Genomic DNA, 57158 nt, shown 5'->3' with positions numbered 1-57158 from the left:
ATCCGTATCAAAACGCCGCGTACCCTTCGGGCCGACCGATCCTGGGCTGGTGCGGGGAGAGTCTAGACCGCGAGTGTTTCCGTACTTTGGCGGGAGCGAACCGCTGGACCAGCGGTCACCTTGAGGATCAGGGCGACCGGTGCTGCTCGCCGACGCGCCGGCCGGGCCGTACGAGCGGGCCCTCCGGGGCAGTTGGCCGCGTCCGCTGCACCCGCCGGCCCCGCCGGCTCACCGAGCGCCGGCGGCGCGCCCGCCTCCCCGGCACCGCCTTCAACCGCCCCCCGCACCCCCCGCACCCGCCTGCACCGCAGCCCCCTGTCGGGTGTGCGGGCGGGCCGCGAGGACGGCTACGTCGTCTTCGGCGTGGCGGGCGTCGAGGTGGGTGAGGATGGTGTCCAGGACGGTGTCGAGGGCGTCGCCCGCGGTGAAGCGCAGGGCGGCCAGGCGGGCGAGGGAGCGGTCGATGTCCTCGCCCCGGCGTTCCACGAGCCCGTCGGTGAACAGCACGAGGGTCTCGCCGGGCGCCAGCCGGTGGGTGGCCGACTCGTAGCCGCCTAGTCCGGTGCCCAGCGGCGGCCCGACCGGCACGGACAGCACCCCGGTGGCACCGTCCCGGCCGATGAGCACGGGCGGCAGATGCCCGGCGCCGGCCACGGTGACCTGGCCCCGGCCGGGATCGACGCGGGCGAGCAGACAGGTGGCGGGTCTGCGGTCGTCCTCCCCGGCGGCGATGCCGTCCATCTGCCGCAGCACCCGGTGCGGGGGCAGGTCGGCGGCGGCGATGTAGCGCAGGGAGGAGCGGTAGGCGCTCATGTCGACGGCGGATTCCAGACCGTGCCCCATGACGTCACCGACGACGAGCAGGGTCCGTCCGAAGTGCAGCCGGACGGTCTCGCACCAGTCGCCGCCGACCAGGGCGCTGTGGCCCACCGGCAGATAGCGGATGGCGATGTCCAGGTTGGGGTGCGGCCGGCCGGGCTCGGCGAGCAGCGCGCGCTGCAGATCGCCGGCGGTCCGGCTGACCTGCGCGTGGGCGCGGGCGTGCCGCAGGTGGGAGGCGGCGCGTTCGGCGAGCAGGGCGAGCAGCTCGGCCTCGGCGCGGCGCAGCGGCTGCCCGGGCCGCGCCCACACCAGGACCCCGTAACTCTCGTCCCCGCTGGTCAGCGGGGTGGACAGGGCGGCTCCGGAGCGGGCGGCACCGGTGTGCTCCAGCCAGGGGTCGGGGCCCGCGCCGACGGCCGGTACGTCCGTCTCCCGGGCCGTGGCGGCGGCCCACCGGACGTCGGGCAGCAGTGCGGCGTCCCCGGCGATCGCCTCGTACCCGGCGGCGCCGTCGCCGGTGCGGCGCAGCACGGCGGCTGCTCCGTCGGCCAGCCGTACGGCGGTCCGGGTCAGCTCGGTGCAGGTGGTGGCCGCGTCGAGGGTCGTACCGATCCCGGCCAGGGCCTCGCGCAGCGCACTCAGCGGCGCGGCGGCCTGTTCGGCCTCGCCGGGGCCGTCGCCATCCGGCCGGGGGCCGGCGACGGCGGGCAGGGGCCTGCGACGGGACCGGATCCACCGCGCCACACCCAACACCCTCACAGGGTCTCAAACCGGGACGACCGGGGCACCAGCCCCGGCCACACCACGGATGAGGCTCAGCCCTCCACGGGGGTCAGCCGCAGGGAGATGGAGTTGATGCAGTATCGCTGGTCGGTGGGGGTCGGGTAGCCCTCGCCCGCGAAGACGTGCCCCAGGTGGGAGCCGCAGCGGGCGCACCGCACCTCGGTGCGGACCATCCCGTGGGAGCGGTCCTCGACCAGTTCCACGGCGTCGGTGTCCTTCGGGTCGTAGAAGGACGGCCAGCCGCAGTGCGACTCGAACTTGGTCTCGGAGGTGAACAGCTCGGCGCCACAGGCCCGGCAGGAGTACACGCCCTTGGTCTTGGTGTCGGTGTACTCACCGGTGAAGGCCGGCTCGGTGGCGGCCTGGCGCAGCACGGCGTACTCGGCCGGGTTCAGCTCCGCGCGCCACTGCTCGTCCGGCTTCTCGACGTCGTACGACATCAGTTCTCAGCCCCTTTACTGCGACAGGCGGTCCAGGATCAGCGGGCCCAGGTCGGTCACGTCGCCCGCGCCCATGGTGAGAACGAGATCACCGGGCTTGGCCATTCCCGCGATCACCGCGGGGATCTCCGCCTTGTCGTGCACGGCGGTGACGTCGGCGCCGGCCGCGCGCGCGGCCTCGATGATCAGCTCGCTGGTCACGCCGGGGATCGGGTCCTCGCGGGCCGGGTAGATGTCCAGGACCACCGAGGCGTCGGCGAGGGCGAGGGCCTGTCCCATCTCCTTGCCCAGCTCCTGGGTGCGGGAGAAGAGGTGCGGCTGGAAGACGACGAGGATGCGGGCGTCACCGGCGGCGGCGCGCATGGCCTCCAGGTCGGCGGTCATCTCGGTCGGGTGGTGGGCGTAGGAGTCGATCACCTGGACGCCGGAGGCCTCGCCCTTGAGCTGGAGGCGCCGCTTGACGCCGGTGTAGGCGGCGAGCGCGGGGGCCAGCTCGGCGGCCGGGATGCCGAGGGCGGCGCCGGCGGTGAGCGCGGCGACGGCGTTCAGGGCGTAGTGCCGGCCGGGCACGGAGACGGCGAAGGTCAGCTCCTGTCCGTCCAGTACCACGGTGACCTGGCTCTTCAGCCCCTGCGGGACGATCGACAGTACGCGTACGTCCGCGTCGGCGGCCTCGCCGTAGGTCACCACCCGCACATCGCACGCGGTGACGCGCCGGGTCAGCTCCCGGGCACCCTCGTGGTCCGCCGACACCACCAGGGTGCCACCCTCGGTGATCCGGTCCACGAACGTCTCGAAGGACTCGTAGATCTCGTCGATGGAGGCGTAGTTGGCGTGGTGGTCCAGCTCGACGTTGAGGACGATGGCGACCTCGGGCGCGTACTTGTGGAAGCTGCGGTCCGATTCGTCGGCCTCGGCGACGAAGATGTCGCCCTCGCCGTGCAGCGCGTTGGAGCCGGGCGCGTCCAGGTCGCCGCCGATGGCGTACGACGGCCGCAGGCCCAGCTCGGTCAGCGAGACGGCCAGCATGGAGGTGGTGGTGGTCTTGCCGTGGGTGCCGGCCACGGCGATCGGCCGCAGCCCCTCCATCAGCGCGGCCAGCGCGTCGGAGCGGTGCACCACCGGAATGCCCAGCTCGGCGGCGCGGACCAGCTCCGGGTTGTCCTGGCGGATCGCCGACGACACGACGACACAGCTCGCGTCGTCGGCGAGGTGCCCGGCGGCGTGCCCGATGTGCACGGTCGCGCCCAGCGCCCGCAGCGCCTCGGCGGTCGCCGACTCCTTGGCGTCACTGCCGGCCACCCTGGCCCCGCGCTGCGTGAGGATCTTGGCGATCCCCGACATCCCGGCGCCGCCGATGCCGATGAAGTGCGGTCGGTCCATGGCGGTAGGAAGGCCGGGTGCCATGCGTTTCTCCCCAGAGACGGTACGAGCTAGAGCAGGCCTAGCCTATGCGCTCAGGCACCGGTCACCCTGCAAGGGGCGCGGGGCAGCCGACTCCGCGAACGCACCGGCACGCCGAACGGCCCGGCGAGCGTCTACTCCTTGCTGTGGGAGAACAGCTTCAGCACGGGAACGCCGACCTTGTGCCGCGCCCGGGACGCCCAGTCCCGGTGGAAGAACTCCTCCACGTAGTGGGGATCCGTCAGCACGATCACCTCGTCCGCGTCCACCTCGGCCACCAGCGCCTTCAGCGCGTCCAGCGGATGGTCCTCGACCAGCCGCCCCTCCGCCGCGCTCCCCGCGGACCGCAACGCCTGGAGCGACACGTCGAGGGCCTGCTGCCCCATGCTCCGCGCCTCCTGCCCCTCCGGCGTCTCCCCCTCGCGCACCGCCTCGTCGAGTTCGCCGAGCGCGATGTCGTCGATGGCCCGCAGCAGCCGGTCCGCCTGCTCGCCGCGCGGCTGGAGCAGCACGTGGAAGGAGACGGGCTCGTCTCCGTGCAAGGTGGTGACGAACTCCACGTCGGCGGACGTCAGGGCCTTCTCGATCATCAGAACGCTTGTGAACACCAGGCGCCTCTTCTCCTTAGAGGGCCCGGCAGGGCCCCTGCGGAAACCATCCTTCCCCGTGATCGCACGGGTACTGCCGGTCTAAGTCTGCCCACCGGAAGCTAAGCGGAACGGTAGATTCCGCTGTTTAGGGCCGACGGTAGCGACTGAACAGAAATCCGTCCTCCTCCAGCAGCGACACGAGTTCGAACCGGTGCGGAACGGCGACCGACGGCCCCCCGGCGATGCGCTGGGCGCTCCCCGCGGTGAGCGTCGGCGAAACGGTCAGGCACAGCTCGTCCAGCACGTCGGCGGCGATCAGCTGGCCGAGCAGCCGGGGGCCGCCCTCGGTGAGCAGCCGGGTGTGCCCGAGGTCGGCCAGGGCCTGGACCGCGCGGGCCGGCTCCACGCCCATGCCCGCTCCGGCGACCAGCACCCGGGCGCCGGCCTTCTCGGCGGCGGCGACCCGGTCGGGGGCGGCCGCGGCCCCGGTCAGGATCAGCGTGGGCACCAGGGGCGAGGTGAACAGCGGCAGCGTGAAGTCCAGCTCCAGGCTCGCGGTGACGATCGCGATCGCCGGGACCGGGCCCTGCCCCGCGGCCTCGCGGGCCCCGGCGAACTCGGCACGCGCGCGTGCGGGGCGGTACCCCTCCTGCCGTACCGTTTCCGCGCCCACCACCACGACGTCCGCGAGCGCCCGGAGGGTGCCGAAGATCCGCATGTCGGTGGCGCTGGAGATGGGCTGGGAGCGGCCCTCGTGCTGGGCGGCGCCGTCGAGTGAGGAGACCATGTTGGCCCGCAGCCACGGACGGGGTGCGCCGGGGGCGGGCTCCGGGTAGGCGTAGGCGGCGGCCAGCTCGGCGAGGCTCCACTCGCGGTTCCCGCCGGGCGCCCGAGCCGCACCGGCACCGCCGGCCTCCTCCCCTTCCGGGCCCCCGCCGAGGGCCTGGGCTGCTGTCTCTTCGGTCACAGGGAACAGGCGTCGCATGCCGTGCAGTGTGACACGGCGCTTAGCATGAGGAACTGTGTCGTCCTCCACCGCCGCCCCCGGATCCAGCCCTCTGCCGGAAGCCGGCCCCCTGTCCCTGTGCGCCCGTCAGCCGCACGTCCCCGCGGACCGGCTGGTCGCCGAGATGGTGCCGCCCCCGCGCTTCGACTCGGTCCGCTTCGCCACGTACATCCCGGACCCGAACCAGCCCAGCCAGACCGAGGCCGTCCGGGTGCTGGAGGGCTTCGCGGCCGGGCTCGGCGGAGCGCAGGCCCCGGGCAACGGCAAGCGCGGCCTGTTCGGTTTCGGCCGGGCCAAGGCGCCCAAGACCCCGGCGGGCCCGCGCGGGGTGTACCTGGACGGCGGCTACGGCGTCGGCAAGACCCATCTGCTCGCCTCCCTGTGGCACGCGGCCCCGGCCGAGCCCTCGCGCAAGGCGTTCGGCACCTTCGTGGAGCTGACCAACCTGGTCGGCGCCCTCGGCTTCCAGCAGACCGTGCGGACCCTGTCCGGGCACAGCCTGCTGTGCATCGACGAGTTCGAGCTGGACGACCCGGGCGACACGGTCCTCGTGTCGACCCTGCTCGGCAAGCTGGTCGAGGCGGGCGTGGCGCTCGCCGCCACCTCCAACACGCTCCCCGGCAAGCTGGGCGAGGGCCGCTTCGCCGCGGCCGACTTCCTGCGCGAGATCCAGGGCCTGTCCGCCCACTTCCGCACCCTGCGCATCGACGGTGAGGACTACCGTCACCGCGGCCTGCCCGAGGCCCCGGCGCCCTTCTCCGACGAGGAGGTCATGAAGACGGCCTTCGCCACCGAGGGCGCCTCGCTGGACGACTTCCCGCACCTGCTGGAGCACCTGGCCCGGGTCCACCCGAGCCGGTACGGCGCTCTGACCGACGGGGTGCGGGCGGTGTGCCTGACCGGCGTGCAGCCTGTACCGGACCAGTCGACGGCGCTGCGCCTGGTGGTGCTCGCGGACCGGCTCTACGACCGTGAGGTCCCGGTGCTGGCCTCGGGGCTGCCGTTCGACAGGCTGTTCAGCGAGGAGATGCTGAACGGCGGCTACCGCAAGAAGTACTTCCGCGCGATATCCCGGCTCACCGCGCTGGCCCGGGACGCCAAGGGGCTGGTCGGCGCCTGACCGTCATCACGGGCGTCCAATATCCGATCAAACCCCGCGGGTCAAGGGCGGGTTCACGCCACCTCACCCGCACTTTTCACGCTCTCTTCGGCGCGTAACGTTCAGTTAACCCTGCAAAAGACTTTGCAGGGTTAACGTGTTTCTTGACCATCCATTGACCAACCCTTGGTCTGGACAAGAAACGTGAACGCAAGGGAGGGAGGCTCATGTTCCGAGGTACGACGGCCAGGGCCCTGCTCGCCCTCCTCGGCATGACCCTGCTCGCGTTCCAGCTCTTCACGTCCACCGGAACCTTCGCGTCCGCGCACACACATGGTCAGGCGTGGGCCAAGACTGAGACCGGAATCATTCCGTCCGCGCAGCAGCCGGTCCGGGACGGAGCGGAGCAGGCCCGCGCCTCGGGCCGCCCGGGTGAACCCGCGGGCGTCCCGCACGTGCGCGACCGGCAACGCTGCCCGTCGTCCGGCTGCTGCCAGGAACGCGCCCTCATACCGGGCCGGGCGGCCGCCGCGGACCCGTCGGAAGCCTCCGACGCCCGGCGCCCGCGCACTCCGAGAGCCTCCAGAGCCCACACCCCGGCAGCGCTTCAGGTCTTCCGCTGCTGACAGCCGGCCGCTCTCTTCGCCCCCCACAACCGTTGTGCACGTCCGACGCGCCAGGCAGGCGCGCCAGGAGGAACTCACACATATGCAGCCCCTCATCGACAACGCCCGTACCTTCGGACAGCGCCCTGAGGAGTTCGCCAAGCTCGCCGAAGGCCAGTCCCCGCAGGTGCTGTTCATCACCTGCTCCGATTCCCGGGTCGTCCCGGCCCTGATCACGGGCGCCCGCCCCGGCGAGCTGTTCGAGCTGCGCACCGCGGGCAACATCGTCCCGCCCTACACCTCCGAGCACCCCACCAGCGAGGCCGCCACCATCGAGTACGCCGTCGAGGTGCTCGGCGTCCGCGACATCATCGTCTGCGGCCACTCGCACTGCGGCGCCGTCGGCGCTCTCGTGCGCGGGGACGACCTGAACGCCGTGCCCGCCGTGCGCGACTGGCTGGCCTCGGCCACCCCGCGTCCGGCCGGCGCGGCCGAGGACCCGGAGGTCGCCGAGGGCGTGCAGAGCCATGCCCTGACCCAGCTGCTGCGACTGCGCTCGTACCCCTGCGTCGAACGGAAGCTGGCGGAGGGTCAGCTGACGCTGCACGCCTGGTACTACGAGGTGCACACCGGCGCCGTACGGGCGCACCGCCCGCAGACCGACACCTTCGAGGCCCTGTGAGTGCGCCGATGACCGAAAACCGCACCCTCATATCCCGTTTCCCCTATCTGAAGGAGGACTTCGCCGCCTCCCTCGTCGTCTTCCTGGTCGCCGTGCCGCTGTGCGTGGGCGTGTCCGTCGCCTCCGGGGCCCCGGCCGAACTCGGCCTGGTCACCGGCATCGTGGGCGGCCTCGTCACCGGGCTGATGCGCGGCAGCAGCCTGCAGGTGTCGGGCCCGGCGGCCGGCATGACCGTGCTCGTCTTCGAGGCGGTCAAGGAGTTCGGTCTGCCGGTGCTCGGCGTGATCGTGCTCGCCGCGGGCGTCCTCCAGGTGGCCATGGGCCTGCTGCGGCTGGGCCGTTACTTCCGCGCCATCTCCGTCTCCGTCGTGGAGGGGATGCTGGCCGGTATCGGCCTGGTGATCATCGCCGGGCAGCTCTACCCGGCGATGGCGACGAAGGCGCCCGACTCCGGTCTGGACAAGATCTTCGGGGTGCCCGGCGCGTTCGTGGACGCCCTCGGCGACACCGGCGCCCTGGCCTCGCTCGCGGTGACCGCGGGCACGATCGCGGTGCTGCTGCTGTGGAAGCACACCCCGGCGAAGGTGCGCGCGGTGCCCGGCCCGCTCGCCGCGGTCGGGCTGGCCACGCTGGCCGCGTTCGCGCTGGACCTGCCCGTGGCCACGGTCGAGGTCAAGGGCCTGCTCGGCGCGATCCAGCCGCCGCCGCTGAGCGCCTTCGGCGAGCTGGCCGGTCTCGGGCTGCTGGGCACGGTCGTCGCGTTCACCCTGATCGCGTCCGCCGAGTCGCTGTTCAGCGCGGCGGCCGTGGACCGGCTGCACTCCGGGCCGCGCACCCAGTACAACAAGGAACTCCTCGCCCAGGGCGTCGGCAACATGGTGTGCGGGGTGCTCGGCGCGCTGCCGATGACCGCGGTGATCGTGCGCAGCGCGGCCAACGTCCAGGCCGGCGCCCGGACGAAGGCCTCCCGGGTGCTGCACGGCGCCTGGCTGCTGCTGTTCGCGGCGCTGCTGCCCGACGTGCTCGCCTACATCCCGATCCCGGCCCTCGCGGGCATCCTGATCCACGCGGGCGCCAAGCTGGTCCCGGTCCGGTCGCTCGCCGGACTGTGGCGCGAGCACCGCGGGGAGGCGTTCGTCCTCGCCGCCACCGCCGTCTCGATCGTGGCGGTCAGCATGTTCGAGGGCGTGCTCATCGGTCTCGCGCTGGCGGTGGTGAAGACCGCCTGGGAGGCCTCTCACGTCAAGCTGGACGTCGTGGACAAGGGCGCGGGCCCGATCGAGGCGCACCTGTCGGGGAACGCCACCTTCCTGCGCCTGCCGAAGATCCTGGACAGCCTGGAGTCGCTGCCCCAGGACCGCCCGGTCCGGCTCGACCTCTCCGGGCTGCACCACCTGGACCACGCCTGCCGTACGGCCCTGGAGAACTGGGCCGCACGGCACAGCACGGCCGGCACGGAGCCGGTGAAGCTGGTCACCGCGGCCTGAACCTCCGCCTGTGGGGCCGGGGCGCCGAGAGGTCTCGGCATCCCGGCCCCACAGGCCTATCGTGGCAACATCAGACAAACCGGCCTCTGTGTGAGGAGGTCACCATGGTCGAGGACCTTGTGGTGGCCCTTGCGGCGGCGGGCTCCGCCGGCGCGGTGTACCTGGCAGCGGCGGTACGGGTGGTCAAGCAGTACGAACGGGGTGTGCTGTTCCGGCTCGGCCGGGTGGCCGGTGACGTACGGACTCCGGGCCTGAACCTGATCATTCCCTTCGTGGACCGGCTGCAGAAGGTCAACATGCAGATCGTGACGCTGCCGATCCCGGCACAGGAGGGCATCACCCGGGACAACGTCACCGTCCGGGTGGACGCGGTGGTCTACTTCCGGGTGGTCGACGCGACGAGCGCCCTGGTGAAGGTGGAGGACTACAAGTTCGCGGTGTCGCAGATGGCGCAGACCTCCCTCAGGTCGATCATCGGCAAGAGCGATCTGGACGACCTGCTCTCCAACCGCGAGAAGCTCAACCAGGGCCTGGAGCTGATGATCGACAGTCCGGCGGTGGGCTGGGGCATCCAGGTCGACCGGGTCGAGATCAAGGACGTGTCCCTGCCGGACACCATGAAGCGGTCGATGGCCCGCCAGGCCGAGGCGGACCGCGAGCGCCGGGCCCGGATCATCAACGCGGACGCCGAACTCCAGGCCTCCAGGAAACTCGCCGAGGCCGCCCAGCAGATGGCCGACACACCCGCCGCGCTCCAGCTGCGGCTGCTGCAGACGGTGATGGCGGTGGCGGCCGAGAAGAACTCCACCCTGGTCCTGCCCATCCCGGTGGAGCTGCTGCACTTCCTGGAGCGGGGCGGGCAGCCGGCGCTCCCCGAGACGGGCCGGCAGCCGGAGCCGCACACCGACGGCGGACCGCATCCCGGCTGACGTACACCTGTAACCGGACGGAAGGAGCGCCCGTGCCGAAGAAGCCGGCCAGGAAGCACGGGAAGACACTTCGGGACCTGCTGCGGCTCCCGCCGGGCGAGCGGATCGAGCTGTCCGGGTACGACACCCGGGCCACCCCCGGCGCCCCGGACGGCAAGCAGGCGGCGCGGGCGGACGCGGACCGCACGGGCAAGCGCCTGGCCGGACTCCAGGAGCGGCTCTGGGCGGCGGGCACCGCCGGCGACCACCGCCGGGTGCTGCTGGTGCTCCAGGGCATGGACACCAGCGGCAAGGGCGGCACGGTCAAGCATGTGATCGGCCAGCTCAACCCGTCGGGCTGCCGGATCACGGCGTTCAAGGCGCCCACCGAGGAGGAGCGGCGCCACGACTTCCTGTGGCGGGTGCGGCGCGCGCTGCCGGAGCCCGGGGAGATCGGCATCTTCGACCGCTCGCACTACGAGGACGTCCTCGTCGCCCGGGTCCGGCATCTCGCCCGGCCCGCCGAGATCGGCAGCCGGTACGGCCTGATCAACGACCTCGAACGCGCCCTCGCCGACGACGGTGTCACCCTCGTCAAGTGCTTCCTGCACATCTCCTACGACGAGCAGCGGCGCCGGTTGCTGCGCCGCCTCGACCGCCCCGACAAGCACTGGAAGTTCGACCCCCGGGACATCGACGAACGCGCCCTGTGGCCCGCCTACCAGGAGGCCTACGAGCTGGCCCTGGAGCGCTGCGCGGCACCGTACGCGCCCTGGTACCTGGTCCCGGCGGACCGCAAGTGGTACCGCAACTGGGCGATCAGCCGGCTGCTGCTGGAGCAGCTGCGCGAGCTGGACCCGCGGTATCCGCAGGCCGGCTTCGACGTGGCGGAGTGCCGGGAACGGCTGCTGAGGGCGACGTGAGCGGGGCGGCCCGGGGCCCGGCCGCGGAAGCGGACGTGAGCCGGGCGGCCCGGGGTACCCGGCGGGCATGCGCGAACACCGGAAGGTCACCGACTCGTACTGGCTGGAGACGGCCCCCGGGCCGGCCCATCCCGCCCTGGACGGGGACATCGACGTGGACGTGGCCGTGGTCGGCGCGGGCATGGCCGGGCTGAGCACCGCTCACGAGCTGGCCCGCCGGGGGCGGCGGGTGGCGGTGCTGGAGGCCGGCCGGGCCGCGGGCGGGGTCACCGGCTACACCACCGCGAAGCTGACCGCCCAGCACACCCTGGTCTACGACCGGCTCCGGCGCACCCGGGGCCCCGAGGGAGCGCGGCTGTACGCCCGTTCGCAGACGGAGGCGATCGAGCACGCGGCGGCGCTGGTGGCCGAGCTGGGGATCGACTGTGACTGGGAGACCCGGGACGCCTACACCTACGTACGGGACCGGTCGCGGGTGGGCGAGGTGCGCGCGGAGGCGGACGCCGCGCGGCAGGCGGGGCTGCCGGCCACGTTCACCACGGAGACCGGGCTGCCGTTCCCGGTGGCGGGTGCCGTCCGGGTGACCGGGCAGGCGCAGTTCCACCCGGTCAGGTACCTGCGGGCGCTCACCGCCGACCTGCTCACGCACGGCGGCCAGGTGTACGAGCGGACGCGGGTCACCGGGCTGACGGAGGGCGAGCCGTGCCGGCTGACGACCGAGGCCGGCGCCACGGTGACCGCCCGGGACGTCGTGGTCGCCACCCACTACCCGGTGTTCGACCGGGCCCTGCTGTTCACCCGGCTGTCCCCGCGCCGCGAACTGGTCGTGGCCGGACCGCTGGGCGACGGCCCGGACCCCGGCGGCATGTACATCACCCCGGACGAGAACACCCGGTCGGTGCGTACAGCGCCCTACGGCGCGGACGGGCAGCGGCTGCTCGTGGTCACCGGCGAGCACTTCACGCCCGGCACCGGCGATCCGCAGGCCGCCTTCGACCGGCTCGCCGCCTGGGCGGAGGTGCACTTCCCCGGGGTGACCCTGGATCACGCCTGGGCCACCCAGGACAACGAGTCCACGGACACGGTCCCGCTGGTCGGTCCCCTGCACCCGGGCACCCGGCACGCCTATGTGATCACCGGCTTCGGCGGCTGGGGCCTGAGCGGCGGCATCATGGCCGGGCTGCTGCTGACGGCGCTGATCACCGGGCGGGACTGCGTGTGGCGGGAGCTGTACGACCCGCGCCGGCTGAAGTCGGTGGTGCGTGAGGCGCCGTCGCTGCTGAAGACCCAGGCGGAGGTGGCCCGGCACTTCGTCGGCGACCGGCTGAAGCCGCCGGCCTCGGTGGAGGGGATCGCCCCGGGCGACGGTGCGGTGGTCCGCTCCGGCGGGAACCGGCTCGCGGTCCACCGCGACGAGGAGGGCACGCTGCACGCCCTGTCGGCCCGCTGTACCCACCTGGGCTGTCTGGTCTCCTTCAACCGCGCCGAGCGCGCCTGGGAGTGCCCCTGCCACGGCTCGCGCTTCGCGGTCGACGGCTCGGTGATCCAGGGTCCTGCGGTGAAACCGCTGGAGCGCCACGAGCTGGAGTGACGGGCGAGGGCGCCGCCCGGGTGACTGTACCGCCACGCCACGAGCCATATCACCATACAAACCGACATTCCGCCCTACGTTCGTACGGTGATCCCACGAGTACGCCGTATCACCGCACTCTGCGCACTGGCCGCGGCTCTCACCGCCTGCGGCTCCGAGGCCGGGGACCGCCCGGCCCCGGCCGCGTCCCCCGCCTCCGCGTCCCCCACGTCCACCCGTCCGCCCGTATTGGCGCCGGGTCCCGACGGACTGACCCCGGTCTTCGAGCACGGCCCGCGCACCCGGGGCAAGACGGTCGCACTCACCTTCGACGCCGACATGACCGCCGACCAGGGCCCCCGCGCGGCCTCCGGCGAGCACTTCGACAACCCCGGCCTGATCGGCGCCCTGCGCGCGCTGAAGGTGCCGGCGACCGTCTTCATGACCGGCCGGTGGGCCGACCAGTACCCGGCCGAGGCCCGCGACCTGGGCCGCGACCCGCAGTTCGAGGTGGCCAACCACTCCTGGAGCCACTACGCGTTCACCGCCGACTGCTACGGCCTGCCGACCGTCGAGGCCGGCCGGATGCGGGAGGACGTGCAGCGGGCCTACACCTCGCTCCGCAAGGCGGGCGTGCCGAATCCGATGCCGTACTTCCGTTTCCCCGGCGGCTGCTACGACCAGCGGGCGCTGCGCGCGCTCAGCGGGCTCGGTGTGACCGCGGTGCAGTGGGACGTGGTGAGCGGTGACGCGTTCGCCACGGACGCCGACGCGGTGGTCAAGCAGGTGCTCGACGGGGTGAAACCCGGGTCGGTGGTCGTCATGCACTGCACCCGCAGCGCCGCCCCGACCACCGAGCGGGTCGTCCGCACGGTCGTACCGGAACTGCGTGGGCGCGGCTACCGGTTCGTGAAGGTCTCCGAGCTGATCGGCCGGACGGGCACCGGCCGCTGACCGCCCTACGCTGGGGGTATGAGCGACGAGGACTACTGCACGATCGTCGAGACGGTGAAACCGGCGAAGGCCGACGGACCGCCGTACGCGGAGTGCGTGCTGTGCCGGGAGCCGACGGAGTACCCGGAGTCGTACAAGGGCATCACGCTGTGCCCGGTCTGCGAGTGGCAGGAGGCGCAGCGCACCGCCTGCTCAGGGTGAGCGGCGCGCGCTGAGCCGGGCCGCCGCGGCGAAGGCGGCCGCGGCGAGCAGGGCCGCGCCGGCCAGCGGCAGCAGCGGCAGCGGCGTCCGGCCGGTCTGCGAGCCGGTGACCAGGCCGCTGACGGCCGCCTGCGCCGGGGATCCGGCCAGCACCAGCGCGAGCAGCGCGCCGAGCAGCATCGCCGGCACCGCGCGCCCGGTGGAGCGCAGCACCGGCCGGTTGGTGAGCGCGCCGACGGCCGTACCGAGCAGGGCGCAGGCGAGCGCGGCCGGCAGCCCGGCGGCGAGGGCGCGCAGCGGGGGCACGGGGAACCGGTGGCCGTTGCCGGCCGGGGCGCTGATCAGCGTCACCACCACGGTGGCCGCCACCCCGAGCAGCACCGCCGCGAGCAGCGCGGTCAGCAGGCAGGCGAGGTGCGCCCGGGCGGGGCCGCGGGCGGCGGCGACGCAGGCCCGGGCGGCGGGCGGCTCAGCGGTGACACAGATCCGGACCAGCCAGGCCGAGACCGGCAGCAGGGCCGCGGTCGTGTAGCCGAGCGAGTCCAGGACCGGCTGGCCGCTCTGCACACCGACGCCCAGGAAGGCGGCGTACAGGATCACCGGGGGCAGCCAGCGCTGGGAACGCAGCAGCAGGGCGGCCTGGTAGCGCAGGAGTGCGGTCATGAGCGGCTTTCGGGGTCGGAGGAGGGTGCGTCGGCGCCGGTGGGTTCGACGCGGGCCACGTGCCAGGGCGGGCGCGCCGTGAGCAGGGCGCGCAGCAGGACGTCGGAGTGGGAGGCGGGGACGGCCAGCCGGTGCCGGCCGGGGGCCGTCTCCTCGGCGGTGACGGCGGTGCGCACCGCCTCCGGCGGCAGCGACGCGCCCGCCGGCCCCTCCGCGACGACGACGGTGACCGGCCCGTGCGCCGTACCGCCGCCGCTGTCGGTACGACGTCGCAGGCCGCCGTCGATCACCGTGTACGTCGCGTCCGGCGCCCCGGCGAGCCGGCGCGGGTCGTGGTCCACGAAGACCACGGCGCCCCCGGCGGCCGTCCGCTCGGCCACCGCCCGCTCCAGCTCGGCCCGGGCCGCCGTGTCGAGGCCGGTCCACGCCTCGTCCAGCACCAGCAGCTCCGGATCGCCGAGCAGGGCCTGGGCGACGGCGACCTTCTGGCTGCTGCCCTTGGACAGCCGCGCCATCGGCGTCCTGGCGTACGCGTCGGCGCCGAACCGCTCCAGCCAGGTGAGCGCGGCGCGGGCGGCGGTCTCCCGGCTCAGGCCGTGGACGGTGCCGAGGTGGGTCAGATAGCCGGCCGCCGTGAAGGGCAGGGCGGACGGGAACCGCTCGGGCACGTAGGCCGTGCGCGGGCGGCCGGTGATCCGGCCCTCGGTGGGCGCGTCGAGCCGGGCGAGCAGCCGGAGCAGCGTGGACTTCCCGGTGCCGTTCGCCCCTTCGATCCGGGTGAGGGTGCCGGGCGCGATGGCGAGGTCGACGCCTCGCAGCACCCAGGGGCCGCGGATGCCGTAGCGGCGGCCCACGGCGGTCAGACGCAGGTCACGGTGCATGGGGGCCATTCTGGTGGAGTGGGACTGGGCTCAGCGGTGCATCTCGCGTCAGCGGCCATGCACCACTCCAGGACGGCAGCTCCAGCTCGGTCTCGCACATCTCGACCTGCCGCAGCCCTTCAGTGGATCAAGAGGGGCGAACATATCCAGCCGGTTCATCGGCGTCGCCGGAATTTCCGCCGTGCGGTCCGCGCGTTGATCGGCCCGCCGGCGACTTCGTAGGCTGGGCTCCCGTGAGCCACGATCCAGCCCCCTCCAGTGACAGCCCCTTCCGGACCGCACACGATCCCCGGGACGAGGCGCCCCAGGTCGTGCTGCCGCTCGTCGTACGGATAGAGCGCAGCGCCCCGCCCGCCCGTACCGACGCGCTGGAGACGGCCGCCCGGGCCGTCCTCGTGCTGCTCGGTGACGACCGGGCACGGGGTGACGGTGAGTGGGCCGAGGCGGTGCGCGACTGGGAGGACGCCCGGATCCGGAAGGTGGTCCGGCGGGCCCGCGGCGCCGAGTGGCGGCGCGCCGAGGCGCTGCCCGGGGTCACGGTGACCGGCAAGTCCGCCGAGGTCCGGGTCTTCCCGCCGATCCCGCTGGACGGCTGGCCGAAGGACCTGGCGAAGCTCCAGGTGTCCGGCACCGAGCTGGACGACCCCGAGCCGCCGCTCCCCGCCGACCCGGCCGACGGGCCGGTGCTCTGGCTCAACCCCGACCTGGACATGTCGGCCGGCAAGGCCATGGCCCAGGCGGGTCACGGCGCACAACTGGCCTGGTGGGCCCTTTCGGACACGGCCCGCACCGCCTGGCGCGACACGGGCTACGCCCTCACCGTCCGCACGGCCGCCCCGGCCGACTGGACCCGCCTGACGACCAGCGGCCTGCCCGTGGTCCGGGACGCGGGCTTCACGGAGATCGCCCCGGGCTCGTGCACGGTGGTCGCGGACCACCCGGCCCTGCGCTAGCCGCTGCCGCCTCTCCCCGGGATGCGGGAGGAGCTGACCGGCCGGAAGCTCAAATGTTGCTCTGAACACGACATGGACGGGGTTCGGGGCCGTCCGCCGGGGCCATACCCCCGTCACTCGACGCGCGAGCAGGATGCCGAGGACGAGGGGGACAAGCCATGCGGCGACTGGGCACGGGGATCGGCTGGCGGCCGGAGATCGCGGACGCCGTGGAGGAGATGCCGGGCATCGACTGGGTGGAGGTCGTGGCGGAGAACGTCTGCCCCGGTCACCTCCCCGAGTCGCTGCTGCGGCTGCGCGAGCGCGGGGTGACGGTGATCCCGCACGGCGTCTCCCTCGGCCTCGGCGGCGCGGACCACCCCGACGAGGGGCGGCTGACGGCGCTCGCCGAGCGGGCGGAGGCCCTCGGGGCACCGCTGGTCACCGAGCACATCGCCTTCGTCCGGGCGGGCGGCGCGCTCACCGCCTCCCCGCGTCTGGAGGCCGGCCATCTGCTGCCCGTACCGCGCACCCGGGACGCCCTGGACGTGCTGTGCGAGAACGTCCGGATCGCCCAGGAGGCGCTGCCGGTGCCGCTGGCCCTGGAGAACATCGCCGCGCTGTTCTCCTGGCCGGACGAGGAGCTGACCGAGGGGCAGTTCCTGTCCGAGCTGGTCGAGCGGACCGGCGTACGGCTGCTGATCGACGTCGCCAACCTGCACACTAACCACGTCAACCGGGGCGAGGACCCGGCCGAGGCGCTGGCCGCGCTGCCCCTGGAGGCGATCGCCTACGTCCACGTCGCGGGCGGCTTCGAGCGCGACGGCGTCTGGCACGACAGCCACGCGCACCCGGTGCCGCGTCCGGTGCTCGACATCCTCGCCGGCCTCGCCGCCCGGGTGGAGCCGCCCGGGGTGCTCCTGGAGCGGGACGAGAACTTCCCGGAACCGGCCGAGCTGGAGCGGGAGTTGGCGGCCGTCCGGGGTGCTGTGACCGCCGGCCGGGCGCGCGCGGCACGGGGTACGGCGGCCGGGGGTACGGCGATGGCGGGCGCCGCCGGTGCCGGGGCCGGGGGTGTGGGGGTCCTGGTACGGCCGGTGGCCGGTGCGCGGGAGCGGGTCGGGGTGGCGCAGACCGCCGTGCTGTCGGCGCTGGTGGCGGGAACGCCGGTGCCGGAGGGGTTCGACCGGGTGCGGATGGGGGTGCAGGCGCGGGCGCTCGCGGCGAAGCGGGCGGGTGTGGTGGCGAAGGTGGCGCCCGAGCTGCCGGTGATTCTTGGGGCGGGGTACCGGGAGGCGTTCGCGGAGTACGCCCGGCAGCGGCCGATGCGCGGCGGATACCGGCAGGACGCGCTGGACTTCGCCGGGCACCTGCTGAAGCTGGGGCGGCCGGCGGACGCGGGGGTGCGGCGGGAGCTGCGCGACTGGTGGCTGGACCGGTCCGGCCCGGCGCCTCGGAAGCGGGGGCTCCTGGCGCGGGCACTGCGACGGCCGCGCGGCTACGAGTAGAGCGCCCGGACGGGGGGTGCGGCGCCTGCCAGTAATATGCCAACCCCGCACCCCCTCCCGAGCAGGCACCATGCGACCGCGAACCCCGATCAACGGCCGAGGCATATTCAGCGGCACCGGACTCGTCATCATCGCCCTCGCGGCCACGGTCGTCGCGCTGCTCGTCCCGCTGTGGTCGTACGCCGACCGGCAGGACCCGGCGAGCGCGAGCGTGCTGAGCGCGCGGACGGTGACGACGCCGTACGGCCCGTTGTCCGAGCAGGACCGGGACTTCGTCACCAAGGTCCGGCTGGCCGGGCTGTGGGAGCTGCCCGCCGGAGAGCTGGCGCAGCGCAAGGGGACCACGCCGGCGGTCCGCACGGCCGGACGGCACCTCGTCGACGGCCACACCTCCCTGGACGCGCACGTCCGGACCGTCGCCACCCAGCTCGGCCTGACCCTGCCCAACGAGCCGAACGAGCAGCAGAAGCAGTGGCTCGCCACCCTGGACGCGGCGCAGGGCCAGGACTTCGACCGCCAGTTCGCCCACCTGCTGCGGCTGGCGCACGGCCGGGTGTTCTCCCTGGTCGCGCAGGTCCGGGCCGGCACCCAGAACTCCCTGGTCCGTGATCTCGCCGACAACGCCAACGCGACGGTCCTGGACCACATCAAGGTCCTGGAGGCGACGGGGTACGTCGACTTCGCCGCGCTGGCCAGGGAGCTGGCGGCCTCCGCCGGCCCGGTGCCGACCCCGCCGGAGGTCGAGCCGGGCGCCGCCGTACCGGTCGCGCCGTCGCCGGGCGACACGTATTCCCTGCCGCCGGCGACGAGCAGTCCCTGACCGGCCGCCCGGGAAACGGAACGTCACATCCCGGCAACACTCCGTCCGGATCGTGAACAGGGCATGGCGTTCTCGCAGGCCGCTGGCATAGAAACACGTCATGTTCTGGGTCCTTCTCCTACTCCTGGCCTGGGCTTTCGCCGGTACGGCCTGTACCCGGCTGTGCCTGGCGGCCGTTCGCGCGGCAGCCGTGGACGCGCGTGACGCGACGGCGGACGGGGAGCGCGATCTGACGCTGTACGAGGCGGCCTTCCTCTCCGGCGGCCCGGCCCGGGTCGCCGATGTGACCTTGGTCTCCATGGCCCGCCAGCGCCGGCTGCTGCTCGCGCACACCGGCTGGGCCACGGTCGTGGACCCGCAGGGCCGCGACGAGATCGAGCGGTCCGTCATAGGGGCCATAGGGCCCGAGGGTCAGTCGCGGATCGCGCCCGTACGGGCGCGGGCGGCCGGCGCGGAGGCCGTGCGCCGGCTGGCGGACAGGCTGGTGCGCGCCGGTCTCGCGGTACCCGAGGGCGCGGGGACGACCGTGGGGGCCGCCGTCCGGCGGGTCCGGGCCGCCGCGGTGGCCGTGACGGCGCTGGGCGTGACCGCGCTGCTGCTGCCCGTCCAGACGGGTACACCGCGCCTGCTGGTGGCCGCGTGGTTCGCCCTGCCCCTCATACTGGCGCTGAGCTGCCTGGCCATCGCCCGGTTCGAGGTGCACCCGTACTCGCGCTGGGCCTCGCCGGCCGGGCAGCGGCTGCTGAGCGCGCTGGCCGGCGAGCCGGCCGGTGACGAGCGGTCGTTCCTCACCTCCGTCGCCGTCCGCGGCATCCGCGCCATCGGCGAACCGGAGCTGCGCGCGGCCTTCACCCACCGCGACCAGCCCTGGCGGGAGTGAAGGCACCCTCGGGGGCGCACAGGGGGCATTGGGGCCGACACCGGCCGGGTGGTGCTTGCCTTCCCCCACAGCCGAACGAAACATCCCTTCTGTTGGCGCCGGGCCGTGGCAGCCGTGCCATCGCCGCCGCGCACCGAAGGGAAACGCGATGAAAGCCGCCGCCCTCTACTCGGCCGCCGGTTCCTTGCTCCTGACCACGCTGGCCGCGGCCCCGGCGGGCGGCACCCCCGGCGCTCCGGGCACCCCGGGTGCCCCCGGTACGGCCGAGCTGCGCGGCACCGCGGTGGCCGTGGCCCGCGCCCGGGCGGCCGGCATCGACTTCGGCCCGTGCTCCGCCGCCGACGTGCCGAAGGCCCCGGCCGGCGTGCGGTGCGGCACGGTGGCGGTCCCCCTGGACTACGCCCAACCGAACGGCAAGCAGATCAGGCTGACCGTCAGCCGGGCCCGGGCCACCCAGAAGGACCCGCACAACAGCAAGCGGAAGGTTCCCCGGCAGGGCGCCCTGCTCTACAACCCGGGCGGGCCCGGCGCCTCCGGCATGTACTTCCCGCTGATCGGCGGGATCCCGGAGTGGAAGCGGATCGCCGCCGCCTACGACCTGGTCGGCTACGCCCCGCGCGGGGTGGGCCGGTCGGCGCCGCTGTCCTGCGAGGACCCGAAGCGCTTCTTCAAGGGCCCGACCGCGTCACCGGTGCACCCCTCGGAGGCGTACAAGCGTCAGCGCATCGCCCAGGCGCAGGCGTACGCGCGCGGCTGCGCCCAGCGGTCCGGGAGCGGACTGCGGTTCTACACCTCGCTCAACAACGCCCGCGACCTGGACGTCCTGCGGGCGGCGCTGGGCGAGCACCGGCTCACCTTCGTGGGAGCGTCGTACGGCACCTACTTCGGCGCGCTGTACGCGGCGATGTTCCCCTCGCACGTGCGGCGCATGGTGCTGGACTCGGCGGTGAACCCGGATCCGGAGAAGATCTGGTACCGCAGCAACCTGGACCAGTCGGCGGCCTTCGAGGAACGCTGGGAGGACTTCCGGGACTGGATCGCCCGGCACGACGACGTGTACCGGCTCGGCACCACGCCCGCGCGGGTGCAGCGCAGCTACGACACCGCGCGCGAGCGGCTGGCCGGGAAGGCGGCGGGCGGGAAGGTCGGCCCCGGCCAGCTGCAGAACGTGTTCCTGACGGCCGGCTACTACGACGACTTCTGGCCGAGCCGCGCCCAGGCCCTCTCGGCGTATCTGCACGGCGACCCGAAGCCGCTGGTCCGGCTGGCCACGCCCGACCCGGAGACGGCCGCCGAGGCGGAGAACGCCGGCGCGGTGTACACGGCCGTGGAGTGCAACGACGCGCCCTGGCCGACGGACTGGAGGGTGTGGGACCGCGACAACACCCGGCTCGCCCGGGTGGCGCCCTTCGAGACCTGGGACAACGCGTGGATGAACCTGCCCTGCGCCTACTGGCCGGCGCCCCGGCAGCAGCCCCTGGACGTGCGGACCGGACCCGGTGAGCTGCCGCCGGTGCTGATCCTTGCGGCCGAGCGGGACGCCGCCGCGCCGTACGCGGGCGCGCTGGAGATGAACCGGCGGCTGGCCGGCTCGGTGCTGGTGACCGAGCGGGACGCGGGGACGCACGGCGTCGGGGGCGGGCCCAACCCATGCGTCAACGGATACCTGGACGCGTATCTGCTGGAGGGCCGCGTCCCGGCGCGGCACGCGTCGTGCGCGCCGCGCCCTGAACCGGTTGCGGTCGCCTCCGGCGGTTCGGCCGGTGAAGAGGCTCGGCGGGACGCCCTCAAGGGGAAGGCCGAGCGTCGTTAGGGGCGCCTAGGGGTTCTGCCCCGCAGGGCAGCTGTCAGGCCAGGTCCGCTACCAGTTCCCCGATGTCCTTGCGGCGGCCCGTGAAGAACGGGATCTCCTCGCGGACGTGCATGCGGGCCTCGGAGGCGCGGAGGTGGCGCATGAGGTCGACGATGCGGTACAGCTCGTCGGCCTCGAAGGCCAGGATCCACTCGTAGTCGCCGAGGGAGAACGAGGCGACCGTGTTGGCGCGCACGTCGGGGTAGCCACGGGCCATCTTGCCGTGGTCGGCGAGCATGCGGCGGCGGTCCTCGTCGGGCAGCAGGTACCAGTCGTAGGAGCGCACGAACGGGTAGACGCTCACGTAGTTGCGGGGCGTCTCGTCGGCGAGGAACGCCGGGATGTGCGAGCGGTTGAACTCCGCCGGGCGGTGCAGCGCCATGTTCGACCACACGGGCGTGAGCGCGCGGCCCAGCTTGGTGCGGCGGAAGAGGTTGTACGCCTCCTGGAGCTGGTCGCTGGTCTCGGCGTGCCACCAGATCATCAGGTCGGCGTCGGCGCGCAGGCCGGACACGTCGTAGGTGCCGCGGATCGTCACGTCCTTGGCGGCGAGCTGGTCGAACAGCTCCTGGACCTCGTCGGCGTAACCCGCGCGGTCCTCCGGCAGCACGTCCTTCAGCTTGAAGACCGACCAGAGGGTGTAGCGGATGACCTCGTTGAGGTCCTTGGCCAGCTTGCCCTTGTTCGGGATCCTGCCGGACTCGGTGGTGGGGGCGTCGTCACTCATGGTCCCTATTCTCCCGCTCCGCCGTGCAGGCTCTGCACCGGGTTGGCCGTCAGCTCCCGGGCCCCGGACAGGTCGCCGCCCAGCTGGTCCACCGCCGCGTACGCGCTCGCGATGCACGCGGGGATGCCGACGCCGTCGTACTGCGCGCCGCACACCGCGAGTCCCGGGAGCTTGGCGACGTGCTCGCGGACACGGGCCACGCGCGCGTGGTGCCCGACGGGGTACTGGGGCAGGCCGTCGGTCCAGCGGGTGACCCGGGTCCGCAGGGGTGCCGCGTCCAGGCCGGTGGCCTCCCGCAGGTCGTGCCGGGAGACCGCCACGAGGTCGGCGTCGTCCCGGCCGAGGATCTCCGTCTCGCCGTAGCGGCCCACCGAGGTGCGCAGGACGACCACGTCCGGGTCCTCCTCGGCGATCCAGCCCCACTTCTGGGAGGCGAAGGTGGAGGCCTTGATGGTGCGGCCGTCGACGGGCGGCACCAGGAAGCCGCTGCCCTCGGGCAGGCGCAGGTCGGCGCGCCGGTAGGCGAGGGTGATCAGGGCCATCGAGGCGTACTCGACGGCGGACAGCTCGGCGGCGGCCCCCGGGGACTCGGCACGCAGCAGTCCGGCGGCTGCCGGGGCGGGTACGGCGACGATCACGGCGTCGGCGTGCAGCACGCGCTCACCGGCGGTGATCCGCCAGCCGCCGGCCGCCTCCCGGCGCAGCTCACGCGCGGGCGTCCCGGTCAGGATCTCGCCGCCCCGCGCGCGCACCGACTCGGCGACCGCGAGCGGCAGCCGCCCGATCCCGCCGGCGATGCCCATGAAGACCGGCCCGGTCTGCTGCTGCGCGGCGGCCTTGGCCTGGATCTCCCGGACGCCCTCGGTGAGGGAGGTGTGGGTGCGCGCGGCCTGGAAGAGCTGCGGGACGGCCGAGCGCATCGAGATGCGGTACGCGTCGCCCGCGTAGACCCCGCCGAGGAGGGGTTCGACCAGCCGGTCGACGACCTCGCGGCCGAGCCGGGCCGCCACGTACTCCCCCACGGCCACGTCGTCACCGATCTCGGTGCGGGGCAGGGCGGCGTCGCGCTCGATGCGGGCCAGGCCCTCGTCGGAGAGGACGCCGGAGAGCGCGGCGGCGGTGCCGGGCACGCCCATGACGTGGCCCTTGGGCATGGGCCGCAGGGCGCCCCGGGTCCAGATCGAGGCGGTCGCGGTGGCCGGCGGCTGCAGCGACTCGCCGAGGCCCGCCTCCCGTGCGAGCGTCACCGCCTCGGGGCGGCGGGCGAGCATGGACTCGGCGCCCAGGTCGACCCGCACACCGGCGATCTCGCCGGGCAGCAGCTTGCCGCCGACCCGGTCGCCGGCCTCCAGGACGGTCACGCGCGCTCCGCGCCCCAGCAGCCGGTGCGCGGCGGCCAGCCCGGCGATGCCGGCCCCGATCACGACGACGTGCCCCAAGCTCCTACCCGTTGCGCTCATGTCCCCACTCTCTCAGACCCCACTGACACTCCCGCCGGGAGGCGGTGTCCGTCACGAGTCCGGACCGTGACCCCTTCGGAACCGCCGCCGTCAAACGTTTCCGCACGCCCCGCCGTCGAAGGACCGTCACAGCACACATCCCTCGGGGGTACCAGCCATGCGCACACCACACACCGCACGTCGCCTGCGGACCCTGGCCGGGGTCCTGCTCGCCGCCTCCCTCGCGCTCGCCGGGTGCAGCGGCGCGGACGACACGAGCGGCGGCTCGGCGAAGTCCGCCGGGGACAGCAGGGCGCGGCCGGAAGGCGCCTCCGGCGGCAGGGCCGAGTACAGCAAGGCCGGCCGGGAGACGCCGAAGCTCACCGCGGACGCCATCATCCGGACCGCCTCCCTCACCGTCGAGGTCAAGGACGTACCCAAGGCGCTGGCGACGGCCCGCACGACCGCAGAGGAGGCGGGCGGCTTCGTCGGCAAGGAGACGACGGGCCGGGACGCCGACGGCCACGAGCACACCCGGGTCGTGCTGCGCGTGCCCACCGAGCGGTACGACGAGGTCCTCGCCGGACTGCAGGGCACGGGCCGGGTGGTCGACCGCACGGCCAAGGCGGTCGACGTCAGCGACCAGGTCGTGGACGTCGACAGCCGGATCAAGTCGCAGCGGGCCAGCGTGGACCGGATCCGCACGCTGATGGACAAGGCGACGAAACTGAGCGACGTGGTCAGCCTCGAAGGGGAACTGAGCAGCCGTCAGGCCGACCTGGAGGCACTGCTGGCCCGGCAGGCGTCCCTGAAGGACCGCACCAGCCTGGCCACCGTCACCCTCTCGCTGTCCGAGACCCCGGTACGGCAGGCGGACGGCACACCGGGCGTCACGGACGCGCTGGCCGGCGGCTGGCACGTGTTCGTCGCGATGCTGCGCTGGATCGTCCTCGCGCTCGGCGCCGCCCTGCCGTTCGCGGCCCTCGCCGGGCTCCTGGTGCTGCTGTGGCTGCGGGTCGTACGGCCCCGGCTGCCGCACCGCGCGCAGCCCGCACCGGCGATGACCGCGCTCGGCCCGCTCCCGTCGGCCCGCCCGGCCCCGGACCCGGCGGAGGAGACCGAGCGGGACTGAAATGCCCGCACCCCGTAGCGTGTTCCCATGAGCATGAGCGAGGGGCGGGGCGGCAGGGAACGGCTGGTCGTGGTCGGCGGCGACGCCGCGGGCATGTCCGCGGCATCGCAGGCACGGCGGCTGAAGGGGCCCGAGGAACTGGAGATCGTGGCCTTCGAGCGCGGCCACTTCACCTCCTTCTCGGCGTGCGGGATCCCGTACTGGGTGGGCGGGGAGGTCCCCGAGCGGGACCGGCTCGTCGCCCGGACACCCGAGGAGCACCGCGCGCGGGGGATCGATCTGCGGCTGCGCACCGAGGTCACGGAGATCGACGTGGCCGGGCAGCGGGTACGCGCGCGTGACGTCGATTCCGGCGCCGAGTCCTGGACGCCGTACGACAAGCTCGTCATCGCCACCGGTGCCCGCCCGGTCCGCCCGGACCTGCCCGGCGCGGACGCCCCCGGTGTGCACGGTGTGCAGACCCTGGACGACGGGCAGGCCCTGCTCGACACCCTGGCACGCACGCGTGGCCGCAGGGCGGTGGTCGTCGGGGCCGGCTACATCGGCGTCGAGATGGCCGAGGCGCTGATCAGCCGGGGCTTCGAGGTGACGGTCGTCAACCGCGGCAAGGAGCCCATGTCGACGCTCGACCCGGACATGGGCCGGCTGGTGCACCGGGCCATGGAGGGCCTCGGCATCACCATGGTCGACGACGCCGAGGTCACCAAGCTGCTCACCGGCGAGGACGGCCGGGTGCGGGCGGTGGCGACCGAGGACGCCGAGTACCCCGCGGACGTGGTGATCCTGGGCATCGGCGTCCGTCCGGAGACCGCCCTCGCGCGCGCGGCCGGGCTGCCGCTCGGCGCGCACGGCGGCCTGCTCACCGACCTGGCGATGCGGGTGCGCGGGCACGAGAACATCTGGGCGGGCGGCGACTGCGTGGAGGTGCTGAACCTGGTCTCCGGCCAGGTCCAGTACGTGCCGCTCGGCACCCACGCCAACAAGCACGGCCAGGTCATCGGCACCAACGCCGGCGGCGGTTACGCCACCTTCCCCGGGGTCGTCGGCACGGCGGTCAGCAAGGTCTGCGACCTGGAGATCGCCCGCACCGGGCTGCGGGAGAAGGACGCCCGCCGGGTCGGCCTCCGCTTCGAGACGGTCACCATCGAGTCGACCAGCCGCGCCGGCTACTACCCCGGTGCCGCCCCCATGACGGTCAAGATGCTCGCCGAGTCCCGCACCGGGCGGCTGCTCGGCGTGCAGATCGTCGGCCGGGAGGGGGCGGCGAAGCGGGTCGACATCGCGGCGGTGGCGCTCACCGCGCAGATGACGGTGGAACAGATGACAGCCCTGGACCTGGGCTACGCCCCGCCGTTCTCACCGGTGTGGGACCCGATCCTGGTGGCGGCGAGAAAGGCAGCGGCGAAGGTGCGGGCCGCCTAGGGGGTTTCGTTCGGATCAGGTCGGATCAGGCCGCGGCGTCCGGTGCGGTGCATCGCAAGGCGGAGGATGACCCGCGTACTGGGCGTACTCGGGTGATCCGACAACGCGGCGAGGTGCCGTGCCGGGCGTCGCGGACCCGGGCTGATCCGAACGAAACCCCCCTAGGCCGTCCCGCTGATCCGCGGCAGCGACGTGACCGCCGACGACACAGCCGCCGGCTGCTCGCCGGAGGGCTTCGCGTGGGTGGCCGAAGGGCGGGCGGAGCGGAGACGGTAGCTCACCGCCTCGTCCAGCGTCACGGGCCGCTGCATCTGCGAGGCGAGCCGCCCCGCCTCCTGGCCGAGCCGCGCGACATCCTCCCAGGGAAGCCGTACCACCAGAGACAGCTCGGCCTCGCCGTCGGGCAGAGCGTGCATCGCCGAAACCTGCGGAGCGTTCGTCATCGCCTGATCCTCACGTCGGTTGTGAAGAGATACGCACACCCGCCCGGCGGTGTTCACCGATTCGCACGGCCGATCGCGGGCACTACTTCTGTGTGGTCATCCCCGTCCATGACGTGAACCCGGTGCGCCGCACGCCCTGGGTGACGTACGCGCTCATCGCCGCCAATGTGCTGGTGTTCGTCACCACGCCCGGCATAGCCGGTTCCGTGGCCGGCAGCAGTGAGCTGGCCCAGCTGTGCCACCTCCAGGCCTTCATGGACCACTACGCGGCCGTCCCCCGGGAACTGATCCACCATCAGATGCCCCGGGTCGTGCCGACCGGGGACATCGGCGTGGGCCCGCACGGCCCGGGCTGTGTCGTGGCGCCGCCCGGCTACGACAAGTCCCCGGCGCTGTCGGTCTTCACGGCGATGTTCCTGCACGGCGGCTGGCTGCACCTGCTGGGCAACATGCTCTTCCTGCTGATCTTCGGCAACAACGTCGAGGACCGGATGGGCCACATCCGCTACTTCCTCTTCTACGTCGTCTGCGGCTACGCGGCCGGCTACGGCTTCGCGCTGCTCAACGACAGCTCAGGCGACCCCCTGATCGGGGCGTCCGGTGCGATCGCCGGGGTCCTCGGCGCCTATCTGGTGCTGTATCCGAAGGCCAGGGTGTGGGTCCTGGTGCCGTTCCTGGTGTTCCTGCCGCTGCGCCTGCCCGCGTGGCTGGTGCTGGGCTTCTGGTTCGGGCTCCAGGCGGTGTACTCGTCCGGGCACGGGGTGTCCGGCGCCGGCACGGTGGCGTACGCGGCGCACGTGGTCGGCTTCGTGGCGGGCATGCTGCTCGCCTGGCCGCTCAAGCCCGGCACGCCACCCCCGCCGGAGCCGCCCGGCCTGCTCTTCGGCAGGCGCGCGCGGCCCCACTACTCGTGGTGAGCCACCCGGCGGGTCAGCGCGCGGTCGCGGTGTGGACGTACTCCACGAGACGGGTCAGCGCGTCCGGGTCGGTGTTCGGCAGGACGCCGTGGCCGAGGTTGAAGACGTGCCCCTCCAGGCCGGCGGCGGCGTCGAGCACCTCGCGGGCCTTGGCCGCGACGGTGTCCTTGTCGGTGAAAAGGACCGTCGGGTCCAGGTTGCCCTGGAGCGCCTTGCCGGGGCCGACCCGGCGCCGGGCCTCGTCCAGCGGGACGCGCCAGTCGACGCCGACGACGTCCGCGCCGGCCTCGCCCATGAGCTTCAGCAGCTCGCCGGTGCCCACACCGAAGTGGATGCGCGGGACGCCGTACCCGGCGACCGCGTCGAAGACCTTCGCGGAGGCGGGCATGACCGAGTTCCGGTAGTCCGCCGGGGCCAGTGCGCCGGCCCAGGAGTCGAAGAGCTGGACGGCGCTCACGCCGGCCTCGATCTGCACCTTCAGGAACGCTGCCGTGATGTCGGCGAGCCGGTCCAGCAGGTCGGCCCACAGCTCGGGGTCGCCGTACATCATCGCCTTGGCGTTCTCGTACGTGCGCGAGGGGCCGCCCTCGACCAGGTAGCTCGCGAGGGTGAACGGCGCGCCCGCGAACCCGATCAGCGGGGTGGCGCCCAGCTCGCGGGTGAGCAGGCCGATGGCCTCGGTGACGTACGGGACGTCCTCGGGGGTGAGGTCGCGCAGTCGGGCCAGGTCGGCGCGGGTGCGGATGGGCTGCTCGACGACCGGGCCGACGCCGGGCTTGATGTCGAGATCGAGACCGATGGCCTTCAGCGGGACCACGATGTCGCTGAAGAAGATCGCCGCGTCCACGTCGTGCCGGCGCACCGGCTGGAGGGTGATCTCGGTGACCAGCTCGGGCCGCATGCAGGACTCCAGCATCGGCACGCCCTCGCGCACCTTGCGGTACTCGGGCAGGGAGCGGCCGGCCTGGCGCATGAACCACACGGGGGTGTGCGGCACGGGTTCGCGCCTGCACGCCTTGAGGAAGGCGCTGTCGTACGTCGCTGTCGGCTGCGTGGTCTCGTTGGCGGTCACGAGGCAAGTTTCGCATGCCGTCGCGGCGGCGTTCGTCCGGTGTGCGGGCCGCCGCCCGGCCGGAGCGCGACTGCCCGCGGCCGCCGACTGTGTCTTGCCCTGCACCGAGCCCCGCTTCCCCTTACTCTTCCCCGCATGGCTGCGGCTCACGGACGAATGTCGGACAGCGCTGACGGAACGGGCGACGTGAAGGACACCGAGGAGGCGGACGGGCACCCCGGTGCCTCGGGTCCGCCGGCTTTCCGCACCGCGGTCGAGGCCCTGCGCGGCTGCCGGCTGAGGCCGCAGGTGGAGGTGGAGCCGACGCCCGCCCCGAAGCGGCTCGCGCCGTACGCGTACGCGCTGGAGGCGGTGGTGGTCGACGGCGAGCAGGAGCTGGCCGACGGGCGGCTGGTGCTGCTGCACGACCCGGCCGGGCACGACGCCTGGCGGGGCACGTTCCGGCTGGTGACGCTGGTGCGCGCGGAGCTGGAGCCGGAGATGGCGGCGGATCCGCTGCTGCCCGAGGTGTGCTGGTCGTGGCTGACCGGGGCGCTGGGCGCGCGCGGGCTGGGCTACGGCGAGCCGAGCGGCACGATCACGCGTGCCAGTTCGCACTACTTCGGGGGTCTCGCCGAGCGGCCGGCCGCCTCGCAGATCGAGATCCGGGCGTCCTGGACGCCGCGGGAGGGCCTCGGCGGGGTGCCGGACACGGCCGCGCACCTGGTCGCGTGGTGCGATCTGCTGGCGCAGGTCGCGGGCCTGCCGCCGGCCGGTCCGGGCGACGCGTCGGTGGTGACCCTCCCGCAGCGCCGGGGTCCACAGTCCCGCTGACCGGTCACCCGCGAAACGCCCTATTGACCATCTCTTTGTCGATACGGCCACTTTCCGCACTCGAATCGCACCCGCTCGAACCGACTCGATCTTCGGATGATCGATCGCGTGTCCGAATTGCACAGATTGTTACTCACTAGATCGTGATCATTCTCTAAAGGCGGACGAGTTTGCTGCCGAAGACGACTGTGACCTTGAAAGCACGGTTCGTCCCGGCTTCATCCCCACAAGCCGGCCCCGTCCCCCACCCAGGAGGCCTGGTGTCCGTTCTCCTTGAGCAACCCGCAAGCCTGGTCGCCTACCGCCCGAACAAGCCGACCGCCATGGTGGTCGTGGCCGACCCCCGCGTCCGCTCCACCGTCACCCGCCATCTGTGGGCGCTCGGGGTGCGCGATGTCATCGAGGCCTCGTCCATCGCGGAGGCTCGTCCCCGCATCGGCAACCCGCGCGACATCTGCGTCGCCGACGTCCACCTGCCCGACGGCTCCGGCCTCACCCTGCTGTCCGAGACCCGCGCCGCGGGCTGGCCCAACGGACTCGCCCTCTCCGCCGCCGACGACATCGGCGCGGTCCGCAACGCGCTGGCCGGCGGCGTCAAGGGCTACGTCGTCACCGGCACCCGCACCAACATCGGGCTCCCCACCCGACCCGGTGCCGCTCCCCTCGGCGCCGCCGCCCGTATGCACCGCCGCCCCCCGGGTGCCCCGAGCCACCCGGGCGGCTACCGCGAGCTGTCCGGACGCGAGGTCGAGGTGCTCCGGCTGGTCGCGGAGGGCCAGTCGAACAAGGCGATCGGCGTGTCCATGGGTCTGTCCGCCCTCACCGTGAAGAGCCACCTCGCCCGCATCGCCCGCAAGCTCGGCACGGGCGACCGCGCCGGCATGGTCGCCGTGGCCCTGCGCACCGGGATCATCCACTGAGCGGGATCCCCCACTGAGCCCACCCGATACCCCTTTCGACGGAATCCCCGGTTCACTCACGTGAACCGGCCCGTGCCCCGATCTGACTGGTTTACGACCCTCCCGCACCCGTCGACGGAACGTTCCGTCGACGGGTGCTGTCCACACACGGATACCCTTGACAGGTGACCGACGCCCAAGAGACCGCAGCAGACAGTTCCCTGCGTATCACCGGAGGCACCCCTCCGGACGACGCCGGATCTTCTGTGACGGGGGCGCCGACTCCGTTGCTCGAACCCCGCGAGGGCGTTCCGCCCGTGATCGCCGACGAGGCCGGCCTCGCGCAGGTGATCGCCGCGTTCGCCGCCGGCTCCGGCCCCGTCGCCGTGGACGCCGAGCGCGCCTCCGGCTACCGCTACGGCCAGCGCGCCTACCTGGTGCAGCTGCGCCGCGAGGGCGCCGGGACCGCGCTCGTCGACCCCGTCGCCTGCCCCGACCTGTCCGGCCTCGGCGAGGCCCTGTCCGGCGTCGAGTGGGTGCTGCACGCGGCCACCCAGGACCTGCCCTGCCTGCGCGAGATAGGCATGGTCCCGGCCCGGCTGTTCGACACCGAGCTGGCCGGCCGGCTCGCCGGCTTCCCCCGGGTCGGCCTCGGCGCCATGGTGGAGGGCGTCCTCGGCTTCGTCCTGGAGAAGGGCCACTCCGCCGTCGACTGGTCGACCCGGCCGCTCCCCGAGCCCTGGCTGCGGTACGCCGCGCTCGACGTCGAGCTGCTCGTCGACCTGCGGGACGCCCTGGAGAAGGAGCTGGACCGGCAGGGCAAGCTGGAGTGGGCGCTCCAGGAGTTCGACGCGATCGCGAGCGCGCCGCCCGCCGAGCCGAGGAAGGATCCCTGGCGCCGGACGTCCGGGATGCACAAGGTGCGCCGTCGCCGGCAGCTCGCCGTCGTCCGTGAGCTGTGGGAGACGCGCGACCGGATCGCCCAGCGCCGGGACGTGTCGCCGGGCAAGGTGCTGAGCGACGCGGCCATCGTGGAGGCCGCGCTGGCCCTGCCGGGCAATGTGCACGTCCTCGCCGGGCTGAACGGGTTCGGGCACCGGATGGGGCGGCGTCAGCTGGAGCAGTGGCAGGCCGCCGTGGACCGGGCCAAGGCCCTGCCCGACAGCGCCCTGCCGCAGCCGGGCCAGCCGGTGACCGGGCCGCCTCCGCCGCGGGCCTGGGCCGACAAGGACCCCGCCGCCGCTGCCCGGCTGTCCGCCGCGCGGGCGGGGGTGACCGCTCTCGCCGAGCGGCTGAACATGCCCCAGGAGAACGTGATCTCTCCGGACACGGTACGGCGGATCTGCTGGGAGCCGCCGAAGGTGGTCGACGCCGGGTCCGTGGAGGCGGCGCTGGCCGGGTACGGCGCGCGTGCGTGGCAGGTGGAGCTGGTGACACCGGTGCTGGTGGACGCGCTGATGGCCAAGGACGCCTAGGCACCGCGACGCGTCACCTCGTCGCTCCTCGCATGAAGCCGTTGTAGATGAACCGCTGCAGTGCGAGGAAGACGATCAGTGTCGGCAGGATCACCAGCACCGTGCCGGCCGAGATGATCTCCCAGTGGGCGCCGTAGGGGCCGCGGAAGCGGAACAGGGACGTCGAGATCACGCCAAGATCCTGGGAGGGCATGTAGAGGAACGGGATGTAGAAGTCGTTGTAGACGGCGATCCCCTTCACGATCACCACCGTGGCGATCGCCGGTTTGAGCAGCGGCAGGATGATCCGGCGGTAGACGGTGAACGCGTTCGCGCCGTCCAGGCGGGCCGCCTCGTCCAGGGAGACGGGGATGGAGCGGATGAACTGCAGGAAGATGTAGATCGAGACGATGTCCGTGCCCATGTAGAGCACGATCGGCGCCCAGCGGGTGTCGAAGAGGCCGAAGCTGGTCACGATCTGGAAGGTGGCCACCTGGGTGGTCACCCCGGGGACCAGCGCGGCCAGCAGGAACAGCGCCACCACCAGTTTCTTGAAGCGGAAGGTGAAGCGGTCGATGGCGTAGGCCGTCATCGAGCCGATCAGGACCGTGCCGCCGATGGCGAACACCACGATGAAGAGCGTGTTGCCGAGCGCTCGGAGCATCCGGCCGTCCTGGAAGGCGGTCACGTAGTTGTGGAGGTTCAGCAGGTCGTCGGGCGGGGTGAGGGCACCGCTGCCGTCGGTCATCTCCCGGGAGGACTTCAGGGAGGTGAGCAGGACGACGGCCAGCGGGAGCAGCACGACGAGCGTGGCGGCGACCAGGCTCGCGTAGACCAGGGCGCGGGCGGCGACGCGGCGTGTCAGGCGGGTCATACGAGGTCCACCCGGTCGTCGGGGACGAGCCGCCGTTGCAGCCAGGTCACCGCCAGGACGATCAGCAGCAGGACGACGGCGGCCGCCGAGGCGAGGCCGGTCTTGTTGTACTGGAAGGCCAGCTTCACCGTCTGGGTCACGAACGTCTCCGTGCCGGTCGCGCCGCCGGTCATGATGTACGGCACCTCGAAGACCGCCAGGGAGCCGGAGACGGAGAGGATGACCGTGAGGGTGACGACGGGTTTGATGCCGGGGGCGATGATGTGGCGGAACTGCTGCCAGCGGTTCGCGCCGTCCAGCTCGGCCGCCTCGTACAGCTCGCCGGGGATGGACTGGATGGCGCCGAGGAAGAGCACGAAGTTCAGGCCCAGGTAGCGCCACACCGAGACACCGGCCAGTGAGGTGTTCGCGGAGAACGGGGTGCCCAGCCAGGCGTGGTCGCTGTGCACGCCGAACAGGCGCAGCACGGTGTCGAGGGTGCCGCCGTCCTGGAAGAAGTACAGGAAGACGAAGCCGATCGCCACGCCGTTGATCAGGGACGGGAAGAACAGGACGCCCTTGAAGAAGTTCCGGAAGCGGACGTTGAAGCTGAGGATGGTCGCGAAGTAGAGCGCGGCGGCGATCTGCACGGCGGAGGCGGCCAGGTAGTAGCCGCTGACGAAGAAGACCTCGAAGAGGTCCTGCCGGGTGAAGATCTCCGCGTAGTTGTGGGCGCCGGTGTAGCGGAGTTCGGGGCTGACACCGTCCCAGTCGGTGAAGCTGTACGCGACCATGTCGACGATCGGCGCGTAGGTGAAGGTGATCAGCAGGGCGAGCGGGACGAGCAGGAAGAGCCAGGGGGTGACGTTGCGCCGGCGCATCAGGAACCCACCCGCTTCGCCGTCTCGGTCCACTTCTTCCCAAGGTCGTCCAGGAAGGCGTCGAGGCTGCCACCGCGGGCTCCGCGGGCGAGGTCGACGAGCTTCCGGCGGTAGTCGGGGGCGTTGATGCCGACCTCGGACTCGGAGTCGATCCGCTTGACCCGCGCGCCGGCGGTGTCGTCCAGCTCGATGAACTTCACGCCCGCGTCCTCGTACGGCTCGAGGACGCTCGGCAGGGGTGCGTCCTTCAGCGGGGAGACCGCCAGGTTGTCCTCGGCGTACCCGGACTTGTCGGTGAACCAGTCGATCCAGGCGCGGGCCGCGTCCTTGTGTTCCGAGTGGATGTTGACGGCCTGGTTGTAGTCGGGGCCGACCACCGCGCAGAACGTGCCGCCGGCCTGGGCCGGGAACGGCATGAATCCGATGTCGTCGGGGTTCTGGCCGGCCTTCTTCGCCGCGTCCCGGAACTGGATGACGGCCCAGGTGCCGAGCCACTCCGTGGCGATCTCGCCCTTCGCCAACCGCCCCTTGGACGCTTCCCAGTTGGTGGTCGTCGGGTCCTTCTCGGCCAGGCCCCGGTGGACGATGTCGTAGAGGAGGGTGTCACCGACGCGCAGGTCGGCGCCCTCGGCCCAGGGGTCGCCCTCGGCCAGCTCGGTGGTGGCGCCGGTGTCGCAGTGCACGGAGCCGTTGACGAAGGTCCAGGAGGTCAGGGTCCAGCCGGCGGCGAAGTTGGTGTAGTACGGGACCGCGCCGGTCTTCTGCTTGATCGCCTCGAGGTCGGCGAGGAACTCGGCGGGGGTCGTGGGCCACCGGGTGATCCCGGCCTGCTTCCAGACGCGCTTGTTGTGGACGAAGCCGGGGGTGACGCCGATGGGGCTCTGGCCGTACACCTTGCCGTCGACGGTGGTGAAGTCGGTGAACCGGTACTTCTTCGCGCGCTCGGACCGGGTGCCGAGCGAGGCGAAGAACTTCGGGTAGTCGCTCTTCTTGATGACTCCGGGGATCATCAGGACGTCACCGTAGTTCTCGGTGTTCATCCGGATCTTGACTTCGGACTCGTAGTCGGTGAGGGCCTGGAACCTCACCTTCACCTTGGGGTACGTCCGGTTGAACGCGGCCGCGTACCGGTCCATCGTGCCGTCCTGCACGAGATCGGTGCGCTGGGTGAGAACGGTGATGGTCCCGCTCACCCGGGCCGGGTCGGTGGGCGCCACGGCGTCCTCGCCTTTCGTGGCGGCTCCGGTACCGGTGCAGCCCGCGAGCAGCAGCGCGGCGGCCCCCATGGCCGTGGCGAGGGTCGTACGGCGGTTCATGTGCATCAGCTCCGTTCGGGAAGTGACGGACGAGCACGTACGAGTTGGCTGGTTCGGCACTCTGACAGCGCTTTCTCAACCGGTAAAGTCCCAATCCCGCCAAGGATGGGAAAAGCACGTCCAGGACAGGCATAGACCGGTTTAGGGAGTGCGCATGCTGGAGGTCACACCGCTCACCGACGGCTGGACCCTGCGGTACGAGGGGACGGGGCTGCCGGCCCGGGTGCCGGGGTGCGTGCACACCGATCTGCTCGCGGCCGGGGTGATCCCGGACCCGTTCCTCGGCGCCAACGAGCACGAGGTGGCGTGGGTGGGGCGGCGGGCGTGGACGTACGAGACGGAGCTGCGGACCGCCTCCGGGCACGAGCAGACCGACCTGGTCTTCGACGGCCTCGACACCGCCGCCGAGATCACCGCCGGCGGCCGGCTCCTCGGCCGGGTGCGGAACATGCACCGCTCCCACCGCTTCCCCGTGACCGGCCTGGACGGCGCGCTGGCCGTGCGGTTCGCCTCCGCCTACACCGAGGCGGAGGCGGTGCGGGACCGGCTGGGCGAGCGGCCCGCCGCCTACGCCGAGCCGTACCAGTACCTGCGCAAGATGGCCTGCTCCTTCGGCTGGGACTGGGGTCCCACGCTGGTGACGGCCGGAATCTGGCGTCCGGCGCGCCTGGAGCACTGGTCGACGGCCCGGATCAGCCGGGTGCGCCCGCTCGTCACCGTCGAGGAGGGCGACGGCGTCGTGGAATTGCACGTCGAGGTCGAGCGGACCCGGGTGGAGGCGCGGCTCGCCCTCGAGGCCCGGGTGGGCGGCCGGGTGGCCCGGGCCGGCCTCACGGGCTCCGGCGGGACGGTACGGCTGCGGGTGCCGGACGCCCGCCTGTGGTGGCCGCGCGGCTACGGCGAACAGCCGCTGTACGACGTCGAGTTGACGCTGCTGCACGAGGACGCGCCGCTGGACGTGTGGCGGCGCCGGATCGGCTTCCGGACCGTGGAGCTGGACCGCGGCCCGGACGCGCACGGCACCGGGTTCACGCTGGTCGTCAACGGGGAGCGGCTGTTCGCCCGGGGCGTCAACTGGATCCCGGACGACGTGTTCCCCTCCCGGATCACCCGCGAACGCTACCGGCACCGGCTCGCGCAGGCCGCCGGGGCGGGCGTGGACCTGGTCCGCGTCTGGGGTGGCGGGATCTACGAGAGCGAGGACTTCTACGACGCCTGCGACGAACTGGGCCTGCTGGTCTGGCAGGACTTCCCGTTCGCCTGCGCGGCCTACCCGGAGGAGCAGCCGCTGCGCGCCGAGGTGGAGGCCGAGGCCCGGGAGAACGTCGTACGGCTGATGCCGCACCCCTCGCTGGTGCTGTGGAACGGCAACAACGAGAACCTGTGGGGGTTCAGGGACTGGGACTGGGAGCGGCGGCTGGCCGGGGCGTCCTGGGGCGAGGGGTACTACCTGGGCCTGCTGCCGCGCGTGGTGGCCGAGCTGGACCCCACGCGGCCGTACACGGCGGGCAGCCCGTGGTCCGGTTCCTGGGACCACCACCCCAACGACCCGGCGCACGGCACCCACCACTCGTGGGAGGTGTGGAACCGCGAGGACTACGCGGCCTACCGCGCCGGCGTACCGCGTTTCGTGGCCGAGTTCGGCTGGCAGGCACCGCCCGCGTACGCCACCCTGCGGCGGGCGCTGCCCGGAGAGGTCCTGGCCCCTGACTCCCCCGGCATGCTGCACCACCAGAAGGCGGACGACGGCAACGGCAAGCTGGAGCGCGGACTCGCCCGTCACTTCCCCGTGCCGGTAGGGGACTTCGACCGCTGGCACTACCTCACCCAGGTCAACCAGGCGCGTGCGGTGGCCGCCGGGATCGAGCACTGGCGCTCGCACTGGCCGGTGTGCGCGGGCACCGTCGTCTGGCAGCTCAACGACTGCTGGCCGGTGACCTCGTGGGCGGCGATCGACGGGGACGGGCGGGAGAAGCCTCTGTACCACGAGCTGAAACGGCTGTACGCGGACCGGCTGCTGACGGTTCGGGCGCGGGAGCCGGGGCTGGTGCTGGCGGCCGTCAACCAGGCGGCGGAGGTGTGGGCGGGCACGGTGGTCCTGCGGCGGATGTCCGTCGAGGGAGCCGTGGCCGGGCAGGCGCACGTGCGGTTCGAGGCGGGGCGGCGTGCCGTGGCCGAGGTGCCGGTTCCGCCGGGGCTGGAGCCGGTCGGCGCCGAGGAGTTCCTGGTCGCGGACGCATGGGAGTCCCCCCGGTCGAGCGAAGTCGAGAGCGGGGGAGGGCTGCGGGCCCTGTACTTCCCGGCGCCGGACCGCGACATCCCGTACCCGCGGCCCGAGTTCGACGTGGAGGTGGCTGCCGGGGCGGTGACCGTCACGGCCCGTACGCTGGTGCGGGACCTGCTGCTCCAGGCCGACCGGCTGGACCCGGCCGCGCGGACCGACCGGGGGCTGGTCACCCTGCTGCCCGGCGAACGCGTCACGTTCGGCGTGCGCGGCTGGCAGACTCCCGACCCGTCCGCCGCACGTTCCGCGCTGTCCTGCATGGAGCCCTTCTGATGTCCTCGACTCCGACTCCCCGCGTCACCATCAAGGACGTCGCCGCCCGCGCCGGCGTGTCCAAGGGAGCCGTGTCCCTGGCCTTCAACCACAAGCCGGGACTGTCGGAGGCCACCCGCGACCGGATCTTCGCGGCGGCCCGGGACCTGGGCTGGGCGCCGAGCCACACCGCGCGGTCGCTGGCCGGGGCGCGGGTGGACGTGGTGGGCCTGGCGGTCTGCCGGCCGGCCCGGATGCTGGGCCTGGAGCCGTTCTACATGGAGTTCGTCTCGGGCGTGGAGAGCGTGCTGAGCGAGCACTCCTGCTCGCTGCTGCTCCGGCTGGTGCGCAGCCCCGAGGAGGAGGCCGGGCTGCTGGACGCGTGGTGGCGGGGCCGGCACATCGGCGGCTCGATCATGGTCGACCTGCGCGCCGACGATCCCCGGGTGCCGGTCGCCCGGCGGCTCGGGCTGCCGGTGGTCGCCGTCGGCCATCCCTCGCTGACCGGGGGGCTCACCTCGGTGTGGACGGACGACGCCACGGCCGTCGGCGAGGCGGTGCGGTACCTCGCGGCGCTGGGGCACCGGCGGATCGCCCGGGTCGGCGGGTCGGCGGCCCTCGGCCACACCGGCATCCGCACCGCCGCGTTCGACGAGGCCGCGGGGGCGCTGGCGCTGGCCCGGGCGTGGCAGGTCTCGACCGACTTCTCGGGGGACGCGGGCGCGCGGGCGACGAGGTCCCTGCTCATGGCCGCGCCGCCTGATCGGCCGACGGCGATCGTGTACGACAACGACATCATGGCGGTGGCCGGGCTGTCGGTGGCGGCCGAGATGGGGCTGCGGGTGCCGGACGACGTGTCGCTGCTGGCCTGGGACGACTCGCAGCTGTGCCGGCTGACCCATCCGACGCTGTCGGCGATGAGCCATGACGTGCACGGATTCGGGGCGGAGGTGGCACGAACGCTGTTCGGCGTGATCACCGGAGAGGGACCGGGCTCGCATCCGGTGTCCACCCCGGTGCTGACACCGAGGGGCTCGACGGCTCCGCCGGCGGTGTGACGTTCACCGCTCCAGCCGACGGGACTGTGCAGCTACGTTACTCATAAGTAGCATGGGTTCTGAGCGCGCGCTCAGCGCAACGCAGCAGTGCCATCCCGCATCTGGAGGAGAGCCATCGTGCCTCGTACCGTCAGGGACGTCGTCTTCGTCGACGGCGTCCGCACCCCGTTCGGCAAGGCGGGCCCGAAGGGCATCTACCACGAGACCCGCGCCGACGACCTTGTCGTGAAGGCGATCCGGGAGCTGCTGCGCCGCAACCCCGGTCTGGACCCGAAGAAGATCGACGAGGTCGCCATCGCCGCGACCACGCAGATCGGTGACCAGGGGCTCACCCTCGGCCGTACGGCCGGCATCCTCGCCGGTCTGCCGCAGTCCGTGCCCGGCTACTCGATCGACCGCATGTGCGCCGGCGCCCTGACCGCCGTGACGACCACCGCCGGTTCGATCGCCTTCGGTGCCTACGACGCCGTCATCGCCGGTGGCGTCGAGCACATGGGCCGCCACCCGATGGGCGAGGGCGTCGACCCGAACCCGCGGTTCGTGAGCGAGAAGCTGGTGGACGAGTCGGCCCTGTTCATGGGCATGACCGCGGAGAACCTGCACGACCGCTACCCGCAGATCACCAAGCTGCGCGCGGACGAGTACGCGGTGCGCTCGCAGGAGAAGGCCGCCAAGGCGTACGCCAACGGCAAGATCCAGCAGGACCTGGTGCCGATCTCGGTGCGCCGGACCAACCCCGAGGGCGGCGAGACGGGCTGGGGCCTGGTCACCGCCGACGAGCCGATGCGCCCGGGCACGACCCTGGAGAACCTCCAGGGCCTGAAGACGCCGTTCCGCGTCCACGGCCGGGTCACCGCCGGTAACGCGGCCGGTCTGAACGACGGTGCGACCGCCTCGATCATCGCCTCCGAGGACTTCGCCCGCGAGAACAACCTGCCGGTCAAGATGCGCCTGGTGTCGTACGCCTTCGCGGGCGTCGAGCCGGAGGTCATGGGCTACGGCCCGATCCCGGCCACGGAGAAGGCCCTCGCCAAGGCGGGCCTGAACATCTCCGACATCGGCCTGTTCGAGATCAACGAGGCCTTCGCCGTCCAGGTGCTGGCCTTCCTCGACCACTACGGCATCGCGGACGACGACGAGCGCGTCAACCAGTACGGCGGCGCCATCGCCTTCGGCCACCCGCTGGCCTCCTCCGGCGTCCGTCTGATGACGCAGCTGGCCCGCCAGTTCGAGGAGCAGCCGCACGTCCGCTACGGCCTGACCACCATGTGCGTCGGCTTCGGCATGGGCGCGACGGTCATCTGGGAGAACCCGCACTTCGAGGGGGACAAGTGAGCACCACCGCTGAGCTTCTGAAGGGTGCGGCCGAGCTGTTCCCCGACGAGGTCGTGACGTCCGCGCACGTCCGCCACCTCGACCTGCCGTACGGCGCCGGGCGCTTCGCCCTGATCACGCTGGACAACGGCTTCGACCACACCAAGCCGACCACCTTCGGCCCGGCCTCGCTGGCGAACCTCAACACCGCCATCGACCAGGTCGAGAAGGAGGCCGCGGACGGCGAGATCGTCGGCGTCGGCATCACCGGCAAGCCGTTCATCTTCGCGGTCGGCGCCGACCTCAAGGGCGTCGAGCTGCTGAAGAAGCACGAGGACGCGCTGGCCATCGGCAAGGGCGGCCACGAGGTCTTCAAGCGCCTCGCGGGCCTCGCGGTCCCGACCTTCGCGTACTACAACGGTGCCGCGATGGGCGGCGGCGTCGAGGTCGGCCTGCACTGCAGCTACCGGACCGTCTCCAAGGCGATCCCGGCGTTCTCGCTCCCCGAGGTCTTCCTCGGCCTGGTCCCCGGCTGGGGCGGCTGCACGATCCTGCCGAACCTGATCGGCGCCGAGAAGGCCGTCTCGGTCATCATCGAGAACAGCCTGAACCAGAACAAGCAGCTCAAGGGCCAGCAGGTCTTCGACCTCGGGATCGCCGACGCGATCTTCGAGGGTGCCGACTTCCTGGAGCAGTCGCTGATCTGGACGGCGAACGTCCTCAAGGGCGACGTCTTGGTCGAGCGTCCGGTGATCGACCGCGGTGAGGCCTGGGACCAGGCCGTCGCCAAGGGCCGCTTCATCGCCGACTCCAAGGTGCACGGCGCCGCTCCGGCCGCCTACCGCGCCCTCGACATCATCGCCGCCGCCAAGAACGGCGACCTCCAGCAGGGCTACGACGCCGAGGACCAGGCCCTCGCCGACCTGATCATGGGCGGCGAGCTGCGCGCCGGCATCTACGCCTTCAACCTCGTCCAGAAGCGCGGCAAGCGTCCCGCCGGCGCCCCGGACAAGAACCTGGCCCGCCCGGTCACCAAGGTCGGTGTCGTCGGCGCCGGTCTGATGGCCTCGCAGCTCGCGCTGCTCTTCCTGCGCCGCCTCGAGGTGCCGGTCGTACTGACCGACATCGACCAGGAGCGCGTCGACAAGGGTGTGGGCTACGTCCACGCCGAGATCGACAAGCTGCTCGGCAAGGGCCGTATCAACCAGGACAAGGCCAACCGCCTGAAGGCGCTGGTCACCGGTGTCCTGGACAAGGCCGAGGGCTTCTCCGACGCGGACTTCGTCATCGAGGCCGTGTTCGAGGAGATCGGCGTCAAGCAGCAGGTGTTCGCGGAGGTCGAGGCGGTCGCCCCGGCGCACGCGATCCTCGCCACCAACACCTCCTCGCTGTCGGTCACCGAGATGGCCGCGAAGCTCAAGCACCCCGAGCGGGTCGTGGGCTTCCACTTCTTCAACCCGGTGGCCGTCCTCCCGCTGCTGGAGATCGTCCGCGGCGAGAAGACCGACGACGCGTCCCTCGCGACCGCGTTCGCCGTCGCCAAGAAGCTGAAGAAGACCGCGGTGCTGGTCAAGGACGCCCCGGCGTTCGTCGTGAACCGCATCCTGACCCGCTTCATGGGCGAGATCCAGAACGTCATCGACGAGGGCACCCCGGTCGAGGTCGCCGAGAAGGCCGTCGAGCCGCTCGGTCTGCCGATGTCCCCGCTGGTGCTGCTGGAGCTGGTCGGCCCGGCGATCGGCCTGCACGTCTCGGAGACCCTGAACCGCGCCTTCCCGGACCGCTTCAAGGTCTCCCCGAACCTCAAGGCGGTCGTGGAGGCGGGCAAGCGCGGCTTCTACGTCTACGACAGCGGCAAGCCGGAGCTGGACCCGGAGGTCGCCGCGCTGCTCAAGCAGGGCGACGTCGTGCTGACCGAGGAGCAGGTCCGCGACCGCGTCCTCGACGCGGTGGCGCAGGAGATCGGGCTCATGCTCGACGAGGGCGTCGTCGCCGAGGCCCAGGACATCGACCTGTGCCTGATCACGGGCGCCGGCTGGCCCTTCCACCTGGGCGGCATCACGCCGTACCTGGACCGTGAGGGCGTCTCGGAGCGTGTGAACGGCAAGAAGTTCCTGGCTCCGGGCGTGGCGAGCGTTCCCGCGTAACACCCGGTGACCGCGTAACACCCGGTGACATCGAGAAGGGCCCCCGCCGCGGCGGGGGCCCTTCCTCGTGCGGGGTCAGATCTCCCGCCACGCCTCCAGCGCCAGCCCCGGCTCGTCCTTGCGCCGGGTCAGCAGGAGCCGTCCCGTCGACGGGGACAACGTTGCCGCCACCACCCGGCCCTCCGCGTCCGTCGCGAGGGACACCAGCGCGTCCAGGGGCAGTTCGGGGCCCGACTCGGTCCACCAGGCGCCCGCCGACTCCAGCTCGGTCGGGTACGCGGCGAAGGCGACCCGGCGGCTCGCCGACCGCTGGACCAGCAGGGTGCAGTCGTGGCCGTCCAGTTCGCAGCGGACCGCCGACACCGGGCCGGAACCGGCCGCGGGCAGCAGGGTGACCGGCTTACCGCCGGGGCGCCAGGCGCACAGGTCGCCGGCGGTGTCGGTGTAGAAGACGGTCGTCCGGTCCGGGGAGGTGGCCAGGGCGCGCAGGGTGCCGGGGCGGACCGGGGCCTGGAGCGCCTCCTGGAGCACGGGCTGGGCGCCGGGCTGCTCCTGACGCCAGTACAGCAGGCCCTGCGGGACGGCCGCGTACAGCTCGACCCGGCCCGACTCCCCCGTCACGGCCGCGAGTCCGTCCTGGACCTCCTTGCCCTTGAGGTCCCGCCAGGGGTCCCAGCCGCCCTTCTCCTTCTGGGCGAGCATGCTCACGCCGCCGCCCTTGTTGCGGACGAAGACGTGGGCGCGGCCCTGTGCGTCCACCGCGACGGCGGGCGTGCCGGTCCGGTCGCCCTTCTTGTTCGGGTGGCCGACCGGGTTCCAGTCCAGGGCCGAAAGGTGCGGGCGGAAGTGCGTGGAGTGCACCAGCCCGGACTCGCCCTTGACGGTGGGCCGCCAGGAGACCAGGTGGGCATAGCTGTCGGCGCCCTGGCCGACGGCCAGGACGGAGTGGAGTTTCTGCTCGCCGCCCACCCTGCGGGGGGCGGACCAGGGGCCGCCGGGGCCGCGCTCCGCCCGGCACAGGACGGCGTCGCCCGACAGCTGGTAGACACTGAGCCGGCCGTCTCGGCCGCGAAGGAGCCAGTCGCCGTTCACCGGTTCACTTTAAGCCGCCCGGTGGTGGCCCCGGGGCCCGGGCCCCGGCCCGGGGCCGTGGGAACCTTGCCGTATGACGGACCCCCTGGACGCCTCGCTCTCCCCCGCCCCGCTGCTCGTCGTCGTGGACGGCGCGAACGTCGTCGGCTCCCGGCCCGACGGCTGGTGGCGGGACCGCCGGGGCGCGGCCGAACGGCTGCGGGACCGGCTGGCGAGCGACGGTCTGCCCGGGCACACGGGACCGGTGGAGATCGTGCTCGTGGTCGAGGGCGCGGCCCGGGGCGTGGCGTCCGTGCCCGGCGTACGGGTGGAGTCGGCGCCGGGCAGCGGGGACGACCGGATCGTGGAGCTGGCCGCCCAGAGCCCCGGCCGGGCCCGGCTGGTGGTCACCGCCGACCGGGAGCTGCGCCGCCGGGTGACGGAGCTGGGGGCCGAGGTGGCGGGGCCGCGTACGGTTCTGGGCTGAGCCGGGCCCGCAGCCCGGCCGGCACCCGGGCGTACAGCACCGCCCCGTCGACCCGGCCCACCTCCTCGTAGTCGGCGGCCAGCAGCCGGCGCAGCGTGGGGAGGCGGCCGGGGGTGTACGGCTTGCCCCGGGAGTCGTCGACGACCAGGGCGGGGGCGTGCGCGGCCATCTCCCCGCGGAAGACCGGCCAGGCGCCGGCGACGGCGTACTCCTCGCCGACCCGGGGGCCGTCCCGGCCGCCGCTGTAGTTGGTGAGCAGGCCCGCGGTGAGGTAGCGGGTGGCGGGGGTGCGGCCGGCCAGCCAGTACGTCTCCGGGTGTATGCCCCAGACGAGGACCCGGTCGGCGGGTGCCGTGCGGTGCGCGAGGGCCGCCGCCAGCCGTTCGGCGTGCGCGAGGTCGGGGCGCGGGGCGAGGAGGCCCCAGCCGACGAAGAGGGCGCAGGCGCAGGCCGAGGTGAGGACGGCGGCCAGGTGCCGCTCCTGGGGCAGGACGTGCAGCGCGGCGGTGGCCAGCAGGGCGAGCGGCGGGGTGAGCTGCAGGTAGTAGTGGCCGAAGAAGTGACAGCCGAGGGCCACCGCGACGGCGGAGGCGGCCAGCCACAGCCACAGCTCGGCCGCCGCGGTGCGCGTGCGCAGGGCGCGTACGACCGGCGGGAGCAGCCCCGCCGACGCCACCGTCAGGATCACCGTGTTGGTCAGCGCGCGGCTCAGGACGTGGAGTTCGGAGCCGGTGACGGAGGCGTAGGCGGCGGAGCCGGTCACCGTCCAGAACAGGAAGCCGGCCGGATCCGTCGCCAGGGCCGCGGCGAGCACGGGTACGGCGAATCCGGCCGCGAGCCGCGGCAGGCCCGCGCGGGCGCCGCCCCGCTGGTGCAGCAGCCAGGCCACCGGCAGCAGGACCGCGCCGCCGGTCTGCTTGGTCAGGAACGCGGCGGCGACGGCGGCCCCGGCGGCACCCCAGCGCCCCCGGTCGGCGCACCACAGGGCGGCGGCCGTCCAGGGCAGCATGAACACCTCGAAGGTGGCGGCCTGCGCGTCCTCGGGGTTGAGCCCGACCGAGACCAGCAGGTACAGCACCCCGGCGGTGCGGCCGGCCCGGTCGCCCCAGCGGCGGCGGGCCAGGGAGGCCAGCAGGGCGGCGGTGAGCAGCTGGGCGAGGACGGCGAGCACCCGCAGCGGGGTCAGGGAGCCGGAGCCGCAGAGCGCGAACGCGGCCTGGTACAGCCAGGGCAGCAGCGGCGGCTTGCGGTCCACGACCGTCTCGTACAGCTGCCCGCCCTGGGCGAGCAGCCGGGCCTGTACGGCGAGGAAGCCCTCGTCCGGGTTCCACAGCGGCGGGAGGAAGGAGGGGATCCGGGTGAGGCAGGCCAGGGCGGCCAGGAGGGGCAGCAGTCGCGCCCAGTACGCCGTCCGGGTGACCGTGGTCCGTGCGGGGGCGAGCGGGGCGACGAGCATGGTCCGCACGCTATCCGGCCCCGCGGTCCTGGCCGAAGCGGGACATACGGGGCCGGAGCGGGGTCTTCGGGGCTACTGCCCCTTTTCACGTGGCTTGTGCATGACCTCGCTGACCGTGGTCTCCTCGTGCCGGCCGAGTCGGCTGTGCGAGCGGCCGTAGAGGAAGTAGACGGCGAAGCCGATGACCATCCAGATGGCGAACCGGAGCCAGGTCTCGGCGGGCAGGTTGAGCATCAGCCACAGCGTGGCCGCGACGGACACGATCGGGATGACCGGTACCCACGGGGTGCGGAAGGCGCGGTGCAGATCCGGGCGCGTCCTTCGCAGGATGATCACGCTGAGCGCGACGACGATGAAGGCGAACAGTGTGCCGATGTTGACCAGTTCGCTGAGCTTCCGCAGCGGGGTGAACCCCGCGACGATCGCGATGATCACGCCGAGCAGGATGGTCGGCCGGTACGGGGTCCTGAAGCGTGGGTGGACGACCGAGAAGAAGCGCGGTAGCAGCCCGTCGCGGCTCATCGCGAAGAAGACCCGGGTCTGGCCGAGCAGCAGGATCATGCAGACGGTGGTCAGGCCGACAGCGGCGCCCAGGCTGATCACACCCGCGTACCAGGGGTGTCCGGTGGCCTTGAACGCGTCGGCGAGCGGGGCGTCCACGGAGAGCCTGGTGTACTTCTCCATGCCCGTGACGACGATGGAGACGGCGACGTAGAGCACGGTGCAGATCAGCAGCGAGCCGAGGATGCCGCGCGGCATGTCGCGTTGCGGATTGCGGGTCTCCTCGGCGGCGGTGGCCACGACGTCGAAACCGATGAACGCGAAGAAGACGACCGAGGCGGCGGTGAAGATGCCCATCACCCCGAAGTTGGACGGCGCCCAGCCGAACATCAGCTGAACGAGCGGCGCGCTGAGGCTGCTCCCCGCCGGCACGGGCTTCGGCTTGGGGACGAACGGCTGGTAGTTGTCGGCCGTGATGAAGAAGGCACCCGCGATGATCACGATGAGGACGACGGTCACCTTGATGGCGACCACCACCGAGGTGACGCGTGCGGACAGCTTCATACCGAGGACGAGGATGGCCGTGAGGATCAGGACCAGGACGGCGGCGAGGATGTCGAAGCCGAAGCCCGAGGCTCCTTCCCGCCCGCTCAGCTCCGCGGGCATGTGCCAGCCAAGGTTGTTGGCCATGAGCGACCGGATGTAGCCCGACCAGCCGACGGCGACCACCGCCGTGCCCAGCGCGAACTCAAGGACCAGGTCCCAGCCGATGATCCAGGCGGGCAGTTCGCCGATGGAGGCGTACGAGAACGTGTACGCGGATCCCGCCACCGGGACCGAGGAGGCGAACTCCGCGTAGCAGAGCGCCGCGAGCGCGCAGACGACGCCGGCCACGACGAAGGACAGAGAGACCGCGGGACCCGCGTTGTTCTTGGCGACGGAACCGGTGAGAACGAAGATGCCGGTGCCGATGATGACGCCGACACCGAAGACGGTCAGGTCCAGTGCGGACAGCGACTTCTTGAGCGCGTGCTCTGGTTCCTCGGTGTCGAGGATCGACTGCTCGACCTTCTTCGTCCGGAAGAGGGTGCTGCTCACAGGCCTACCTCCCACACGCTTGTCGTCCTCGACATGATCGAGAGGGCTGGGGATGCGTATGCCCCGGCACAGGCAGGTTCACGCAAAAAAGCCGGTTCCGCCACCGGTAGGAGTGGCGGAACCGGCTCTCAGGGGCACTTTCTAGTCGCGTGCCGTCTCCACGGAGTCCACCGCGCCGGCGGCCCCGTCGAAGCGGCCGTCGATCCGTGCGACCAGCCCGGTGACCTGGCGGGCGATGTCCGGCGCGGTCAGCCCGATCTCGGCGAGCACCTCGGCGCGGGAGGCGTGGTCGAGGAAGCGCGGCGGGATGCCGAAGTCGCGCAGCGGCACGTCCACGCCCGCGTCCCGGAGGGCCTGGGCGACGGCGGAGCCGACACCGCCGACGCGGCTGTTGTCCTCGACGGTGACGACGACCCGGTGCCGCTCGGCGAGCGGGGCCATCGCCTCGTCGACGGGCTTGACCCAGCGCGGGTCGACGACGGTGGTGGAGATGCCCTGCCTGTCCAGCAGCTCGGCGATCTCCAGGCACATCGGGGCGAGGGCGCCCACGGAGACCAGCAGCACGTCCGGCCGGTCGGTGCCCGGCTCCCGGAGCACGTCCATGCCCCCGACCCGGCCCACGGCGGGTACGGCGGGGCCGACGGCGCCCTTGGAGAAGCGGACCACGGTCGGCGCGTCCTCGACGGCGACGGCCTCCCGCAGCTGGGCCCGCACCTGGTCGGCGTCGCGCGGCGCGGCGAGCCGCAGCCCCGGCACCACCTGGAGGATCGACATGTCCCACATGCCGTTGTGGGAGGCACCGTCGGTGCCGGTGATGCCGGCCCGGTCCAGGACGAAGGTCACCCCGCACCTGTGCAGGGCCACGTCCATGAGGACCTGGTCGAAGGCGCGGTTGAGGAAGGTGGCGTACACGGCGAAGACGGGGTGCAGCCCGCCGTGGGCGAGGCCCGCCGCGGAGACGGCGCCGTGCTGCTCGGCGATCCCGACGTCGTACACCCGCTCGGGGAACCGCTTGGCGAACTTGTCGAGACCCACGGGCTGCAGCATGGCCGCGGTGATCGCGACGATGTCCTCGCGCTCCTCGCCGAGCTTGACCATCTCCTCGCCGAAGACCGAGGTCCAGTCGGCGCCGGAGGAGGCGATCGGCAGCCCGGTGTCCGGGTGGATCTTGCCGACGGCGTGGAAGCGGTCGGCCTCGTCCTGGAGGGCGGGCTGGTAGCCGCGGCCCTTCTCGGTCAGGCAGTGCACGATGACGGGCCCGCCGAACCGCTTGGCCCGGGCCAGCGCCGACTCCAGCGCCTCGATGTCGTGGCCGTCGATCGGGCCGACGTACTTCAGGCCCAGGTCCTCGAACATGCCCTGCGGGGCGATGAAGTCCTTCAGCCCCTTCTTGGCGCCGTGCAGCGTCTCGTACAGCGGCTTGCCGACGACCGGGGTGCGGTCGAGGATGTCCTTGGTCCGGGCGAGGAAGCGCTCGTAGCCGTCGGTGGTGCGCAGCGTCGCCAGGTGGTTGGCGAGCCCGCCGATGGTCGGCGCGTACGACCGCTCGTTGTCGTTGACGACGATGACCAGCGGCCGGTCCTTCGCCTCGGCGATGTTGTTGAGCGCCTCCCAGGCCATACCGCCGGTCAGGGCACCGTCACCGATGACGGCGACCACATGGCTGTCCCGTTCGCGCAGCTGGTTGGCCTTGGCGATGCCGTCGGCCCAGCCGAGCACGGTGGAGGCGTGGCTGTTCTCGATGACGTCGTGCTCGGACTCGGCCTGCGAGGGGTAGCCCGACAGGCCGCCCTTCATCTTCAGCCGCGAGAAGTCCTGCCGGCCGGTGAGCAGCTTGTGCACGTAGGACTGGTGGCCGGTGTCCCACAGCACCTTGTCCTTGGGGGACTCGAAGACCCGGTGCAGGGCGATGGTCAGCTCCACCACACCGAGGTTGGGGCCCAGGTGCCCGCCGGTCTTGGAGACCTCCTGGACGAGGAAGGTACGGATCTCCTCCGCCAGCTGGTCCAGCTCCTCCAGGCTGAGCCGGTCCAGATCGCGCGGTCCCCTGATGCGGGTCAGCAGCGGCACCCGTGCCTCCTTGCAGTAGAGCTGTTCGAGCTTTCGCCGGGCTCGCCCGAGTCTAATGTTCATGCTTTGCCGGACACGACAGCGCCCGGTGCCTTTCGGGCACCGGGCGACTGTACCGATGCCGCGCTACGCGCGACCGGCGGTCTTCTGCGTCTTCCGCGTGATCGAGTCGATCACGACGGTGGTCAGCAGCACCGCGGCGGTGATCATGTACTTCACCGGCTCCGCGATCGACTGGAGCTGCAGACCGTACTGGATGGACACGATCACCAGCACACCGAGCAGCGCGTTCCACGTACGGCCACGCCCGCCGAACAGCGACGTACCACCGATGACGGCCGCGGCGATCGCGTTCATCAGCAGGTCACCCGTACCGGCGCTCTGGTTCGCCGACGCGATCTTCGAGGCCAGGAACAGACCGCCGATCGCCGCGAACCCACCGGAGACCGCGAAGACGGAGATCCGCACCGCCGTGACGTTGATACCCGCGCGCCGGGACGCCTCCACGCTGCCGCCGAGCGCGAACACCTTGCGGCCGTAGGTGGTGCGCCGCAGCACGAAGTCGGTCCCGACCAGGAACGCCAGGAAGATCACCGTGGCCAGCGGCAGGCCCTTGTACTGGTTGTACATGTACGCCGCGGCGAAGGCGACCACGGCCAGCAGCACCGTCCGCAGCACGGTGTCGCTGAGCGGCCGGGACGGGACGCCCGCGGCCTCCCGGCGCCGGTTGCCGAGGAAGGAGGTGAGGAAGAACACGGCGACCGCGACCACGGCGAGCCCGTACGCGGCGGCGATGTCCGAGAAGTAGTACGTGGTCAGCTTGGCGACCAGACCGTCGCCGTCGAGGTTGATCGTGCCGTCCTCGCCCAGCACCTTCAGCATGAAGCCGAGCCAGAACAGCAGGCCGGCCAGCGTGACGGCGAAGGCGGGGGCGCCGAGCACCGCGAAGAAGAAGCCGTGCAGCGCGCCGATGGCGACACCGGCACCGATGGCGAGGAGGACGGCCGCCCACTCCGGCCAGCCCTGGTTGACCGCGAGGACGGCCATGAGGGCGCTGGCCGCGCCGCTGACCGAGCCGACCGACAGGTCGATCTCGCCGAGCAGCAGCACGAAGACGATGCCGACCGAGATCATGCCCGTGCCGACCATCGTGACGGTGACGTCGTTGATGTTCTGCGCGGACAGGAAGTTCGAGTTCAGCACCTGGAAGATCACGCAGATGATCGCGAGGCCCACGACGACCGGCAGGGAGCCCAGCTCGCCGGACTTCATCTTGCGCTTGAACTCGTGCCAGTAGCCGAGCAGGCCCTCCTGCTGCACGAGCAGGCGGGGGTCGACGGCGGTGACCGCGGCGGCCGCGGCCTCCGGGTTGACGACCGGAGCGTCCTGCGGCTCGTCGGGCGTCTTGTCGACGTTCGCGGAGGTCTTGTCGATGCTCACTTGGAAACCTCCCCGGTCGTGCGCGCCGCACGGCGGGTCACGGCGTTGTCGGTGGCGCCGGTGATGGCGGAGATGATCTCCTCCTGCGAGGTCGTCTTGACCTCGAAGACGCCGTTGTTGCGGCCGAGGCGCAGGACGGCGACCTTGTCCGCCACGGCCTTCACGTCCGCCATGTTGTGGCTGATGAGGATGACGGCGTGGCCGCGCTCGCGCAGCCGCTCCACGAGGTCGAGGACCTGGGCGGTCTGCTCGACGCCGAGCGCGGCGGTCGGCTCGTCCAGGATGACCAGCTTGGGGTCGCCGAGCATGGAGCGGGCGATGGCCACGGTCTGGCGCTGGCCGCCGGAGAGCGAGGCGATCGGGATGCGGACGCTCGGGATGCGGATCGACAGCGTGGTGAGCAGCTCGCGGGCGCGGCGCTCCATCTCGACCTCGTCCAGGACGCCCCACTTCCTCAGCTCGCGGCCGAGGAACAGGTTGCCGACGACGTCGATGTTGTCGCACAGCGCGAGGTCCTGGTAGACCGTCGCGATGCCCAGCGCCTGGGCGTCGTGCGGGCGGCTGATCGAGACGGGCTTGCCGTCCCACTCGATGACGCCCTCGTCGATGGGGTGGACGCCGGCGATCGTCTTGACCAGCGTGGACTTTCCGGCGCCGTTGTCGCCGACCAGGGCGACCACCTCACCGGCGTGGACCTCAAGCTCTACGTCGGTGAGCGCCTGAACGGCACCGAACCGCTTGGAGACCCCGCGCAACGCCAGCACGGGCGTAGCGGACACGTGAACCATCTCCTTCGCCGCCTGACCCGGCGGGAGGTTGTGCAGAAGAATTTGGGGGGAGTTCCGTCCGGCGCCCCGCGCCGAGCTTGCGGGGCTGTCTGATTGCGCCGGGGCGCCGGAGGAGCCTGGGGGCGGCCGGTCGCCTCCGCCGCGGGCGTTCAGGGGGTGAACGCCGGCGGCCGGGAGACGACCCGCGGACCGCTTACTTGAGGCCGAGCTTGTCGCAGGCGGCCTTGTACTTGCCGGTGCAGATGTCGGCGACGGTGTAGACGCCGTCCTTGATGACGGTGTCCTTGATGTTGTCCTTGGTCAGCGAGGTGACCGGGACCAGGACCGAGGGCACGTCCTTCTGCGAGCCGCTGGAGACCTTGTCCTTGGCGATGGAGTCCAGCGACTTGCCCTGGGCGAGCGCGACGGCCATCTCGGCGGCGGCGTCGGCCTCCGGGGCGTACGGCTTGTAGACGCTCATGTACTGGTCACCGGCGACGATGCGCTGCACACCGGCCAGCTCGGCGTCCTGGCCGGTGACCGGGACGTCGAGGCCGGCGGCCTTGAGGGCGGTGATGATACCGCCGGCCATGCCGTCGTTGGCGGAGTAGACACCCGCGATGTTCTTCTTGCCGACCGCGGAGATCGCCGCCTCCATCTCGGAGTTGGCGTTGTCCGGCGACCACTCCTTGGTGTCGTACTCCTTGGCGATGGTGACCTTGCCGTCGAGGACGGAGTGCGCGCCCTTCTTGAACTGGGCGGCGTTCGGGTCGGTCACCGAGCCGTTGATCATGACGACCTTGGTCGACTTCTTGGCCTTGTCGCCCAGCGCCTTCAGCAGGGCGTTGCCCTGGGTCCGGCCGACCTCCTCGTTGTCGAACGAGGTGTAGGCGCTGATCGGGCCCTCGGCGAGGCGGTCGTAGGCGACGACCTTGATGCCCGCGTCCACGGCCTTCTGGACGGAGTTCTGGATGGCCTTGGCGTCCACCGCGTCCACGATCAGGACGTCCACCTTGTTGGTGATCATGGTGTCGACCTGCTGGGCCTGCAGGTTCGCGTCCTGGCGGGCGTTGTTGTACTCGACCTTGGCCTTGCCGTTCGTCAGCTCGCTGATCTTCTTCTCGATCAGCGGCCGGTCGAACTTCTCGTACCGCGCGGTCTTGTTCTCCGGAAGGAGCAGACCGACCTTGATGTCGTCGCCCTTCTTGGCCGACGCGGAGGAAGAGTCGTCGTTGCCCTTCGACTCCTTGGCGCTGCCACAGGCGGCCAGTGAGACGGCCATCGCACCGGCGGCAACGGCAACGGCGGCACGACGCATACGTGCGTTCACTTCAGAAACCTCCCTGACGAGGCCGCGTCGTTGCGGCCGAGGTGGCTGGAAGTCAACTCGGCCACACGTGCGACGTCAAGAAGTAAATCCTTAACGAGATGGCAACGGTGCCATCCGTTCTCTAAGTGAAGGCAGGGGCCGCCACGGGCAGCGCCCCCTCCAAAAGGGTTGAATCGCCCATCTCGCTGAGGGCGAGGGCGAGCGCTCCGAGCACTTCGGCGCGGCCGCCAAGTGCCCCCGGAAGAACGGACAGTTGGCGCGCCGCGCTGGGGATGGCGTAGCGGCCGACGGACTCCCTGATGGGCCCGAGCACCAGCTCACCGGCCTCGGCGAGATCACCGCCGAGGACCACCCGGCTCGGGTTCAGCAGATTGCAGAGATTGGCCACTCCACTGCCGATGTGGCGGCCGACGTCGGCGATCACCCGACGACAGCCCGGGTCACCGTCCCTGGCCAGCCGTACGACGCCTTCCATGGTCAGGTCGGCACCGTGGCTGGGCTGGAGCAGCGGGAGCACATAGCGCGCCGCCGCGAACGTCTCCAGGCAGCCGCGGTTCCCGCAGCGGCAGACCGGGCCGGATTCATCGAGTGTAATATGTCCGATTTCTCCAGCGGTGCCGCCCGGGCCGCGGTAGATCTTCCCGTCGATCACCAGACCGGCGCCGACACCGCTCGCGACCTTGATGTACGCCAGGTCGCGCACACCCTTGCCGCTGCCCCAGACCAGCTCGCCCAGGGCGCCGAGGTTGGCGTCGTTGTCCACGTGCACGGGCACGCCGAGCCGTTCGCGCAGCTCCTCGGCGGGCTTGGTGCCGCCCCAGCCGGGCAGGATCGCGGTGGATCCCAGCGTGCCCGACTCCACGTCGATCGGGCCCGGCACGCCGAGCCCCACGCCGGCCACCTTGGTCCGGTCCACGCCGGTCGCCGCGATCAGGCGGTTGACCAGCTGTTCGGCCCGGTCGAAGCCCTGGTCGGCGGAGGCGTCGACGTCCAGCGGTTCGGCCTCCTCGGCCAGCACCTGATGGGCGAGGTTCCCGATCGCGACCCGCAGATGGGTGTGCCCGAAGTCGACACCGATCACGATGCCCGCGTCCCCGCTCAGGCTGACGCTGCGGGCCCGTCGCCCGCCCGCCGACGTGGGCGTGACCTCGACGGTTCCGCCGTCCTTCAGCTCCCGCACGATGTTGGAGACGGTCGCTGCGGACAGCCCGGTCGTCCGCGCGATCTCCGCCTGCGTGAGAGAACCGGCCAGGCGTACGGCCCGGACGACCCGCTCCAGGTTGGCTCGGTGCAGCGATGACTGCGACCCTGGAGTCTCCACGACGACCTCCTGAGCGCGGGGCCGCTTCGGCGAGGCCCCGTGTATGTCCAACTAGTGAACTCTAAGCTGAGCCGTTCGGGGCGACTTACGTCAAGAGGTTGAACCGTTTCCGGGTACCGGCTACACGCGCGCGCACGCCGCCCCCGAAGCCGGGAACGGCGTGCGTACGGGCGGTCGCCGGGTGCGGTTACTTCAGGGTGGCCGAGGTCAGGCCCGCCTGCACCTGGCGCTGGAAGGACAGGTAGACCACCAGCATCGGGACCATCGCGATCGTCACACCCGCGAAGAGAACGGGCAGGTCGGAGGCGTATCCCTGCTGCTGTTGCAGCTGGATCAGCCCCTGGGTGAGGACGTACCGCTCGGGGTCGTCGCCGCTCTGCGGCTGCATCAGGACCGTGGGCAGGATGAACTGGTTCCACTGCCCCAGAGTGTTGAAGATCCCCACGCTGATCAGTCCCGGTTTCGCCATCGGCAGCATCACCTGGAAGAAGGTCCGGGTGTGCGAGGCGCCGTCCAGGATCGCCGCCTCGAAGACCGCCGTGGGCAGGGTCCGGAAGAAGGCGTGCATGAAGAACACCGTGAACGGCATCGAGTAGGCGATGTAGACCAGGATCAGCCCCTGGTAGGTGTTCAGCATGTCCAGCCGCTTGACCATGAAGAACAGCGGGACCAGGGCCAGGAAGACCGGGAACATCGCGCCGGCCACGAAGAAGTAGTACAGCAGCCGGTTGCCCCAGAAGCGGTACCGGGCCAGCACGTACGCGGCCATCGACCCGAACAGCATGGTCAGCGGCACGGAGAAGACCAGGACGATCACGGTGTTGAGGAAGTAGTCCCCGATGCCCTTGTCCCAGGCCCGGCTGAAGACGTCGAGGGTCCAGTTCTCCGGCCAGCCGAAGGCGGAGCCGCCGATCTGGGCGTCGGTCTTGAAGGAGCTGAGCACCAGCCACAGCAGCGGCAGCACGATCAGCAGGGCCCACAGGGCGAGGAACCCGTGGGAGAAGACGTTCAGGACCATGCCCTCGCTGCGGCGGTCGCCCGGCCGGACGGGGACCTTGGCCACCGTCCGCCCGGCCGGCGCGGGGGCGGTCTCCTTGATGGGTGCGCTCATCGTCGTCGCTCCGCTCAGAACTCGATGCGCTCGCGGCGGGTGGCGCGCAGCGTGACCACGGACAGGACCAGCGTGAGCAGCAGCATGACCACGCCCATGGCGCAGGCGTAGCCGCTCTTGCCGTAATAGAGGAAGTTCCGCATCATCACCGTCGACATCACGTCACTGTGGTGATCCGGGCCGCCGCCGTAGGCACCCATGTTCTGGGTCATCGACGAGACCAGTACGAACATGTCCATGGCGACGATGCCGAGGTAGACCCAGGCGGTCTGCACCGAGTCCCACAGCAGCGGCAGGGTGATGCGGAAGAAGGACTGGTTGCGGCTCGCCCCGTCGATCAGGGCGGCCTCGTAGATGTCCCTCGGGATGGACTGCATGGCGGCCGAGAACAGCACCAGATAGAAGCCGACGCCGTGCCACACCACGACCAGCAGCAGCGCCCACAGGACCATGTCCGGCTCGTTGAGCCACTCCACGGGGCTGTCGGCGTCGACCAGGCCGAGCTTGATCAGGAAGCCGTTGAGCAGACCGCCGCCGTCGCTGCGGTACACCGCGTTGAACAGCACGGCGAGGATGGCCAGCGACAGCACCTGCGGGAAGAAGTAGAGGATCTTGTAGAACTTCGCCCCGGCGACCCCCTGCACCCCGCCGGCCCGCCCGCGCCCGCCCGCGTTCAGCATGAAGGCGAAGAACAGGGCGAGCAGAATCGTGATCACCGGGATGAAGACCAGGAAGAGGATGTTGTGCCAGATGGCCTCGAGGAAGACGTCGTCCTGGAACAGCTTCCTGTAATTGTCCAGACCAACGAAGCGGAAGGTCTGCGACTGCCCCTTCCAGTCGGTCAGCGAATAGCCGAACGTCTGGATGTACGGCCAGATCACGAAGATCACATAAAGCGCCACGGGAACGAGGAGAAACCCCGCGACGAACCGGTACTGCCCTTTGCGCATGGACTTATTCCTGCCCTGTGGTGTATCGCCCCGAAAGGGGCGCGGGGCTGTATCGATATGCGGCTCCGCCGCAGGGGCGCGAGAAACCACAACGAACCGGCACCCGCGACCGCACCCGCACCCCTACGGCGACTAGGCGAACCTAATCCCGGTGGTTCTTCTCGGACGCGGGGTCCTTCGCCTGCTTGTCCACCGCGGCCTGACACCTCTTCAGCCACTCCTTCGGCTGAATCCGTTTGGCCATCAGCTCATTGGACGCGGCCTCGATGGCCGTACCCATCTCGCTGTACCACTCGGTGTACAGGTACCGGAAGGTGTTGTCACCGGCCGCCTTCGACGCCTCCACCGTGGACTGCGTACCCGGCCGCAGCCGGACGCTCGGGTCGACGCCGTCCTTGAGGATCGTCAGCGAGTTGGCCTGCTTGGCGAAGAGCGTGGACCACTCCTTGGAGAGCATGCGCCGCATGAACTCCTGGGCCGCCGGCAGGTTCTTCGCCTTCGCCGGGATGATGAACGGCTCGCCCGAGCCGGCCCGGATCGCCTCGAACGGCAGCTTGCTGCCGGGCAGCAGCGGCATCGGCAGGAACTTCATGTCGAAGTCGTCCGGCGTCTGCTTGAGCTGCTCGTTCTCCAGCCAGGAGCCGGAGGTGATGAACACCGCCTTGTACTGGTTCCAGCGGGTCTGCGACTCGGTGTGGGTCAGACCGTTCGTACCGGGCATCAGATAGCCCTTCTCGACCACCTCGTAGATGGCCTCGATGGCCTCCTGGGCCGCGTCAGAGCCGACGAACGCCTTGGGGTCGAGGTTGTCGATCGCCTTCATGGCGTCCAGGCCGCCCTTCTTGGCGATCAGGTCCATGATGGCGACGTTGATGTAGTACGGGTACTTGCCCTGGTGGGCGAGGCCGCCGATGCCCTGGGACTTGGCGTCCTTGCAGATGGCGAGGAAGTCGTCCCAGGTCTTGGGCTCCTCCCAGCCCTTGTCCTTGAAGAGCTTGCCGGAGTACCACAGCCCCCAGACCGTGTAGATGTAGTTCAGCGCGACGACCTTGCCCTCCTGCATGCCCGGGTCGAGCGTGCCGGGGATCAGGGTGTCGCGGACCTTCTTGGCGGGGTCGTCCACCGAGGGCGCGTCCAGCACCTCGGCGAGGTCCAGCAGCTGCCCGTTCTTGTACAGGACGTCGACATTGATCTTCTGGGCACCGGAGTCGTCCACGATGTCCGGCGGGTTGCCCGCGTTGAAGCGCGGCTGGAGCTTGCCGGTGATCTCCTGGGTGCCGGTGTGGGTGGAGGTGATGCCGAGCTTCTTGCCGAAGTCGGCCTCCCAGGCCTTGGCGTAGTCGTCGCCGTATCCGCCCTTGAAGACGACGACGTCGAGCTTGCTGCCCTTCTTGGCGCCGAACGGGTTGTCCTTGGACGTCTTTCCCTTGTTGGTGCCCTCGTCGGAGTCGCCGCTCCCGCCGCCGCTGGCGCAGGCGGACAGCAGGCCCATTCCCGGGGCCGCGACCAGACCGAGTGCCGCGGACCGCTTGATCAGATCACGACGGCCCACACCTTCGGCATCGTGGTGCGCAGTGGATCCCATGCTCAAGTCCTCGCCTTCTCCAGGACTCAGGCGGTGAACCGGATCCTCCCCGGCACCGCTGTCGGGTAGTGCTGGGTCGTGCTGGAAACGCCGACAGGTATAGTCCACTTCCCGCCAGCTGAGCAAGATCGAATGCAGGGTTCACCCTGGGTCTTTTCCGAGTTGAGACCTCGCGGAAATATGGCGGCCCGGGGAGCGGCCCGACGGAAAAACTCGCGACATAACTCCCTGAATGCCACAGCCAACACCCTTGACATCAACGGCCACTTGACCACCTACTGGTTCCTGCGCCCGGTAGCTGACAACGTTGTCCGGAGGGGCGCAGGAGGGGAAATCCTTAGATGCAGCGGAGAACGCGGCACAGATGGACTCCGGCGGCCGTCCTCACGGCCGCCTTTGTCATGGCCGTCGGGGGGGGGGGGGGGGGGGGGGGCCCCCCCCCCCCCCAGCCCGCGGCCCACAACGGGGTTGCATCCCCTTTCTTGGGGGGGGGAAAACCCCCCCAGCGGCTTCCAACCACCCCCCCCCCCCCCCACAG

Annotated in this window: 51 protein-coding genes (1 of these 51 cut by a window edge); 25 read left to right on the top strand and 26 right to left on the bottom strand. The window is 71.8% G+C overall.

The genetic code is table 11. From position 1 onward, the window contains the following. From ACZ4U1_RS12285 to ACZ4U1_RS12260, 6 genes are all read right to left on the bottom strand, one after another. Positions 1-11, bottom strand: partial view of an ABC transporter ATP-binding protein gene (locus ACZ4U1_RS12285; RefSeq protein ID WP_467902534.1) — the 5' portion only. It extends 1123 nt beyond the left edge of the window; 11 of the gene's 1134 nt are visible here — the first part of the coding sequence; its start codon is at positions 9-11; its stop codon lies beyond the left edge, outside the window. A 259-nt stretch (positions 12-270) separates the two neighbouring features. Next, positions 271-1566, bottom strand: a complete 1296-nt coding sequence (locus ACZ4U1_RS12280; protein WP_467902532.1) for a PP2C family protein-serine/threonine phosphatase — start codon at positions 1564-1566, stop codon at positions 271-273. Positions 1567-1637: 71 nt separating this feature from the next. Beyond that, positions 1638-2045, bottom strand: a complete 408-nt coding sequence (msrB, locus tag ACZ4U1_RS12275; RefSeq protein WP_467902530.1) for a peptide-methionine (R)-S-oxide reductase MsrB — start codon at positions 2043-2045, stop codon at positions 1638-1640. A gap of 15 nt (positions 2046-2060) precedes the next feature. Beyond that, positions 2061-3452 (bottom strand): UDP-N-acetylmuramate--L-alanine ligase, encoded by a 1392-nt coding sequence (gene murC / locus ACZ4U1_RS12270; RefSeq protein WP_467902528.1) that lies wholly within the window; start codon positions 3450-3452, stop codon positions 2061-2063. A 131-nt stretch (positions 3453-3583) separates the two neighbouring features. Further along, positions 3584-4057 carry an indole-3-glycerol phosphate synthase gene (locus ACZ4U1_RS12265; RefSeq protein WP_467902526.1) on the bottom strand — a complete coding sequence of 158 codons (474 nt, stop codon included), beginning with the start codon at positions 4055-4057 and terminating at the stop codon, positions 3584-3586. A 127-nt stretch (positions 4058-4184) separates the two neighbouring features. After that, a complete protein-coding gene (locus ACZ4U1_RS12260; protein ID WP_467902525.1) occupies positions 4185-5024 on the bottom strand; it encodes a pyrimidine reductase family protein in 840 nt (279 codons plus the stop codon). A 37-nt stretch (positions 5025-5061) separates the two neighbouring features. Here ACZ4U1_RS12260 and zapE point away from each other — a divergent pair, with 37 nt between their 5' ends. The 9 genes from zapE (at position 5062) to ACZ4U1_RS12215 (ending at position 13474) form a co-directional block, all read left to right on the top strand. Then, positions 5062-6165, top strand: coding sequence for a cell division protein ZapE (gene zapE / locus ACZ4U1_RS12255; protein WP_467902523.1), 1104 nt, complete (start codon positions 5062-5064; stop codon positions 6163-6165). Positions 6166-6371: 206 nt separating this feature from the next. After that, positions 6372-6770 carry a hypothetical protein gene (locus tag ACZ4U1_RS12250; RefSeq protein ID WP_467902522.1) on the top strand — a complete coding sequence of 133 codons (399 nt, stop codon included), beginning with the start codon at positions 6372-6374 and terminating at the stop codon, positions 6768-6770. A gap of 82 nt (positions 6771-6852) precedes the next feature. After that, a complete protein-coding gene (locus ACZ4U1_RS12245) occupies positions 6853-7431 on the top strand; it encodes a carbonic anhydrase (protein ID WP_467902520.1) in 579 nt (192 codons plus the stop codon). An 8-nt stretch (positions 7432-7439) separates the two neighbouring features. Continuing rightward, positions 7440-8918 (top strand): SulP family inorganic anion transporter, encoded by a 1479-nt coding sequence (locus ACZ4U1_RS12240; RefSeq protein WP_467902519.1) that lies wholly within the window; start codon positions 7440-7442, stop codon positions 8916-8918. 104 nt (positions 8919-9022) lie between these two features. Beyond that, on the top strand, positions 9023-9847 hold the full coding sequence (locus ACZ4U1_RS12235) for a slipin family protein (RefSeq protein WP_467902517.1): 825 nt from the start codon (positions 9023-9025) through the stop codon (positions 9845-9847). Between the two features lie 32 nt (positions 9848-9879). Continuing rightward, positions 9880-10749 (top strand): PPK2 family polyphosphate kinase, encoded by an 870-nt coding sequence (locus ACZ4U1_RS12230; protein ID WP_467902515.1) that lies wholly within the window; start codon positions 9880-9882, stop codon positions 10747-10749. 67 nt (positions 10750-10816) lie between these two features. Further along, a complete protein-coding gene (locus ACZ4U1_RS12225) occupies positions 10817-12340 on the top strand; it encodes an FAD-dependent oxidoreductase (RefSeq protein ID WP_467902513.1) in 1524 nt (507 codons plus the stop codon). 87 nt (positions 12341-12427) lie between these two features. Then, positions 12428-13273: a polysaccharide deacetylase family protein gene (locus ACZ4U1_RS12220; protein WP_467902512.1), complete on the top strand. Its 846-nt coding sequence runs from the start codon at positions 12428-12430 to the stop codon at positions 13271-13273. Positions 13274-13291: 18 nt separating this feature from the next. Next, positions 13292-13474, top strand: a complete 183-nt coding sequence (locus ACZ4U1_RS12215; RefSeq protein ID WP_103811580.1) for a hypothetical protein — start codon at positions 13292-13294, stop codon at positions 13472-13474. Here the strand turns inward: ACZ4U1_RS12215 and ACZ4U1_RS12210 are convergent. Then, positions 13466-14137, bottom strand: coding sequence for an ABC transporter (locus ACZ4U1_RS12210; RefSeq protein ID WP_467902510.1), 672 nt, complete (start codon positions 14135-14137; stop codon positions 13466-13468). The two genes, ACZ4U1_RS12215 and ACZ4U1_RS12210, sit on opposite strands and share 9 nt — an antisense overlap. Continuing rightward, a complete protein-coding gene (locus ACZ4U1_RS12205) occupies positions 14134-15018 on the bottom strand; it encodes an ABC transporter ATP-binding protein (RefSeq protein ID WP_467902509.1) in 885 nt (294 codons plus the stop codon). The genes ACZ4U1_RS12210 and ACZ4U1_RS12205 overlap by 4 nt, the downstream gene beginning before the upstream one ends. Positions 15019-15251: 233 nt before the next feature. On the opposite strand from ACZ4U1_RS12205, the gene ACZ4U1_RS12200 reads away from it, so the two are divergent. The 5 genes from ACZ4U1_RS12200 to ACZ4U1_RS12180 all read left to right on the top strand — a co-directional run bounded on the left by ACZ4U1_RS12200 (position 15252) and on the right by ACZ4U1_RS12180 (position 20971). After that, positions 15252-15971 (top strand): peptidyl-tRNA hydrolase, encoded by a 720-nt coding sequence (locus ACZ4U1_RS12200; RefSeq protein WP_467902508.1) that lies wholly within the window; start codon positions 15252-15254, stop codon positions 15969-15971. A 158-nt stretch (positions 15972-16129) separates the two neighbouring features. Continuing rightward, positions 16130-17458 carry an MbnB/TglH/ChrH family RiPP precursor modification enzyme gene (locus ACZ4U1_RS12195; RefSeq protein WP_467902507.1) on the top strand — a complete coding sequence of 443 codons (1329 nt, stop codon included), beginning with the start codon at positions 16130-16132 and terminating at the stop codon, positions 17456-17458. A 70-nt stretch (positions 17459-17528) separates the two neighbouring features. Continuing rightward, on the top strand, positions 17529-18278 hold the full coding sequence (locus ACZ4U1_RS12190; RefSeq protein WP_467902505.1) for a DUF4142 domain-containing protein: 750 nt from the start codon (positions 17529-17531) through the stop codon (positions 18276-18278). A gap of 100 nt (positions 18279-18378) precedes the next feature. Continuing rightward, positions 18379-19158: a TIGR04222 domain-containing membrane protein gene (locus ACZ4U1_RS12185; protein WP_467902503.1), complete on the top strand. Its 780-nt coding sequence runs from the start codon at positions 18379-18381 to the stop codon at positions 19156-19158. Positions 19159-19306: 148 nt separating this feature from the next. Beyond that, complete coding sequence (locus ACZ4U1_RS12180) at positions 19307-20971, top strand: alpha/beta hydrolase (protein ID WP_467902501.1); 1665 nt, start codon at positions 19307-19309, stop codon at positions 20969-20971. Positions 20972-21005: 34 nt separating this feature from the next. Here the strand turns inward: ACZ4U1_RS12180 and hemQ are convergent, their stop codons facing one another. Together hemQ and hemG are read right to left on the bottom strand one after the other, a co-directional pair. Continuing rightward, on the bottom strand, positions 21006-21737 hold the full coding sequence (hemQ, locus tag ACZ4U1_RS12175; RefSeq protein ID WP_467902500.1) for a hydrogen peroxide-dependent heme synthase: 732 nt from the start codon (positions 21735-21737) through the stop codon (positions 21006-21008). Positions 21738-21742: 5 nt separating this feature from the next. Then, the gene (gene hemG, locus ACZ4U1_RS12170) at positions 21743-23197 is read right to left on the bottom strand and encodes a protoporphyrinogen oxidase (RefSeq protein WP_467902499.1); all 1455 of its coding nucleotides are present in this window, start codon (positions 23195-23197) and stop codon (positions 21743-21745) included. A gap of 157 nt (positions 23198-23354) precedes the next feature. Here hemG and ACZ4U1_RS12165 point away from each other — a divergent pair, with 157 nt between their 5' ends. Next, complete coding sequence (locus tag ACZ4U1_RS12165; protein ID WP_467902498.1) at positions 23355-24308, top strand: DUF4349 domain-containing protein; 954 nt, start codon at positions 23355-23357, stop codon at positions 24306-24308. 27 nt (positions 24309-24335) lie between these two features. After that, positions 24336-25730 (top strand): FAD-dependent oxidoreductase, encoded by a 1395-nt coding sequence (locus ACZ4U1_RS12160; protein WP_467902496.1) that lies wholly within the window; start codon positions 24336-24338, stop codon positions 25728-25730. 161 nt (positions 25731-25891) lie between these two features. On the opposite strand, the gene ACZ4U1_RS12155 is transcribed toward ACZ4U1_RS12160, so the two are convergent. Next, positions 25892-26173 carry a hypothetical protein gene (locus ACZ4U1_RS12155; protein ID WP_059253482.1) on the bottom strand — a complete coding sequence of 94 codons (282 nt, stop codon included), beginning with the start codon at positions 26171-26173 and terminating at the stop codon, positions 25892-25894. Positions 26174-26265: 92 nt separating this feature from the next. Between ACZ4U1_RS12155 and ACZ4U1_RS12150 the strand changes: the two genes are divergently transcribed. After that, positions 26266-27090, top strand: coding sequence for a rhomboid family intramembrane serine protease (locus ACZ4U1_RS12150; RefSeq protein ID WP_467902495.1), 825 nt, complete (start codon positions 26266-26268; stop codon positions 27088-27090). Between the two features lie 13 nt (positions 27091-27103). Here ACZ4U1_RS12150 and hemE read toward each other — a convergent pair whose 3' ends face one another. Continuing rightward, positions 27104-28162 carry a uroporphyrinogen decarboxylase gene (hemE, locus tag ACZ4U1_RS12145; RefSeq protein ID WP_467902494.1) on the bottom strand — a complete coding sequence of 353 codons (1059 nt, stop codon included), beginning with the start codon at positions 28160-28162 and terminating at the stop codon, positions 27104-27106. Between the two features lie 135 nt (positions 28163-28297). Between hemE and ACZ4U1_RS12140 the strand changes: the two genes are divergently transcribed. The 3 genes from ACZ4U1_RS12140 (at position 28298) to ACZ4U1_RS12130 (ending at position 31349) form a co-directional block, all read left to right on the top strand. After that, entirely contained in the window at positions 28298-28975 is a 678-nt protein-coding gene (locus ACZ4U1_RS12140; protein WP_467902492.1) for a DUF3000 domain-containing protein, read from the top strand. A 260-nt stretch (positions 28976-29235) separates the two neighbouring features. Further along, the gene (locus ACZ4U1_RS12135; protein WP_030777669.1) at positions 29236-29895 is read left to right on the top strand and encodes a response regulator transcription factor; all 660 of its coding nucleotides are present in this window, start codon (positions 29236-29238) and stop codon (positions 29893-29895) included. Positions 29896-30059: 164 nt separating this feature from the next. Continuing rightward, entirely contained in the window at positions 30060-31349 is a 1290-nt protein-coding gene (locus tag ACZ4U1_RS12130; RefSeq protein ID WP_467902489.1) for a ribonuclease D, read from the top strand. 13 nt (positions 31350-31362) lie between these two features. Here ACZ4U1_RS12130 and ACZ4U1_RS12125 read toward each other — a convergent pair whose 3' ends face one another. From ACZ4U1_RS12125 to ACZ4U1_RS12115, 3 genes are read right to left on the bottom strand one after another with little or no spacing between them, the layout of a single operon-like run. Then, positions 31363-32193 (bottom strand): carbohydrate ABC transporter permease, encoded by an 831-nt coding sequence (locus tag ACZ4U1_RS12125; protein ID WP_467902926.1) that lies wholly within the window; start codon positions 32191-32193, stop codon positions 31363-31365. Positions 32194-32198: 5 nt separating this feature from the next. Next, positions 32199-33095, bottom strand: coding sequence for a carbohydrate ABC transporter permease (locus ACZ4U1_RS12120; RefSeq protein WP_467902487.1), 897 nt, complete (start codon positions 33093-33095; stop codon positions 32199-32201). Then, positions 33062-34378 (bottom strand): ABC transporter substrate-binding protein, encoded by a 1317-nt coding sequence (locus ACZ4U1_RS12115; RefSeq protein WP_467902486.1) that lies wholly within the window; start codon positions 34376-34378, stop codon positions 33062-33064. Before ACZ4U1_RS12115 ends, ACZ4U1_RS12120 begins: the two co-directional genes overlap by 34 nt. Positions 34379-34532: 154 nt before the next feature. On the opposite strand from ACZ4U1_RS12115, the gene ACZ4U1_RS12110 reads away from it, so the two are divergent. The 4 genes from ACZ4U1_RS12110 (at position 34533) to ACZ4U1_RS12095 (ending at position 41433) form a co-directional block, all read left to right on the top strand. Further along, complete coding sequence (locus tag ACZ4U1_RS12110) at positions 34533-36935, top strand: glycoside hydrolase family 2 protein (RefSeq protein ID WP_467902484.1); 2403 nt, start codon at positions 34533-34535, stop codon at positions 36933-36935. Further along, entirely contained in the window at positions 36935-37972 is a 1038-nt protein-coding gene (locus ACZ4U1_RS12105; protein ID WP_467902482.1) for a LacI family DNA-binding transcriptional regulator, read from the top strand. Before ACZ4U1_RS12110 ends, ACZ4U1_RS12105 begins: the two co-directional genes overlap by 1 nt. 117 nt (positions 37973-38089) lie before the next feature. Continuing rightward, a complete protein-coding gene (locus tag ACZ4U1_RS12100) occupies positions 38090-39307 on the top strand; it encodes a thiolase family protein (protein WP_467902481.1) in 1218 nt (405 codons plus the stop codon). Continuing rightward, positions 39304-41433 (top strand): 3-hydroxyacyl-CoA dehydrogenase NAD-binding domain-containing protein, encoded by a 2130-nt coding sequence (locus tag ACZ4U1_RS12095; RefSeq protein ID WP_467902480.1) that lies wholly within the window; start codon positions 39304-39306, stop codon positions 41431-41433. Before ACZ4U1_RS12100 ends, ACZ4U1_RS12095 begins: the two co-directional genes overlap by 4 nt. A 75-nt stretch (positions 41434-41508) precedes the next feature. Here ACZ4U1_RS12095 and ACZ4U1_RS12090 read toward each other — a convergent pair whose 3' ends face one another. Continuing rightward, positions 41509-42525 (bottom strand): PLL family lectin, encoded by a 1017-nt coding sequence (locus tag ACZ4U1_RS12090; protein WP_467902477.1) that lies wholly within the window; start codon positions 42523-42525, stop codon positions 41509-41511. A 73-nt stretch (positions 42526-42598) separates the two neighbouring features. Between ACZ4U1_RS12090 and ACZ4U1_RS12085 the strand changes: the two genes are divergently transcribed. Then, a complete protein-coding gene (locus ACZ4U1_RS12085; RefSeq protein ID WP_467902475.1) occupies positions 42599-42991 on the top strand; it encodes a PIN domain-containing protein in 393 nt (130 codons plus the stop codon). On the opposite strand, the gene ACZ4U1_RS12080 is transcribed toward ACZ4U1_RS12085, so the two are convergent. The 10 genes from ACZ4U1_RS12080 to ngcE all read right to left on the bottom strand — a co-directional run bounded on the left by ACZ4U1_RS12080 (position 42912) and on the right by ngcE (position 56620). Beyond that, positions 42912-44447 (bottom strand): glycosyltransferase family 39 protein, encoded by a 1536-nt coding sequence (locus ACZ4U1_RS12080; protein ID WP_467902473.1) that lies wholly within the window; start codon positions 44445-44447, stop codon positions 42912-42914. The two genes, ACZ4U1_RS12085 and ACZ4U1_RS12080, sit on opposite strands and share 80 nt — an antisense overlap. A 72-nt stretch (positions 44448-44519) precedes the next feature. Further along, positions 44520-46046 (bottom strand): amino acid permease, encoded by a 1527-nt coding sequence (locus ACZ4U1_RS12075; RefSeq protein WP_467902471.1) that lies wholly within the window; start codon positions 46044-46046, stop codon positions 44520-44522. Positions 46047-46187: 141 nt separating this feature from the next. Beyond that, positions 46188-48116, bottom strand: coding sequence for a 1-deoxy-D-xylulose-5-phosphate synthase (gene dxs / locus ACZ4U1_RS12070; RefSeq protein ID WP_467902469.1), 1929 nt, complete (start codon positions 48114-48116; stop codon positions 46188-46190). Positions 48117-48242: 126 nt separating this feature from the next. After that, positions 48243-49556 (bottom strand): sugar ABC transporter permease, encoded by a 1314-nt coding sequence (locus ACZ4U1_RS12065; RefSeq protein ID WP_467902467.1) that lies wholly within the window; start codon positions 49554-49556, stop codon positions 48243-48245. After that, positions 49553-50344 carry an ATP-binding cassette domain-containing protein gene (locus tag ACZ4U1_RS12060; protein WP_189298764.1) on the bottom strand — a complete coding sequence of 264 codons (792 nt, stop codon included), beginning with the start codon at positions 50342-50344 and terminating at the stop codon, positions 49553-49555. The genes ACZ4U1_RS12065 and ACZ4U1_RS12060 overlap by 4 nt, the downstream gene beginning before the upstream one ends. 193 nt (positions 50345-50537) lie before the next feature. Further along, positions 50538-51641 (bottom strand): sugar ABC transporter substrate-binding protein, encoded by a 1104-nt coding sequence (locus tag ACZ4U1_RS12055; RefSeq protein WP_467902925.1) that lies wholly within the window; start codon positions 51639-51641, stop codon positions 50538-50540. 133 nt (positions 51642-51774) lie between these two features. After that, a complete protein-coding gene (locus ACZ4U1_RS12050; RefSeq protein ID WP_467902465.1) occupies positions 51775-52974 on the bottom strand; it encodes an ROK family transcriptional regulator in 1200 nt (399 codons plus the stop codon). A 187-nt stretch (positions 52975-53161) separates the two neighbouring features. Next, complete coding sequence (locus ACZ4U1_RS12045) at positions 53162-54085, bottom strand: carbohydrate ABC transporter permease (protein WP_467902463.1); 924 nt, start codon at positions 54083-54085, stop codon at positions 53162-53164. Between the two features lie 14 nt (positions 54086-54099). Beyond that, positions 54100-55035: a carbohydrate ABC transporter permease gene (locus tag ACZ4U1_RS12040; RefSeq protein ID WP_467902461.1), complete on the bottom strand. Its 936-nt coding sequence runs from the start codon at positions 55033-55035 to the stop codon at positions 54100-54102. Between the two features lie 142 nt (positions 55036-55177). Then, the gene (gene ngcE, locus ACZ4U1_RS12035; RefSeq protein WP_467902459.1) at positions 55178-56620 is read right to left on the bottom strand and encodes an N-acetylglucosamine/diacetylchitobiose ABC transporter substrate-binding protein; all 1443 of its coding nucleotides are present in this window, start codon (positions 56618-56620) and stop codon (positions 55178-55180) included. Between the last annotated feature and the right edge of the window lie 538 nt (positions 56621-57158).

Source organism: Streptomyces sp. NPDC028928 (genome assembly GCF_055564915.1).
The sequence above is the reverse complement of the archived record's forward strand: the minus strand, read 5'-3'. Positions and strand labels throughout refer to the sequence as shown.

Coding starts and splice junctions, on each gene's coding strand:
- msrB (WP_467902530.1), bottom strand. CDS start 2,045: ATGTCGTACGACGTCGAGAAGCCGGACGAGCAGTGGCGCGCGGAGCTG.
- murC (WP_467902528.1), bottom strand. CDS start 3,452: ATGGCACCCGGCCTTCCTACCGCCATGGACCGACCGCACTTCATCGGC.
- ACZ4U1_RS12260 (WP_467902525.1), bottom strand. CDS start 5,024: ATGCGACGCCTGTTCCCTGTGACCGAAGAGACAGCAGCCCAGGCCCTC.
- ACZ4U1_RS12250 (WP_467902522.1), top strand. CDS start 6,372: ATGTTCCGAGGTACGACGGCCAGGGCCCTGCTCGCCCTCCTCGGCATG.
- ACZ4U1_RS12245 (WP_467902520.1), top strand. CDS start 6,853: ATGCAGCCCCTCATCGACAACGCCCGTACCTTCGGACAGCGCCCTGAG.
- ACZ4U1_RS12240 (WP_467902519.1), top strand. CDS start 7,440: ATGACCGAAAACCGCACCCTCATATCCCGTTTCCCCTATCTGAAGGAG.
- ACZ4U1_RS12235 (WP_467902517.1), top strand. CDS start 9,023: ATGGTCGAGGACCTTGTGGTGGCCCTTGCGGCGGCGGGCTCCGCCGGC.
- ACZ4U1_RS12225 (WP_467902513.1), top strand. CDS start 10,817: ATGCGCGAACACCGGAAGGTCACCGACTCGTACTGGCTGGAGACGGCC.
- ACZ4U1_RS12215 (WP_103811580.1), top strand. CDS start 13,292: ATGAGCGACGAGGACTACTGCACGATCGTCGAGACGGTGAAACCGGCG.
- ACZ4U1_RS12210 (WP_467902510.1), bottom strand. CDS start 14,137: ATGACCGCACTCCTGCGCTACCAGGCCGCCCTGCTGCTGCGTTCCCAG.
- ACZ4U1_RS12205 (WP_467902509.1), bottom strand. CDS start 15,018: ATGCACCGTGACCTGCGTCTGACCGCCGTGGGCCGCCGCTACGGCATC.
- ACZ4U1_RS12195 (WP_467902507.1), top strand. CDS start 16,130: ATGCGGCGACTGGGCACGGGGATCGGCTGGCGGCCGGAGATCGCGGAC.
- ACZ4U1_RS12190 (WP_467902505.1), top strand. CDS start 17,529: ATGCGACCGCGAACCCCGATCAACGGCCGAGGCATATTCAGCGGCACC.
- ACZ4U1_RS12185 (WP_467902503.1), top strand. CDS start 18,379: ATGTTCTGGGTCCTTCTCCTACTCCTGGCCTGGGCTTTCGCCGGTACG.
- ACZ4U1_RS12180 (WP_467902501.1), top strand. CDS start 19,307: ATGAAAGCCGCCGCCCTCTACTCGGCCGCCGGTTCCTTGCTCCTGACC.
- hemQ (WP_467902500.1), bottom strand. CDS start 21,737: ATGAGTGACGACGCCCCCACCACCGAGTCCGGCAGGATCCCGAACAAG.
- hemG (WP_467902499.1), bottom strand. CDS start 23,197: ATGAGCGCAACGGGTAGGAGCTTGGGGCACGTCGTCGTGATCGGGGCC.
- ACZ4U1_RS12165 (WP_467902498.1), top strand. CDS start 23,355: ATGCGCACACCACACACCGCACGTCGCCTGCGGACCCTGGCCGGGGTC.
- ACZ4U1_RS12160 (WP_467902496.1), top strand. CDS start 24,336: ATGAGCATGAGCGAGGGGCGGGGCGGCAGGGAACGGCTGGTCGTGGTC.
- ACZ4U1_RS12155 (WP_059253482.1), bottom strand. CDS start 26,173: ATGACGAACGCTCCGCAGGTTTCGGCGATGCACGCTCTGCCCGACGGC.
- ACZ4U1_RS12140 (WP_467902492.1), top strand. CDS start 28,298: ATGGCTGCGGCTCACGGACGAATGTCGGACAGCGCTGACGGAACGGGC.
- ACZ4U1_RS12115 (WP_467902486.1), bottom strand. CDS start 34,378: ATGAACCGCCGTACGACCCTCGCCACGGCCATGGGGGCCGCCGCGCTG.
- ACZ4U1_RS12110 (WP_467902484.1), top strand. CDS start 34,533: ATGCTGGAGGTCACACCGCTCACCGACGGCTGGACCCTGCGGTACGAG.
- ACZ4U1_RS12105 (WP_467902482.1), top strand. CDS start 36,935: ATGTCCTCGACTCCGACTCCCCGCGTCACCATCAAGGACGTCGCCGCC.
- ACZ4U1_RS12085 (WP_467902475.1), top strand. CDS start 42,599: ATGACGGACCCCCTGGACGCCTCGCTCTCCCCCGCCCCGCTGCTCGTC.
- ACZ4U1_RS12080 (WP_467902473.1), bottom strand. CDS start 44,447: ATGCTCGTCGCCCCGCTCGCCCCCGCACGGACCACGGTCACCCGGACG.
- ACZ4U1_RS12060 (WP_189298764.1), bottom strand. CDS start 50,344: ATGGTTCACGTGTCCGCTACGCCCGTGCTGGCGTTGCGCGGGGTCTCC.
- ACZ4U1_RS12055 (WP_467902925.1), bottom strand. CDS start 51,641: ATGCGTCGTGCCGCCGTTGCCGTTGCCGCCGGTGCGATGGCCGTCTCA.
- ACZ4U1_RS12045 (WP_467902463.1), bottom strand. CDS start 54,085: ATGAGCGCACCCATCAAGGAGACCGCCCCCGCGCCGGCCGGGCGGACG.
- ACZ4U1_RS12040 (WP_467902461.1), bottom strand. CDS start 55,035: ATGCGCAAAGGGCAGTACCGGTTCGTCGCGGGGTTTCTCCTCGTTCCC.
- ngcE (WP_467902459.1), bottom strand. CDS start 56,620: ATGGGATCCACTGCGCACCACGATGCCGAAGGTGTGGGCCGTCGTGAT.